The organism is Pseudomonas sp. GM21, from assembly GCF_000282215.1.
Taxonomy (GTDB): domain Bacteria; phylum Pseudomonadota; class Gammaproteobacteria; order Pseudomonadales; family Pseudomonadaceae; genus Aquipseudomonas.
The window spans coordinates 1-57671 of sequence record NZ_AKJS01000017.1 but is presented as its reverse complement, the minus strand read 5'-3'; the positions used below and the strand labels follow the sequence as shown (position 1 = coordinate 57671).

At 59.8% G+C, this 57671-nt stretch carries 48 protein-coding genes (1 of these 48 running past the window's edge); 17 read left to right on the top strand and 31 right to left on the bottom strand.

What is annotated here, in order from left to right:
• On the top strand, window positions 1-150 hold the 3' end of the coding sequence (locus tag PMI22_RS24855) for a molybdopterin molybdotransferase MoeA (protein WP_007943314.1). It extends 1077 nt beyond the left edge of the window; only the last 150 of its 1227 coding nucleotides appear in the window; its start codon lies off the left edge, out of view; its stop codon occupies window positions 148-150.
• A 64-nt stretch (window positions 151-214) separates the two neighbouring features.
• Here the strand turns inward: PMI22_RS24855 and PMI22_RS24860 are convergent, their stop codons facing one another.
• Window positions 215-544, bottom strand: coding sequence for a hypothetical protein (locus tag PMI22_RS24860; RefSeq protein ID WP_007943312.1), 330 nt, complete (start codon window positions 542-544; stop codon window positions 215-217).
• 322 nt (window positions 545-866) lie between these two features.
• On the opposite strand from PMI22_RS24860, the gene yegS reads away from it, so the two are divergent.
• The gene (gene yegS, locus PMI22_RS24865) at window positions 867-1784 is read left to right on the top strand and encodes a lipid kinase YegS (RefSeq protein ID WP_007943311.1); all 918 of its coding nucleotides are present in this window, start codon (window positions 867-869) and stop codon (window positions 1782-1784) included.
• Here the strand turns inward: yegS and PMI22_RS24870 are convergent.
• The 3 genes from PMI22_RS24870 to PMI22_RS24880 all read right to left on the bottom strand — a co-directional run bounded on the left by PMI22_RS24870 (window position 1768) and on the right by PMI22_RS24880 (window position 4111).
• Entirely contained in the window at window positions 1768-2427 is a 660-nt protein-coding gene (locus PMI22_RS24870) for a response regulator (RefSeq protein WP_033048815.1), read from the bottom strand. The two genes, yegS and PMI22_RS24870, sit on opposite strands and share 17 nt — an antisense overlap.
• Window positions 2424-3317: a sensor histidine kinase gene (locus PMI22_RS24875; RefSeq protein ID WP_007943309.1), complete on the bottom strand. Its 894-nt coding sequence runs from the start codon at window positions 3315-3317 to the stop codon at window positions 2424-2426. Before PMI22_RS24875 ends, PMI22_RS24870 begins: the two co-directional genes overlap by 4 nt.
• Before the next feature lie 323 nt (window positions 3318-3640).
• Window positions 3641-4111, bottom strand: coding sequence for a hypothetical protein (locus tag PMI22_RS24880; RefSeq protein ID WP_007943308.1), 471 nt, complete (start codon window positions 4109-4111; stop codon window positions 3641-3643).
• Between the two features lie 439 nt (window positions 4112-4550).
• Between PMI22_RS24880 and PMI22_RS24885 the strand changes: the two genes are divergently transcribed.
• Window positions 4551-5486: a chemotaxis protein CheV gene (locus tag PMI22_RS24885; RefSeq protein ID WP_007943307.1), complete on the top strand. Its 936-nt coding sequence runs from the start codon at window positions 4551-4553 to the stop codon at window positions 5484-5486.
• Window positions 5487-5577: 91 nt separating this feature from the next.
• Window positions 5578-6384 (top strand): MOSC domain-containing protein, encoded by an 807-nt coding sequence (locus PMI22_RS24890; protein ID WP_007943306.1) that lies wholly within the window; start codon window positions 5578-5580, stop codon window positions 6382-6384.
• A 66-nt stretch (window positions 6385-6450) separates the two neighbouring features.
• Here the strand turns inward: PMI22_RS24890 and ppnP are convergent, their stop codons facing one another.
• The 8 genes from ppnP to PMI22_RS24930 all read right to left on the bottom strand — a co-directional run bounded on the left by ppnP (window position 6451) and on the right by PMI22_RS24930 (window position 15867).
• The gene (gene ppnP, locus PMI22_RS24895) at window positions 6451-6735 is read right to left on the bottom strand and encodes a pyrimidine/purine nucleoside phosphorylase (protein ID WP_007943304.1); all 285 of its coding nucleotides are present in this window, start codon (window positions 6733-6735) and stop codon (window positions 6451-6453) included.
• A gap of 68 nt (window positions 6736-6803) precedes the next feature.
• Complete coding sequence (locus PMI22_RS24900; protein WP_007943302.1) at window positions 6804-7346, bottom strand: exonuclease domain-containing protein; 543 nt, start codon at window positions 7344-7346, stop codon at window positions 6804-6806.
• A gap of 71 nt (window positions 7347-7417) precedes the next feature.
• The gene (locus PMI22_RS24905; protein WP_007943301.1) at window positions 7418-9379 is read right to left on the bottom strand and encodes an acetyl/propionyl/methylcrotonyl-CoA carboxylase subunit alpha; all 1962 of its coding nucleotides are present in this window, start codon (window positions 9377-9379) and stop codon (window positions 7418-7420) included.
• Between the two features lie 109 nt (window positions 9380-9488).
• Window positions 9489-10286: an enoyl-CoA hydratase/isomerase family protein gene (locus PMI22_RS24910; RefSeq protein WP_007943300.1), complete on the bottom strand. Its 798-nt coding sequence runs from the start codon at window positions 10284-10286 to the stop codon at window positions 9489-9491.
• A complete protein-coding gene (atuD, locus tag PMI22_RS24915; RefSeq protein WP_007943299.1) occupies window positions 10283-11440 on the bottom strand; it encodes a citronellyl-CoA dehydrogenase in 1158 nt (385 codons plus the stop codon). Before atuD ends, PMI22_RS24910 begins: the two co-directional genes overlap by 4 nt.
• 134 nt (window positions 11441-11574) lie before the next feature.
• Complete coding sequence (gene atuC / locus PMI22_RS24920) at window positions 11575-13191, bottom strand: geranyl-CoA carboxylase subunit beta (protein ID WP_007943298.1); 1617 nt, start codon at window positions 13189-13191, stop codon at window positions 11575-11577.
• Window positions 13192-13194: 3 nt separating this feature from the next.
• Window positions 13195-14064 (bottom strand): SDR family oxidoreductase, encoded by an 870-nt coding sequence (locus tag PMI22_RS24925; RefSeq protein WP_007943297.1) that lies wholly within the window; start codon window positions 14062-14064, stop codon window positions 13195-13197.
• Window positions 14065-14076: 12 nt separating this feature from the next.
• Complete coding sequence (locus tag PMI22_RS24930; RefSeq protein WP_162131638.1) at window positions 14077-15867, bottom strand: acyclic terpene utilization AtuA family protein; 1791 nt, start codon at window positions 15865-15867, stop codon at window positions 14077-14079.
• 190 nt (window positions 15868-16057) lie between these two features.
• On the opposite strand from PMI22_RS24930, the gene PMI22_RS24935 reads away from it, so the two are divergent.
• The 3 genes from PMI22_RS24935 (at window position 16058) to PMI22_RS24945 (ending at window position 18666) form a co-directional block, all read left to right on the top strand.
• On the top strand, window positions 16058-16684 hold the full coding sequence (locus PMI22_RS24935; protein WP_007943295.1) for a TetR/AcrR family transcriptional regulator: 627 nt from the start codon (window positions 16058-16060) through the stop codon (window positions 16682-16684).
• A gap of 79 nt (window positions 16685-16763) precedes the next feature.
• Entirely contained in the window at window positions 16764-17558 is a 795-nt protein-coding gene (locus tag PMI22_RS24940) for a substrate-binding periplasmic protein (RefSeq protein ID WP_007943294.1), read from the top strand.
• Between the two features lie 94 nt (window positions 17559-17652).
• Entirely contained in the window at window positions 17653-18666 is a 1014-nt protein-coding gene (locus PMI22_RS24945) for a GNAT family N-acetyltransferase (RefSeq protein WP_007943291.1), read from the top strand.
• A gap of 154 nt (window positions 18667-18820) precedes the next feature.
• On the opposite strand, the gene PMI22_RS24950 is transcribed toward PMI22_RS24945, so the two are convergent.
• Window positions 18821-19369: an RNA polymerase factor sigma-70 gene (locus PMI22_RS24950; protein WP_007943290.1), complete on the bottom strand. Its 549-nt coding sequence runs from the start codon at window positions 19367-19369 to the stop codon at window positions 18821-18823.
• Window positions 19370-19750: 381 nt separating this feature from the next.
• Between PMI22_RS24950 and PMI22_RS24955 the strand changes: the two genes are divergently transcribed.
• Window positions 19751-32734: a non-ribosomal peptide synthetase gene (locus PMI22_RS24955; RefSeq protein ID WP_007943289.1), complete on the top strand. Its 12984-nt coding sequence runs from the start codon at window positions 19751-19753 to the stop codon at window positions 32732-32734.
• Window positions 32735-32816: 82 nt separating this feature from the next.
• Here PMI22_RS24955 and dsbG read toward each other — a convergent pair whose 3' ends face one another.
• The 4 genes from dsbG to PMI22_RS31855 all read right to left on the bottom strand — a co-directional run bounded on the left by dsbG (window position 32817) and on the right by PMI22_RS31855 (window position 36946).
• Entirely contained in the window at window positions 32817-33587 is a 771-nt protein-coding gene (gene dsbG / locus PMI22_RS24960; RefSeq protein ID WP_007943288.1) for a thiol:disulfide interchange protein DsbG, read from the bottom strand.
• A complete protein-coding gene (locus PMI22_RS24965; protein ID WP_007943285.1) occupies window positions 33563-34429 on the bottom strand; it encodes a TlpA disulfide reductase family protein in 867 nt (288 codons plus the stop codon). Before PMI22_RS24965 ends, dsbG begins: the two co-directional genes overlap by 25 nt.
• Entirely contained in the window at window positions 34429-36162 is a 1734-nt protein-coding gene (gene dsbD / locus PMI22_RS24970) for a protein-disulfide reductase DsbD (RefSeq protein WP_007943284.1), read from the bottom strand. Before dsbD ends, PMI22_RS24965 begins: the two co-directional genes overlap by 1 nt.
• A 430-nt stretch (window positions 36163-36592) precedes the next feature.
• Window positions 36593-36946 (bottom strand): hypothetical protein, encoded by a 354-nt coding sequence (locus tag PMI22_RS31855; RefSeq protein ID WP_238543874.1) that lies wholly within the window; start codon window positions 36944-36946, stop codon window positions 36593-36595.
• 264 nt (window positions 36947-37210) lie between these two features.
• Here PMI22_RS31855 and PMI22_RS24975 point away from each other — a divergent pair, with 264 nt between their 5' ends.
• The 4 genes from PMI22_RS24975 (at window position 37211) to PMI22_RS24990 (ending at window position 41093) form a co-directional block, all read left to right on the top strand.
• Entirely contained in the window at window positions 37211-37891 is a 681-nt protein-coding gene (locus PMI22_RS24975) for a response regulator (protein ID WP_007943280.1), read from the top strand.
• Window positions 37888-39213, top strand: coding sequence for an ATP-binding protein (locus PMI22_RS24980; RefSeq protein WP_007943279.1), 1326 nt, complete (start codon window positions 37888-37890; stop codon window positions 39211-39213). The genes PMI22_RS24975 and PMI22_RS24980 overlap by 4 nt, the downstream gene beginning before the upstream one ends.
• A 158-nt stretch (window positions 39214-39371) precedes the next feature.
• Window positions 39372-40784 (top strand): aspartate aminotransferase family protein, encoded by a 1413-nt coding sequence (locus PMI22_RS24985; protein WP_007943278.1) that lies wholly within the window; start codon window positions 39372-39374, stop codon window positions 40782-40784.
• Between the two features lie 81 nt (window positions 40785-40865).
• Window positions 40866-41093 carry an MbtH family protein gene (locus PMI22_RS24990; RefSeq protein ID WP_007943277.1) on the top strand — a complete coding sequence of 76 codons (228 nt, stop codon included), beginning with the start codon at window positions 40866-40868 and terminating at the stop codon, window positions 41091-41093.
• 176 nt (window positions 41094-41269) lie between these two features.
• Here PMI22_RS24990 and PMI22_RS24995 read toward each other — a convergent pair whose 3' ends face one another.
• The 10 genes from PMI22_RS24995 to PMI22_RS25040 all read right to left on the bottom strand — a co-directional run bounded on the left by PMI22_RS24995 (window position 41270) and on the right by PMI22_RS25040 (window position 49512).
• Window positions 41270-42172 (bottom strand): metal ABC transporter substrate-binding protein, encoded by a 903-nt coding sequence (locus PMI22_RS24995; protein ID WP_007943276.1) that lies wholly within the window; start codon window positions 42170-42172, stop codon window positions 41270-41272.
• Window positions 42173-43072, bottom strand: coding sequence for a metal ABC transporter permease (locus PMI22_RS25000; RefSeq protein ID WP_007943275.1), 900 nt, complete (start codon window positions 43070-43072; stop codon window positions 42173-42175). It lies immediately after the preceding gene.
• Entirely contained in the window at window positions 43072-43815 is a 744-nt protein-coding gene (locus PMI22_RS25005; RefSeq protein ID WP_007943274.1) for a metal ABC transporter ATP-binding protein, read from the bottom strand. Before PMI22_RS25005 ends, PMI22_RS25000 begins: the two co-directional genes overlap by 1 nt.
• Entirely contained in the window at window positions 43812-44729 is a 918-nt protein-coding gene (locus PMI22_RS25010; protein WP_007943273.1) for a metal ABC transporter substrate-binding protein, read from the bottom strand. The genes PMI22_RS25005 and PMI22_RS25010 overlap by 4 nt, the downstream gene beginning before the upstream one ends.
• 35 nt (window positions 44730-44764) lie before the next feature.
• Window positions 44765-45337 carry a DUF6162 family protein gene (locus PMI22_RS25015; RefSeq protein ID WP_007943272.1) on the bottom strand — a complete coding sequence of 191 codons (573 nt, stop codon included), beginning with the start codon at window positions 45335-45337 and terminating at the stop codon, window positions 44765-44767.
• Window positions 45334-45663 (bottom strand): hypothetical protein, encoded by a 330-nt coding sequence (locus PMI22_RS25020; RefSeq protein ID WP_007943271.1) that lies wholly within the window; start codon window positions 45661-45663, stop codon window positions 45334-45336. The genes PMI22_RS25015 and PMI22_RS25020 overlap by 4 nt, the downstream gene beginning before the upstream one ends.
• Complete coding sequence (locus tag PMI22_RS25025; protein WP_007943270.1) at window positions 45660-46202, bottom strand: hypothetical protein; 543 nt, start codon at window positions 46200-46202, stop codon at window positions 45660-45662. The genes PMI22_RS25020 and PMI22_RS25025 overlap by 4 nt, the downstream gene beginning before the upstream one ends.
• On the bottom strand, window positions 46199-47377 hold the full coding sequence (locus PMI22_RS25030; RefSeq protein WP_007943269.1) for a PepSY-associated TM helix domain-containing protein: 1179 nt from the start codon (window positions 47375-47377) through the stop codon (window positions 46199-46201). Before PMI22_RS25030 ends, PMI22_RS25025 begins: the two co-directional genes overlap by 4 nt.
• A 307-nt stretch (window positions 47378-47684) precedes the next feature.
• Window positions 47685-48143 carry a VOC family protein gene (locus tag PMI22_RS25035; RefSeq protein ID WP_007943268.1) on the bottom strand — a complete coding sequence of 153 codons (459 nt, stop codon included), beginning with the start codon at window positions 48141-48143 and terminating at the stop codon, window positions 47685-47687.
• A 265-nt stretch (window positions 48144-48408) separates the two neighbouring features.
• Window positions 48409-49512 (bottom strand): sigma-54 interaction domain-containing protein, encoded by a 1104-nt coding sequence (locus PMI22_RS25040; protein WP_007943267.1) that lies wholly within the window; start codon window positions 49510-49512, stop codon window positions 48409-48411.
• 390 nt (window positions 49513-49902) lie between these two features.
• Between PMI22_RS25040 and PMI22_RS25045 the strand changes: the two genes are divergently transcribed.
• From PMI22_RS25045 to PMI22_RS25060, 4 genes are all read left to right on the top strand, one after another.
• Window positions 49903-50172 carry a hypothetical protein gene (locus PMI22_RS25045; protein ID WP_007943266.1) on the top strand — a complete coding sequence of 90 codons (270 nt, stop codon included), beginning with the start codon at window positions 49903-49905 and terminating at the stop codon, window positions 50170-50172.
• Window positions 50173-50275: 103 nt separating this feature from the next.
• Window positions 50276-50890, top strand: a complete 615-nt coding sequence (locus tag PMI22_RS25050) for a LysE family translocator (RefSeq protein WP_007943265.1) — start codon at window positions 50276-50278, stop codon at window positions 50888-50890.
• 204 nt (window positions 50891-51094) lie between these two features.
• Entirely contained in the window at window positions 51095-52252 is a 1158-nt protein-coding gene (locus tag PMI22_RS25055) for a cysteine desulfurase family protein (protein ID WP_007943263.1), read from the top strand.
• A gap of 64 nt (window positions 52253-52316) precedes the next feature.
• Window positions 52317-54125: an aminopeptidase P family protein gene (locus PMI22_RS25060; RefSeq protein WP_007943262.1), complete on the top strand. Its 1809-nt coding sequence runs from the start codon at window positions 52317-52319 to the stop codon at window positions 54123-54125.
• 69 nt (window positions 54126-54194) lie between these two features.
• Here the strand turns inward: PMI22_RS25060 and PMI22_RS25065 are convergent, their stop codons facing one another.
• Together PMI22_RS25065 and PMI22_RS25070 are read right to left on the bottom strand one after the other, a co-directional pair.
• A complete protein-coding gene (locus PMI22_RS25065) occupies window positions 54195-54785 on the bottom strand; it encodes a 2-hydroxychromene-2-carboxylate isomerase (RefSeq protein ID WP_007943261.1) in 591 nt (196 codons plus the stop codon).
• 37 nt (window positions 54786-54822) lie between these two features.
• Complete coding sequence (locus PMI22_RS25070; RefSeq protein WP_007943260.1) at window positions 54823-55551, bottom strand: SDR family oxidoreductase; 729 nt, start codon at window positions 55549-55551, stop codon at window positions 54823-54825.
• 92 nt (window positions 55552-55643) lie between these two features.
• On the opposite strand from PMI22_RS25070, the gene PMI22_RS25075 reads away from it, so the two are divergent.
• Entirely contained in the window at window positions 55644-56216 is a 573-nt protein-coding gene (locus tag PMI22_RS25075) for a TetR/AcrR family transcriptional regulator (protein WP_007943259.1), read from the top strand.
• Here the strand turns inward: PMI22_RS25075 and PMI22_RS30270 are convergent.
• Both PMI22_RS30270 and rhtA read right to left on the bottom strand, forming a co-directional pair.
• Window positions 56203-56484 carry a hypothetical protein gene (locus PMI22_RS30270; protein ID WP_007943258.1) on the bottom strand — a complete coding sequence of 94 codons (282 nt, stop codon included), beginning with the start codon at window positions 56482-56484 and terminating at the stop codon, window positions 56203-56205. The two genes, PMI22_RS25075 and PMI22_RS30270, sit on opposite strands and share 14 nt — an antisense overlap.
• A gap of 168 nt (window positions 56485-56652) precedes the next feature.
• Window positions 56653-57540 (bottom strand): threonine/homoserine exporter RhtA, encoded by an 888-nt coding sequence (gene rhtA / locus PMI22_RS25080; protein ID WP_007943257.1) that lies wholly within the window; start codon window positions 57538-57540, stop codon window positions 56653-56655.
• Window positions 57541-57671: the final 131 nt, after the last annotated feature.

Below are 57671 nucleotides of genomic sequence, written 5' to 3'. Positions count from 1 at the left end.
AATGGCCGGGCGATTATTTACAAGAATCAGAGCTCTGGCGTACTTCGCAGTGCTGCCTGGGCCGATGGCCTGGTTGAGGTGTTGGAAGATCGCACGTTGATGGAGGGTGAATATGTGGTTTTCATTCCTCTGAGCGAAGTCTTGGGCTGACCTCGTAAGGCCTAGTTGCCGCAAGCCCGGTCAATCTGCCGGGTCTTGCGTGCTTGCCTGGCGCTTAACGAACCAGAAGTGTCACGACCTGGTCGAAGCGGCTATTGGCAACCCAGCCCAAAAGCCCGAGGACTACCGCGGTTCCGCCCGCCGAGTAGGCCAGTCTGTGCTTGATGGATTTGACGTCATTGCGCACTTCGTCCATGTCTCTTCGGATGTATTTCAAATGGGTCTCCAGTTCAATGACGCGAGGTTCCATATCAACTCCTGTAGCGGGTTTTGCGTTGTTGTTGTTGTTGTTGTTGTTGTTGTTGAATTCAGCCTGATGATTGGCGCGAGTTTCTGTGAGCGACGCCACCGGGTTGAGCGGCAACTTCATGTCATGAGTTTGCATGGAGGAAATCGCTCCTTGCATCAGTGTCGTTTGGGTAGCCGACATTTGTCTTGCTTGCGTTTTTTGTAACCCTTGAAAGGGGGGTACTCATAGGTTGCACATCCCTGTGTATTTGCTGTTGATGACAGATAACCGCTGACATCAAGGTGTACCAATCGCCCCGGTTGGTCAATTGAGCCGATTCCTCACATATCGTAAGAAAAAATCCCGCCCTGTAGGACCGCAATCCTGCAAGCATCGAAAAAACTCGAAGTCTTGCGACCTTTATAGGGGGCTGTGAGGTCAACATCTCTTGAATGCATTCCAATCAGGAGCTACGACAATGAGTGAGCGCAAGGCGCTGTTGATTCTGCATGGCAAGCAGGCACTCAATGAGGAGGTGCGCGCGGCCGTCGAAGGTAAGCGTCAGGAGGGCTGGGAGCTGGCAGTCCGACTGACCTGGGAGGCAGGGGACGCGCAGCGGTGCGTGGCAGAGGCGTTGAGCGCAGGCTATACGCAACTGATAGCCGGCGGCGGTGATGGCACTTTGCGCGATATTGCGGAGGCCTTGGCCGCGCACCCGAATCAGGCGAGCCTGGTCCTGATGCCATTGGGCACTGCCAACGATTTTGCCCGAGCCGCGGGGGTACCCCTGGCACCGGCGCAGGCCTTGGAGCTTCTGGACACTGTGCCGCACGCTATCGATCTGGGGGACGTTGGAGGGCAGGTTTTTCTGAATATGGCCACCGGCGGTTTCGGCAGTCAGGTCACGGCCAATACGTCGGAAGACTTGAAAAAAATTATCGGCGGTGCAGCGTATCTGTTTACCGGTCTGTCACGCTTCAGCGAATTGCATGCGGCTTATGGCGAGTTGCAGGGGCCGGACTTTTATTGGCGCGGCGAGCTATTGGCACTGGGTATCGGAAATGGTCGGCAGGCGGGAGGTGGGCATGAGCTATGCCCGGAGGCCCTGGTTGACGATGGTCTGCTGGACATCAGTATTTTACCGGCACCTCAGGAAGTGGTCGGAACCTTGAAAAACCTGCTTGCCGATGGTTTTGGCATCGACAACATGTTTGTGCGTGCTCGTTTGCCCTGGGTCGAGATCAAAGTCTCGGAAGGTCTGCACATCAACCTGGATGGCGAGCCGCTGGAGGGCGATAACCTGCGCTTTTCTGCGCGAGCCGCGGCATTGCGCGTGCATTTGCCGGAGAATTCACCGCTGTTGAGTGCATCGTTGGCAGTTAATCGTCCAGACTGATAATTTGCTCGCGTACGGCAAACAGGACCAGACCGGCCACGTCGTAGATCTGTAGGCGTTTCATGATCTGCGAGCGGTGGGTTTCGACGGTCTTGATGCTAAGGTCCAGGCCATTGGCGATTTCCCGGGTGGATTTGCCGCGAACAATCAGTCGCAGGATTTCCAGTTGCCGTGCCGTCAGGTTATGTGAAGCGGGCATTTCCGGTTGCTGTTTCTGGTTGCGGATCAACGCCTGATTGATGACGGTGTGGGCGATGGCGGGGCTCAAGTAGCGCTCGTTATTGCGCAAGGCATCCAGCGCATGTTCCAGCTCGGTGGCTGTGGTGTCTTTGAGCAAATAGCCATGAGCGCCGGACTCAAGCGCTTGCATGATCAGTTCGGGGTCGGTATGCATCGACAGGATCAACACCTTGCTTTGCGGACGCACCCGCTTGAGTCGCTGCAAGGCTTCAAGACCGCCGGTTTCCCTCATGGAAATATCCAGCAAAATAATGTCAGGGGACAGTATCTCGACCAATTCGAGTAACTGCGTGCCGTCGTCGGCCTCGCCAATGACTGCATAGCCGGGAATATCCAGGACCAGGGCGCGCACGCCAGCCCTGATGAGCGAGTGGTCATCCACCAGAAGTAAGTTACAAGTCAATGTAAAACCTTATTCGTACTGGCCCGTTCGAGCGCACGGGGCGCCCAGGGGAAGAGAGCTTCAATTTGAGTGCCTTTACCCGGCTTGCTGGTTACGGTCAATGTTCCGCCCAACTGATCGATCCGTTCCCGCATTCCGGCCATCCCACGCTGGCCCTCTCGACCGGGATCAGCCGCTGGAGCGAAACCCGAACCATCGTCGCTGATCAATAGCGCCAAGCCCAAGGGCATACGTTGCAGTCGGACCAGCAGATTTGTTGCTTGGGCGTGACGCAGAATGTTGGTCACTGCTTCCTGGGTAATTCGAAACGCTGCCACCGCCATTTCCTCCGGTATGCCAGTCAGGCGCTGATGGCATTCCAGGCTCCAGTGCATTGAGGTATTGGCCAGGGTCTTGAGCAGATGCGCACGAAGACTGGCTTCCAGTCCGAGACTCGCCAACTGCCTGGGATTAAGGATGGTCGAAACGTCACGAACTTTCGTCAGGGTTTCTTCCAGTGTGTCGCAGAGCACTGAGCACTGGCCTTGCATTTCTTCAGGCATCCGACGTCTGAGCCATTCACTTTGAAGCTTTGCAGCCGTCAGTAACTGGCCGATATCGTCGTGCAATTCTCTACTCAACCGATGGCGTTCATTTTCCTGTACTTGCAGCAGACGCTCCGCCAATTCCTGTGGCTCAAATCGTATTGATTTGCTCGAGAGGTAATGTTGCACCCAGACGCCGGTCAGTGCCGCCAGATTGAGCGCCAGCAAGCTCAATGGAAGGGGTGCGGACAGGCCGAAAATCATCAGGCTGCCAAGTGCCGAACACGTGCACAGTAACAGCGTGAACCGCCGCGCGTTTTTCTGGGAAGGTGGCCGTGGGATGACTGATTTGAGGCTGGCGTACATAGCGGATGGAGCCAATGAATGTTCGCTGCGGGCAGACCGGCCATAGGGCTGACGGGTCTGTGTCTGAAAATCAAGTGACTCGTTTTGAGCAGCGTGCCCGGTGGTGGGACTATAGCCTTTGTCCGCCTGCGCTCTGCGATGTCACTTGGCCAATTATTGGCGTCAACTAACGGTCGGCATAATAGCACTTAAGATACCGTTGGTCGCGTGTGGCCTAAATAGCCATACCTGAGGAAAAAGAGCGGTTAAACACCAATTCCACAGGGGAAAAGGTTTAACGCAAAGGACGATAAATAGCGATTTTGCAAAATAGCCTGACTATTTCAAGCCTGCTGTTCCGCATAGGAAACCAGCTTAAACGGTTTGGAATTAACTGGTAGCTGAAATGGACCCTGTCCGATCTGGAACGCAAACGCTTCAATCAAGGAAGACTGCTCAGAGTCATCCAGGCTGAGTTGACCGGTGGTTTGATCGATGAGTTCGAGCTGCCAGGCCATCAATGAAAAACAGTCTTTCAACGCCCCCAGTGCTTGATCGTGCAGGTCAATCCGGCTGTGGGTGTGGTTCAGCAGACCATGAATATGCAACGAAAATTCAGACACGGCTTCCAACGCCAAGGCATCGGCCCGGCTTGCCAGTTTGAGCAAGCTGCTGAGCATGCAATCGATTGCGTCCTTGTCATTACTGATCAATCGCAGGTGGCTCAGGCACTCCTCCGATTTAGCCAGGAGTGTTTCAGCCTCGACAAGAAACTCCGGTAAACGCTGAGCCCACTGCTTGGATTTGTTCGGCATGCTTACCTCCACAACGTCATGTCAAATGAGGGGGTTTTGCGTATGTCGGCGCGGATGCCCGGCGTCTCCACGCAGCAACTGGCCAGAGCCCAGGCTGGGGAACTTGAGAGGGGGGAAGGCCACTTACCTGCGATCGCACACAAAAGCCTGACTCCGTTCATGCAATGAGAATGGCGTCACATTAATGGCTATTGGATATTGCGAACATCAGGTTAGGCCTGATTGTTACTAGGGGAATCCCTTACGCAGGGGAACCTAACGTACGAACCGTGGTCGCGTCGCAGGTGGATAAGGGCAGATGAATCACGGATGCAGTAAAGCATGATGTTAATGTGACATCAATGCTCGGTCGTGGCATTTTGTCTCAGGGTCAAGATTTGGCAAAAACAGCCGATAACTCCCCTTAATGAACTCATCCGAACAAGCCCTGGAGTCATCAATGGCCGGCATTCTCGATACGGTAGACCAACGCACGCAACTGGTGGGTGAGAATCGCCTGGAAATTCTCATGTTTCGCCTGGCCGGCCGACAATTGTTCGCGATCAACGTGTTTAAAGTGCAGGAAGTGCTGCAACTGCCCAAGCTGACGCTGATGCCTCACCGCCATCCGTTCGTTTGCGGTGTGGTCAACCTGCGTGGCCAGACGCTGCCTGTGATTGACCTGTCCCAGGCCATCGGCATGCGCCCGCTGGTACCGAGCCCAACCAGCACGATCATCGTCACCGAGTACAACCGTTCGGTGCAGGCGTTTTTGGTCGGGGGCGTGGACCGCATCGTCAACATGAACTGGGAAGCCATTCTGCCGCCGCCGACCAGCGCCGGTCGCCAGCATTACCTCACGGCGATCAGCAAGGTTGATGACCAGTTGGTGGAAATCATCGACGTCGAGAAAGTCCTGTCCGAAATCGTGCCGTACAGCGCCAAGGTCTCCCGCGAAAAACTCGAAGACCCAATACTGGAGCTCGCCCGTGGCCGGGAAGTGCTGCTGGTCGACGACTCCAACGTAGCTTTGTCGCAATTGCGCGACACCCTGGGTCAACTGGGCGTGAAGATGCATATCGCCAGCGACGGCCTCAAGGCCCTGAACATGCTCAAGGCTTGGGCGGATACGGGGGTGTCCATGACTGACAAACTGCTGATGGTGTTCACTGACGCGGAAATGCCGGAAATGGACGGCTATCGACTGACCACCGAAATCCGTAATGACCCGCGTCTGCGTGGCCTTTACGTGGTCCTGCACACCTCGCTGTCGGGCAGTTTCAACGACTCGATGGTGAAAAAAGTCGGCTGCGATAACTTCCTCTCAAAATTCCAGCCGGACAAACTGGTCGACGTGGTGCGTCAGCGGCTGATGCTCGATGAAGTGCTGGCCTGATGACCGTGCGGAAGGCTGACAGTCATGTCAGCCTTTGATTCGGTGATCAAGCTCGTATAGGGTGGCCTTTTTGTCCACCAGGGAGTTGGCCATGCTGCGGCTGAGCGCGCTTTACCGTTATCCGTTGAAATCCGGCAAGGGCGAGATCTTGCAGCAAATCGGGCTCGACAAGCTGGGGTTGGACGGTGATCGACGCTGGATGCTGGTGGACGAGGCCAGTGGACGCTTTCTGACTCAGCGAGCGGTGGCATCCATGAGCCAGTTGTCGGCGTTGTGGAACGCCAACGGCGGCTTGACGCTCAGTGCCCCGGGCCGCTCGCCGATCGATATCGCCTTGCCCGCCAATGACGCTGAACTACGAGGTGTGACCATCTTCCGTGACGCCTTGCGGGTACCGGATGCCGGTGACGAGGCGGGTGCCTGGGTCAGCGCCTTTATTGGTAAACCGACTCGCCTGGTGCAAATTCCCCTCGATCGCGCTCGTAACACAGAGGCCGGTTACGGCAAGGACGACGATCAGGTGGCCTTTGCCGATGGCTATCCGCTGTTGCTGATTGGACAGGCGTCCCTGGAGGACTTGTCGCAAAAGGTCGGGAGATCCCTGGAAATGCTGCGCTTTCGACCGAATCTGGTTATCGAGGGCAGCGACGCCTACGCCGAAGATGGCTGGAAGCGGATTCGCATCGGTGATGTCGAGTTCCGGGTGGTCAAGCCCTGTTCACGCTGCATTCTGACCACCATCGACCCGCAAACCGGTTTACGCAGCGATGATCGCGAACCGCTGGCCACGTTGCAGACATACCGTTCCGAGGCCGACGGTGCAATGTTCGGCCAGAACCTGGTCAACGACAGTAACGGTCGTCTTGAAGTCGGGATGCCGGTGACGATTCTCGAATAAAAGCCCCTGAATGAAAAATGCCCGTGTCTTGCGACACGGGCATTTTTTTAGCTGTGAACCCTCGGGTTAGCCGCGGTATTCACACAGGTAAGCGGTGTCGACGGCCACTTTCAGCTGGAACTTGCTGTTGGCAGGTACGTTGAACTGGCTGCCGGCAGCGAAGGTTTCCCAGCCGTTGCTGTCTGGCAGCTTCACGGTCAGAGCGCCGCTGACCACATGCATGATTTCACGCTGACTGGTGCCGAATTCGTATTCGCCCGGTGCCATGACGCCGATGGTCGCAGGACCTTCAGCGGTGCCAAAGGCGATCGACTTGACGGTGCCGTCGAAGTACTCGTTGACTTTAAACATGGGCGATTCCTCGAAAAGGGCTAAAAAGGCCGGCCAGTATGCACAAGGCCTTGTGCGCCGTCACCTTTCTAGACGGGGAGAATCAGTGGCAACAAGCGTGCGGTATTGCGCGCATCCTCCAGCGCCCGGTGTTGTTGCCCGGTGAACTGCATGCCCGCCAGTTGCAAGGCGCCATTGAGCCCCAGCGGACGTTCCAGCCGCCGTGCCTTGGCAAAGCGCTGCTTGAGGTTCATGTGCGGCACCCGGCTCAGGGCGCTGTCGAGTTGCAGGCGCTCCCATTCCTGAACCAACTGTTTGCGGTCGTAGTCACCCCAGCTCGCCCAACCTTCCAGTCGTGAATGATGCTGGCCCAGCCAGCGCTCGAATGCCGGCCAAACCTCGGTCAACGGTTGCGCGGCATCGATATTGCCTTGGGTGATGCGAGTCAGCTCCCGGCAAAACAGTGTCAGCAAGGGCCGACGCAACGGCCGCACGAAACGCTGGAAGTGGTCCAGTTCGCGACCTTTGCGGTCCACCAGGGTGGCACCGATTTCGATGATTTCCATTTCCGTTACCGGCCAGCCACCCTCATCGGTGGTGGCTTCCAGATCTATCACCAGCCAGTGAGGCATTGCAGGGTTCCTGGTATCCGCGTCGTGATAGGGCATGAGCGTAGCCAAACCCGACGGATCCGCCTAGCGGCTTATTCGACCTCCAACAAAATCTGACGATTTTTAACCTGATCGCCGACCTGCACCTGCAAACGTTTAAGCACCCCGTCGATACCTGATTTGAGCGGGTGCTCCATTTTCATGGCTTCAAGCACCACCAACAGCTGGCCTTTGCTGACCGGACTGCCCTCGGTGACCAACACGTCGACGATGGCACCGTCCATGGGGGCTTTGAGTGTGCCGGTACTGACACTGGCTTGACTGCTCACCAGTGCCTGAGTCCGGTCCAGCAGTTTCAAACTGCCGGGGCGGGTGAACAACCAGAGGTGCCCAGCATCGAGGCGATAGGCATGACGCTGGTGGATGCCGTCGATGTCCAGCGTTGCCCAGCGCCCGTCGCAGCGGATGATCTTCAATTCGAGCAGTTGCTCGGCCACTCGAATTCGGAACGACCCGTCAGGCGAGGCGTTCAGTTCCACCGGCCAGTCGTGATCATTCAGGCCGATGCGATAGTGCAAGGGCACGCTGGCATTGTTGCGCCAGCCGGCCAGTGGTGCCGGGTGTGTCTGTGCCGACGCTTGATAGAACAGCGCCGCAGCGATGGCCAGTTCTGCAGCGCTCGGGACACGGGCCTGCAAGCACGGATCGTCAACGAAACAAGTCGGGATGAACCCGGTGCTGAACTCGCCACTGATGAACTGCGGGTGTTGCAGCAGACTGGCGAGCAAGCGCTGATTGCTCTGTACGCCCAGCAGCACGCTGTCCTGCACTGCCCGTAGCAACTTGCGCCGGGCTTCTTCGCGGGTCGCACCGTGGGCGATGATCTTGCCCAACATCGGGTCATAGAACGGGCTGATGGCCTGGCCTTCAATCAGGCCATGATCGATCCGTACGCCACCCGGCAACGCAGGTTCCCAAGCCGTGATCTGACCGGTTTGTGGTAGAAAGTCGTGAGTCGGGTCTTCGGCGTACAGGCGCACTTCCATGGCATGGCCATTGAGCTGCACTTGTTCCTGCTGTAACGGCAACGGTTGTCCTTCGGCGACGAGTAATTGCCAGGCCACCAGGTCCAGGCCGGTGATCAATTCGGTCACCGGGTGTTCCACTTGCAGCCGGGTGTTCATCTCCAGAAAGTAGAACTGCCCACGCGCGTCCAGCAGAAACTCCACGGTGCCAGCGCCGACGTAATTCATTGCCCGACCTGCCTTGAGCGCGGCCTCACCCATGGCCTGACGCAATTCGGGAGTCATCACCGGGCAGGGCGCTTCTTCGATGACTTTCTGATGGCGCCGCTGAATCGAACAGTCGCGCTCTCCGAGGTAAATCAGGTTGCCGTGCTGATCGCCAAACAGCTGAATCTCCACATGACGCGGGTCGATCAAGGCTTGTTCGAGGATCAGTTCGTCGCTGCCAAAACCATGCTGCGCTTCGGAGCGTGCGGTACGCAGTTGTTCCAGCAACCGGCTGGCGTCCTGCACCAGGCGCATGCCACGTCCACCCCCGCCCGCACTGGCCTTGATCATCAGTGGGTAACCGATGCGTTCGGCTTCGCGGCTCAGGGTTGCGTCGTCCTGTTCGGCGCCTTGATAGCCTTTAACACACGGCACGCCGGCGTCGATCATGGCGATTTTCGACAGGCGTTTGCTGCCCATCAGCTCAATGGCTTCGGGGCTGGGGCCGATGAAGGTGATGCCCGCGTCACGACAGGCAAGGGCGAAGCCGGCATTTTCCGAGAGGAAGCCGTAGCCGGGGTGGATGGCGTCGGCACCGGTGCGCCGGGCGGCGTCGATGATGGCCGGGATGTTCAGATAAGACTGCTGCACCGGGGCCGGGCCGATGTTGACGGCTTCGTCGGCCATTTGCACGTGCAGGGCGTCGGCGTCGGCATCGCTGAAGATGGCGACGGTGCGATAGCCCAGCGCCTGGACGGTGCGCTGGATGCGGCAGGCGATTTCACCGCGGTTGGCGATCAGGATTTTTCTGAGTCCGGGCATGGGTTCTTCCCTTGAATTTTGCTGTGAGTGTCAGGGCCTCATCGCGAGCAGGCTCGCTCCCACATATGGAATGCATTCCCCTGTGGGAGCGAGCCTGCTCGCGATGCTTCTAAGTGGCCCACCCCGGTTTACGCTTTTGTACAAAGGCCATGGTCCCTTCGACACCTTCCGCCCCGGTCACCGCTTCGCTAAACCACTGCGCCGCGTCATCCAGCAACGCATCCGTCGGTTGCCCGGCACTCGCCAGCAACAGTTTTTTGGTCGTCGCATTGGCCCCCGGCGCGCAGCACAGTACATGGGCGAGGATTTCATCGAGGCGTTCGGCCAGTGCTTGCGCGTCGTGCTCGACAAAATGCACCAGGCCCATCCGCCGCGCCTGGGTACCGTCAAAACGCGCGGCGGTCAGCGCCAGTCGCCGGGCCTGGGTCAGGCCGATGCGCTGGACCACAAAGGGCGCTATTTGCGCAGGCAGCAATCCTAGGCTGGTTTCCGGCAAACCGAACTGCGCCAAGTGATCGGCCAAGGCGATGTCGCTGACGCAGGCCAGCCCCAGGCCGCCGCCCAACACCGCGCCTTGCAGCACCGTGATCACCACTTGTGGCGCGTGTTGCACCTCCTGCAGCAGCGCGCCGAATGCCCGGTTCAACTCGCGATAGGCGTCCGGGCCTTGGGCGCGTGCATTGGCCATGTCCTTGATGTCGCCCCCGGCACAGAAGTGCCCGCCGGCTCCGCCGATCACCAAGGCTCGAACCGCCCGGTCATCGCGTACCGCCGCGAATACCGCGCGCAGTTCGGCGACCATTTGCAGGCTCATGGCATTGCGGCTTTCCGGGCGATTGAGCGTGATATGCAGCACGCCGTTATGCGCCTCCAACAGCAACGTCTGGCAATCGGGCAGAGTGCTCATTTCTTTTTCCCCGGCAGGATGCCCATGAGTTTGCAGATGATCCCCAGCATGATTTCATCGGCGCCACCGCCAATCGACACCAGCCGCACGTCGCGGTAAGCGCGTGCGACCGGGTTGTCCCACATGAACCCCATGCCGCCCCAATATTGCAGGCAGCTGTCGCTGACTTCACGGCCCAGGCGCCCGGCCTTGAGTTTGGCCATGGAGGCCAGGCGGGTGACGTCCTGGCCTTTGATGTATTGCTCGGTGGCCTGATAGACCAGCGCCCGCAGGCATTCGATTTCGGTTTGCAGCTCCGCCAGACGGAAATGGATCACCTGGTTGTCGATCAGCGCATTGCCGAAGGTTTTACGTTCCTTGCAGTACTCGATGGTGCTGTCAATGCAATATTCCAGGCCCTTGATCATGTTCGCCGCGCCGAACAGGCGTTCCTCCTGGAATTGCAGCATTTGCATCATGAACCCGGCGCCTTCATGGCCGATGCGGTTGCGCTGCGGTACACGCACGTTGTCGAAAAACACCTGGGCGGTTTCCGAGCTGCGCATGCCGAGCTTGTCCAGGTGCGAACTGAGGCTGATGCCTTTGGTGTTCATAGGCACCATGATCAGCGATTTGTTGATGTGCGGTTTGTCGTCCGAGGTGTTGGCCAGCAGGCAAATGAAATCGGCGCAGGGCGAGTTGGTGATCCACATCTTGCTGCCGTTGATCACGTAGTCGTCGCCGTCCTTGCGGGCCGTGGTTTTCAGCCCGGCGACGTCGGAACCGGCACCGACTTCGGAAACGCCGATGCAACCGACCTGTTCGCCGGTAATGGCCGGTCGCAGAAACTCTTCGCGCAACTCATCGGAGCCGAACCGCGCCAACGCCGGGGTGCACATGTCGGTCTGCACGCCAATGGACATCGGAATGCCGCCGCAATGGATGGTGCCGAACTCTTCGGCCGCGACAATGGAGTAGCTGTAGTCGAGCCCCATGCCGCCGAATTTTTCCGGTTTGGAAATCCCCAATAAACCGAGATCACCGGCCTTGCGGAAGATCTCATGGATCGGAAAACGGCCGGCCTTTTCCCATTCTTCGACGTGCGGGTTGATCTCGTTATCGACGAACTGGCGGACGGTGCGACGCAGTGCTTCGTGTTCCTGGGTGAAGATCATTTTTTATTGTTCTCCTGTGATCCATGATCGTTCCCACGCTCTGCGTGGGAACGCCTCTATGGACGCTCTGCGTCCGCTTTGGGACGCGGAGCGTCCCGGGCTGCGTTCCCACGCAGAGCGTGGGGACGATCAAATCAGAACCTGGCGATGCCGAAACTGTTGGTTTGCAGCGGCCGCACCTCGGCCTCTTGGCAGATATCCAGCAAGTAACCGAGCAATGTCCGGGTGTCCCGTGGATCGATCAACCCGTCGTCCCATAGATTGGCACTGCCGTAGAGGGCGGTGGACTGGCTGTCGAGTTTCTGCGCGGTGACCTGCTCCAGCATGTCGAGCATTTTCGGGTCCGGCACCAGACCGTCCTTGAGCTGTTTGGCCTCGGTGACGATGCGCAGCACCTTGCCGGCCTGGGCGCCGCCCATCACGGCGGTGCGACTGTTGGGCCAGGCGAAGATGAAGCGCGGGTCGAGGCCACGCCCGCACATCGCGTAGTTGCCGGCACCATAAGAGCCGCCGACGACAATCGTCAGTTTCGGCACCCGAGCGTTTGCCACCGCCTGAATCATCTTCGCGCCGTGCTTGATCACGCCTTGCTGTTCCGATTCGGTGCCGACCATGAACCCGGTGGTGTTGTGGAAAAACAGCAGTGGCGTCTGACTCTGATCGCACAGCTGGATGAATTGCGCGGCCTTGCTCGCGCCCTTGGGCGTGATCGGGCCGTTATTGCCGATGAAGCCGCAGGCACGCCCCTGGATTTTCAGTTGGCCACAGACAGTCTGCTGATCGAACTCTCCCTTGAATTCGAGGAAGTTCGAACCGTCGGCGATCCGGGCGATGATGTCGCGTACGTCATAGGGTTTTTTCGGGTCATCCGGGATCAGGCCCAGCAGCTCGTCGATGGGGTAGAGCGGTTCTTCCCAGCGACGCTCGGGGCGCGAGGGCAACTGATCATTCCACGGCAGCATGCCGACGATCTCGCGCACCTGGCGCACGCCGTCGGCATCGTTCTCGGCCAGGTACTCGGCGGTGCCGGCGATTTGCGCATGCATCTCTGCGCCGCCCAGTTCTTCGTCGGTGGCCACTTCACCGGTCGCCGCCTTGAGCAGTGGCGGGCCGGCGAGAAACAGCTTGGCCTTGCCGCGCACGACCACCACGTAATCCGACAATCCCGGCTGATAAGCGCCACCGGCGGTGGCCGAGCCATGCACCACGGTAATCTGCGGCAGACCCATGGCTGACATCCGCGCCTGATTGGCAAAGCTGCGTGCGCCTTCGACGAAAATGTCGGCTGCGTAATTCAGGTTGGCGCCGCCGCTTTCGGCGAGGGTGATCACCGGCAGTTTGTTCTCCATGGCGATCTGTTGCAGGCGCAGGGACTTTTTCAATCCGCTGGGGGAAATGGTGCCACCTTTGATCGCGCTGTTGTTCGCCACCACCAGTACCCGTACGCCGGACACGTAACCGATCCCGGCAATCAAACCACCACCGGCCGCGCTGCCGTCTTTATCGTCGTGCAGCTTGTAGCCGGCCAGGCTCGCCAGTTCGAGGAACGGCGCGCCGGGGTCGAGCAGCAGGTTGAGGCGCTCGCGCGTCAGCAGTTGCCCGCGCTTGTCGAATTTTGGCTTGGCTTCGGCCGCCTTGTTCAACAAGTTTTGTTCGAGCTGTCGCACGTGTTCGATCACGGCCAGCATCGCTGCGCGGTTCTGGGCGAACTGTGCGCTGAACGGGTCCACTAGCGACTGAATCACCGGCATGGCTTATTCCTTGTCCTGGAGCACGTCTGGTAAATAGGCTCGGTGAAAACCGTTATAGGATTCGCTGTTCGTAGCCTTGTGAATCGGCCAGGCGCGTCCGCCAAGGCTGGCGGCGCCGTCGATGCGCAAAGTGCTGCCGCTGACAAACGCCGCTGCCGGGCTGAGCAGGAACACAATCGCCGCGCTGACTTCCGATTCGGTGCCGATGCGTTTGAGCGGCACGTGTTCGCGCAAGGTTGGAATCACCGCTTTGAAGGCGCCTTCGTAAGTGTCCATGCCGCTGGACGCGACCCACCCCGGCGCCACCGCGTTGACCCGCACCCCGGCGTAACCCCATTCGAAGGCGGCGGTCTTGGTCAGGTTATCCATGCCCGAACGCGCCGCGCCCGAATGCCCCATGCCGGGCATGCCGCCCCACATGTCGGCGAGCATGTTGACGATGGCGCCGCCATGCTTGCTCATGGACTGATTGAACACTTCCCGGGCCATCAGGAAACCGCCCACCAGATTGGTGCGCACCACGGTTTCGAAACCTTTCTGATTGATAGAGGCCAGCGGCGCAGGAAATTGCCCGCCGGCGTTGTTGACCAGGCCATGTATCGGTCCGTGTTTGCGGATCAGCTCGCTGATCAGGTGCTTGACCGCTTCTTCCTCGCGAATATCGCAGACGGCCCAATCGGCTTTGCCACCGTCTTCGGCAATCTCGACCGCGACGTTTTTCAACTTGTCGGCATTGCGCCCGATCAACAGCACCTGCGCGCCGAGTGCCGCCAGTTCATGTGCGGTGCATCGGCCGATGCCGCTGCCGCCACCGGTGACAATGATGGTTTGGCCCGCAAACAAATCGGTTTTGAAAATCGAATCGTAAGCCATGGCGACAGTCCTCTAGTTGACTTGGTCGGCGATGCGCGAAGGCACCGGAATCTGGATCTCCAACAGCTGCTGGGCGAAGGCTTTGCCTTGCGGGTCGATCCGCAGGCTGGCCACGCCACCACCGCCGAGGGCGTTTTCCAGGAGAAAATTAAGGCTGTGGGTGCCGGGCAGATACCAGCGTCCGACACGCCCGTGAACGGGATCGAGGACGTGGCTCATCCAGTCGACCATGACCTCCGGCGTCAGCGCTTCGGCGATCCACGGCAAGTACTCGGGCTCGCGAGCCACGACCCCGATGTTGCTGTGATTGCCCTTGTCGCCAGAGCGGGCGACCGCGAGCTGGATCAGGGCCACGCTGGCGTCGGCGCGCTCTTTGGGCTGCGGTGGGTCGAACGGGACAGGCAAGTCATCCGGGTCGAGCACATCGACGGCGGGCAGGGCGCAGGCGTGGCGCTGGCCGTTGAAATCAATGTCCAGCGTGCAGGCGGTTTTGTCGATAAGGAAGGAGAACAGGCGGATCAGCGGATACACCGTTGGCCGCCCACCGACAATGCCGGTCAGCCCCGGCGCCATGCCCGTTGCGGCCTGGGCGATTTCCCGGGAGAACACGATCAAGGCCTGTTTGCTCGGGTGACGCACGGCGAGTTTGATCACCACTTCGCGGCTGTCCTGGCGCTGGCCGTGGGGGCCATACGTGGCTTCGCTGCCGAGCAGCTCAATGTTCACTTCGCTGTAGGGCGCCCAGCCGCGCTGGCTGAAAATGTCCGAGGTCTTGTTGATGATCGCTTCGCTGACCCGCCGCGCCTTGTCGACGGCATCGATGCCCGCGATCAGGCAACTGGCGGTGCAGCGAAAACCGTCCGGGTACGTCGCGCTGACTTTGTACTGACCGGTCGGCGGCAGGCCTTTGGCGCCGTGCACCTGAACCGCGTTTTTGCCTTGCTGCTGCAGTTTGACCTGGGTGAAATCGCAGACCACATCGGGCAGCAAGTACGCACGCGGATCACCGATTTCATACAACATCTGCTCGCCGACGGTCAGTGGCGTGACCAGGCCGCCGGAGCCTTCAGGTTTGCTGACGATGAACTGGCTGTCGGCGCTGACTTCGACGATGGGGAAACCGATGTGTTCGTAGTCGGGCACGTCTCGCCAGTCGGTGAAATTACCGCCGGTGCATTGGGCGCCGCATTCGATGATGTGGCCAGCCAACGCGGCCTGTGCCAGTTTGTCGTAGTCGTGCCAGGACCAATCGAATTCATGCACCAGCGCAGCGCTGACCACGGCGCTGTCGACCACGCGCCCGGTGATGACGATGTCCGCGCCCAGCCGTAGCGCTTCGACGATGCCCGGCGCGCCGAGGTAGGCGTTGGTCGACACGCACAGGGGCGGTAACGGCGCGCCGCTGAACATTTCATGAAGGCCAAGGCCGCTCAGCTGTTTGAACTGCGGTTGCAGGTCATCGCCGAGCAACACCGCGATTTTCAGCGCCACCCCGGCCTTGTCGCAGGCCGATTGCAGGGCGGCGGCGCAGGCCAGCGGGTTGATGCCTCCGGCGTTGCTGATAACGCGGATATTCTGTTCGGCGAGTTGGCCCAACAACGGGCTGAGGACTTCGATGAAGTCGCCCGCATAGCCGGCCTGTGGGTCTTTCATCCGCGCACCGGCCATGATCGACAGGGTGATCTCGGCCAGATAGTCGAAGACCAGATAATCCAGACGACCACCTTCCACCAATTGCGCAGCGGCGGTCGAGGTGTCGCCCCAGAAGGCGCTGGCGCAGCCGATGCGAATCGTTTTAGGCACAGTCAACTCCATAGCCACCTCCCACTGAAGTGAATCGAGACTACCAAGCAAGCGCTTGGTTTGTAAATGCCTGAAATATCTTCTTCCCGAGCGCTTGCTTGGTGGTCGTCGCCAGCTTAAATTGCCCGCGCACCCTCGCTGTTTTAGCGGCGAACGGCGTATTTGATTGATCGACTGTAGGAGAGAACGGGTGGACGAGCAAAAAGCCCTGAGGGTCATGCGCGAATTGGTCGACAGCGGCCAATTGACCGACCCGGACAGCGCCCGCGGAAAACTGCTGCAAGTGGCGGCTCACCTGTTCCGCAACAAAGGTTATGAACGCACCACCGTGCGCGATCTGGCGGGCGCCGTGGGCATTCAGTCAGGCAGTATTTTTCATCACTTCAAGAGCAAGGACGAAATCCTGCGCGCCGTGATGGAAGAGACCATCCGCTACAACATGGCTTTGATGCGTGCAGCCCTCGACGAGGCCAGCAACGTGCGCGAACGCGTGCTGGCGCTGATTCGCTGTGAGTTGCAGTCGATCATGGGGGGGCGCGGCGAAGCCATGGCAGTGCTGGTCTATGAATGGCGCTCGTTGTCTGAGGACGGGCAGGCGCAGGTGCTGGCACTGCGCGATATATATGAAGACATCTGGCTGCAGGTGTTGGGCGAAGCCAAAGAGGCAGGTTTTATTCGCGGTGATGTATTCATCACGCGCCGCTTCCTGACGGGCGCGTTGTCCTGGACCACCACCTGGTTTCGCGCAGGCGGCAGCATGAGCCTCGATCAATTGGCCGACGAAGCTTTGATTCTCGTACTGGAAGAAAAGCACTAACAAAGGGAATTGGCTAAGTGGTCGAAACCACCTGGCTTGAATGCATTGATGCGTATTTTTCAAGGAGTGGGTTGTTTTGATGTCTTCGCCAATCAGAACGGCTACGGCGCTATTGCTGGCATCGCTTACGGCGCTATGGGTATCGCCATCCCACGCTGCGCAGACGGTACGGGTGGGTGCCGCCCATTTCCCTCCCTATACCATCCGCCCCGAATCCGGGGTCGACACCGGCCTGCTGCCTCAATTGGTCGAGGCGTTGAATCGCCTGCAAAGCGACTACCGGTTTGTCCTGATGCCCACCTCCATCCCCCGGCGCTTCGGTGATTTGAAGCAGGGCCGGATCGACATGGCGATTTTCGAGAACCCGAACTGGGGCTGGCACGACATCCCGCATACCACTGTCGACATGGGCCTGGAAGACGCCGAGATCTTTGTCGCGCAGCGCCTGCCGGACCGCCAGCAAAACTACTTTGCCGACCTGGACGGCAAACGGCTGGCGTTGTTCAGCGGCTATCACTACGAGTTCGCCCACTTCAATGCCGACTCGAAATTCCTCGCGCAAAACTACAACGCTACGCTGACCTATTCCCACGACAGTAACCTGCTGATGGTGCTGCGCGGTCGGTCCGACATTGCCCTGGTAACGCGCTCGTACCTGAGCGATTACCTGCTGCGCAACGAGAATATCGGCGATCAGCTGCTGGTGTCCCAGCGTATCGATCAGGTCTATCACCACTACGCCATCCTGCGTCCCGCCGCGCCCATCAGTGGTGAGGCGTTCGGCAAGTTGCTGCAAGACTTGCGGGAGAACGGGCAGCTGCTGAAGATTTTCGATCCGTACAAAATTGCCGTGGTGCCGGTGCCGCGAGACTGATATCGCGCCACGGTATTTGCGCACTTGCTCTAAATTTCCTGCCCCGGCTCACGTCACTTTGTTGAACTGTCGACGATTATCGTGAGCCCGTCCCATGCCCAATTTGTATGACCTGACTGCCTTGGCCTTGCCATCCGAAGGGATGCTTGTCGCGGATGAAACCGAAAGCCGCCTGCACTTGCATCTGCAAGGGCAGCCATTGATTCAGCTGCGCCTGAGCCGTGAACCCGAGTTGAAGGTGCTAGTAGAAGAACCGTTCGGCCACCCCGTCGAGCATTCCATCCGGTTTGCGTGTTATTGGCTGTTTGCCCGTGATCCGGCCTGCCAGCGTTTAATCTGGCAACTCGATGAGACCCCCACCCAAGCCCTGCTCAGCGGCTTGCTGATTCCAGGTGAAGTCGTCGGCCAGTATCTCTGCTTACGCACACTGTTCTGGCAATTGCCTCAGCCATGGCTGGTCAAGGGGCCGACACCCAGTTACCCCCGGCATCCGGTCATCAGCGATGGCAAGCGCCATCCGCTGCGTCCATTGAAGCCGAGCGGTGAAGTCTATCGACGCTATGACGCTCGCCTAGGTGCCTGGATTTCTTTGCGCACGGTAGACATTGAACAGGACCTGGAGCGTTTCAACCGCTGGCAGAACAACCCGCGCGTAGCCAGTTTCTGGCAAGAGGAGGGCAGCCTCGAACAACATCGCCAATACCTGAGCAAACTGGCGGCGGACCCGCATACGGTGACCCTGATCGGCTGTTTCGATGATCAACCGTTTGCCTATTTTGAAGCGTATTGGGCGAAGGAAGATCGCATCGCGCCGTTCTATGACGCTGGCGATTATGACCGGGGCATTCACATGCTGGTGGGTGAAGAAAACCACCGGGGTCCACACAAGGTGGCGAGCTGGTTATCGGCGCTGGTGCATTACCTGTTTCTCGACGATCCGCGCACGCAACGGGTGGTGGCCGAGCCTCGCGCCGACAACGCCAGGATGATCGTGTACATGCAGGGGCAGGGTTTTTACTGCGACAAAGAGTTCGACTTTCCGCACAAGCGCGCAGCATTGATGGTGTTGGGGCGGGAGCGGTTTTTTGATCGGTGCAAGTTGGCTTGATGCTTTAAGTTCAAGTCTTCTTGCGGTCTTGAGTGCCCCTTCGCGAGCAGGCTCGCTCCCACATTGGATCTGCTGTGAACACACAATCTGTGAACACTGAGGATTTTTTGTGGGAGCGAGCCTGCTCGCGAATGGGGGCGCCGCAGATTTCAGACTAACGACGGGCAAATGTATCCGCCCGACTCCCCGATACCTTGCGGCAGTGCACCAGCGCATCGCGTATCATGAAGTTCACCAGGGTCGGCGAAACACCGAGCTCCTTGGCAATGTCCTTCTGCGGCACCCCGTGCAGGCGGTACATCTCGAAGGCATAGCGGGTACGGCTTGGCAGCTCCGTCAGCGCATCGGCAATGTGCTCAAGGGTCGAGAAATTGATGTGCGAGGTTTCGGGTGAGGCACCTTGAATCACCACGTTCAGACCTTCCTCTTCAGGGCCGGAGTACTTCTGTTCCAGCGCCTGCTTGCGGTAGTGGTCGATCGCCAGGTTGCGCACGATCTGGAACAGATAGCTGAGCTGAGCCTTGAACGACGACGTGATCGCCGGTGCTGATTGCAACCGGAAAAACGCATCCTGCACCACGTCTTCAGCGCGTGACCTGCACCCGGTAATGCGGGCTGCAATCTTGACCAGAATCAGTCGATTGTCGACGAACGCTTGAAGTAGCGGTGAATCGCACCTGCTTGTGGATACTGGTTCCATCATGGAAATCACCCTGCTGCAATAAGGTTGTCGGGACGACTCGCAACCTGCGTCGCCCTGCGCGTCGAGCGACAAATTAGGTTGAATGATAATGATTGTCAATTGAGAAAGAGAACTAATGCGCCTCTGTGGTGCGAAGTGCGAACTGCCTCACGTCGATGCCCTTGCATGCAGCACCCATCCCCGCGGGCTATCCGGCCTGCCGACTAATTATTTCAAGACGTCATCCGTTCTCATTGGTGAAAGGCGCAGGGTCAATCCCGGCCAAACCCGCATCCCCATTGCCTTGCGCGGTCGGCAAAGACCGTGTCGTGCGCGCCTTCCCATGGGCGTGCTGTCAGAAAACCGATTCCACTTGCAAGCCGAAATCAGGCAGGAAACCTCATGACCGACGCGTTCGAACTCCCAAGCACTCTGGTCCAAGCCCTCCAGCGCCGCGCGGCCCTGACGCCGGATCGGGTGGCCTTGCGTTTTCTCGCCGACAACCCGGACCAGGCGGTGGTACTCAGCTATCGCGAGCTGGACCAGCGCGCGCGAACCATTGCCGGAGCGTTGCAGGCCCAGACCGAATTTGGCGATCGCGCGGTACTGCTGTTTCCCAGTGGCCCGGAGTACGTCGCCGCATTTTTTGGCTGTTTGTATGCGGGAGTGATCGCGGTGCCGGCCTATCCGCCAGAGTCGGCCAAACGTCATCACCAGGAGCGTCTGCTATCGATCATCAGCGATGCCGAGCCTCGCCTGCTGCTGACCAGTGCTGATCTGTGCGACGCCTTGCAGCAGATTGAAGGCGCACCGTTGTTGCTATGCGTGGACACCCTCGAGGCGGAATGGGCGAACCGCTGGATCGAGCCGAACCTCGAAGACCACCACATTGCCTTCCTGCAATACACCTCCGGTTCCACCGCGTTGCCCAAAGGTGTGCAAGTCAGCCACGGCAACCTCGTGGCCAATGAACTGTTGATTCGCCACGGCTTTGGCATCGATCTGAACCCTGATGACGTGATCGTCAGCTGGCTGCCGCTGTACCACGACATGGGGTTGATCGGTGGTCTGTTGCAACCGATTTTCAGCGGTGTGCCGTGTGTGTTGATGTCGCCAGCGTACTTTCTCGCTCGGCCATTGCGCTGGCTGGAAGCGATCAGCGAGTACGGCGGCACCATCAGCGGCGGGCCGGACTTTGCCTATCGGCTATGCAGCGAACGCGTCAGCGAGTCGGCCCTGGAGCGGCTCGACCTGAGTGGCTGGCGCGTGGCGTATTCCGGGTCCGAACCGATTCGCCTCGACACCCTGGAACGCTTCGCCGAGAAGTTCGCCCCCTGCGGATTTACCCCGGACAGCTTCATGGCGTCCTACGGCCTGGCCGAAGCGACCTTGTTCGTTGCTGGCAGCCGTCGCGGGCAAGGCATTGGCAACCTGCGCGTGGACGACCAAGCCTTGACACAAAACCGCGCGGAGCCTGGCGAGGGCCGCGCGGTCATGAGTTGTGGCATCAGCCAGCCGGATCACGCGGTGCTGATAGTCGATCCGGTGGCACTCACTGAGCGGGCCGACAATACTGTTGGCGAAGTCTGGGCCAGCGGGCCGAGCATCGCTCTCGGCTATTGGCGCAACCCCGAGGCCAGCGCCAAGACCTTCGTCCAGCACAACGGCCAGACCTGGCTGCGCACCGGTGACCTGGGCTTTATGCGCGACGGCGAACTGTTCATCACCGGGCGCCTGAAAGACATGCTGATCGTTCGCGGACACAACCTTTATCCGCAGGACATCGAGCAGGCCATCGAGCGTGAAGTGGACGTGGTGCGTAAAGGTCGGGTCGCCGCCTTCGCGGTGCAGATCGACGGCCTGGAAGGCATTGGCATCGCCGCCGAAATCAGCCGCAGCGTGCAGAAAATCCTGCCTCCCGATGCACTGATCAACGCCATCCGCCAAGTCGTGGCCGAGGCCTTTCAGGAAGCGCCAAGCGTGGTGGTACTGCTCAATCCGGGGGCGCTGCCCAAGACTTCCAGCGGCAAGTTGCAACGCTCGGCGTGCCGCAATCGCTTGGCGGACGGCAGCCTCGACAGCTATGCGCAGTTTCCGTCAGCGTTCACCGAACCTGAAGGAAAGACCGAACCGGCTTCTGAACTGCAAACCCTGATCGGCCAGATCTGGGGCGAACAATTGCAGATCAAGCAGGTCAATGCCGACGACCACTTCTTCCTGCTCGGCGGCAACTCTATCGCCGCCACCCAAGTGGTCGCGCGCCTGCGTGAAGCACTCGGTCTGGAGCTGAACCTGCGCCTGCTGTTTGAAGCCCCAACACTCGGTGCATTTGCCATCGCGGTGGCTAAGCAGCAACAGGATGGCGGCCCGGCCCAAGGAGCGATCACCCAGTTGTCGCGCACCGAAGCCATGCCGCAGTCGCTGGCACAAAATCGCCTGTGGATCACCTGGCAGCTCGACCCGCAGAGCAGCGCCTACAACATTCCCGGTGCGTTGCGCTTGCGTGGCGAGCTGGATGAAGACGCGCTGCGCGCCAGTTTCCAGCAGCTGATCGAGCGTCACGAATCCCTGCGCACGCGGTTCTTCGAGCGTGATGGCGTGGCGCTGCAACAGGTGGATGAGGCCGGTGAGTTCAACCTGCAATTGATCGACGTCAGCGACCTGCCCGCCGCCCAGCGTGAAGCCCGCGCAGCGCAAATCCGTGAAGACGAAGCCCGTACCCAGTTCGATATGGAGAAAGGCCCTCTGCTGTGGGTCACCCTGGTGCGCCTCGCTGACGAGGAGCATCAACTGCTGGTGACGATGCACCACATCATCGCCGACGGTTGGTCGTTGAACGTGCTGATCGACGAGTTCTCGCGCCTGTACGCCGCCGCGTCCCAAGGGCATACAGCGACGCTTGCGGCATTGCCGACCCGATACGCGGACTACGGCAGTTGGCAGCGTCAATGGTTGGCGCAAGGTGAGGGCGAGCGCCAATTGGCTTACTGGAAAGCCCGGTTGGGCAATGAGCACCCGACCATCAATCTGGCCACCGACCATCCGCGCTCGACGCAAATCACCTGCAGTGCGGGCCGCCATACCTTGGCTTTGGGTGCGTCCTTGAGCGATGCCATTCGCGTGACCGCACAGGCTCATGAAGCCACACCGTTCATGCTGTTGCTTGCTGCATTCCAGAGTTTGCTGCACCGCTACAGCGGCCAGCGTGACATCCGCATCGGTGTGCCGAATGCCAACCGTCCACGCCTGGACACCCAAGGGCTGATCGGCTTCTTTATCAACACTCAGGTGCTGCGTGCCGAGGTGGATTCGCGGCAGCCATTCGCTCAGTTGCTGGCGCAAACCCGACAGAGCGCATTGGGCGCCCAGGCGCATCAGGACCTGCCCTTTGAACAACTGCTCGAAGCGTTCCCGCAAGCCCGCGAACAAGGTCTGTTCCAGGTCATGTTCAACCACCAGCAACGGGACTTGAGCGCACTGCGTCGCCTGCCGGGGCTGTTCGCCGAGGAGCTGCCGTGGCACAGCCGCGAAGCCAAGTTTGACCTGCAACTGCACAGCGAAGAAGACCAAAAGGGGCGCCTCAGCCTGTCCTTCGACTACGCCAGCGAACTGTTCGAAGCGCGGACCATCGAGCGTCTGGCCGAACACTTCAGCAACCTGTTGCGGGCCATTTGCGAACAACCCGACACCGTCATCGGCGACCTGCCGCTGCTGAGCTCGAACGAACTCGACGAGCAAACAGTCTGGAGCGAGGCGCCTTGCACACCGGCCAATCAGTGGCTGCCGCAACTGCTCAACGAACAGGCGAAGTTGACACCGGAACGCACAGCCCTGCTGTGGGACGGTGGGGCCATAGACTTCGCCGACCTGCACGCGCGCGCCAACCGCCTCGCGCATTACCTGCGCGACAAAGGCGTGGGCCCGGACGTGTGCGTGGCCATTGCGGCCGAGCGTTCGCCGCAATTGCTGATTGGCGTGCTGGCGATCATCAAGGCCGGTGGCGCGTATGTGCCACTGGACCCGGACTACCCGGCCGAGCGCCTGGCCTACATGCTCAGCGACAGCGGCGTCGAACTGCTGCTGACCCAAACCGGATTGCTTGAACGTCTACCGGCCACCGATGGCGTCAGCGTGATTGCCATGGATGCGCTCACGCTCGACCGTTGGCCGAGCCATGCGCCGGGGCTGCATCTGAACGGCGACAACCTCGCCTACGTGATCTACACCTCGGGTTCGACCGGCCAGCCAAAGGGTGTCGGCAATACCCACGCGGCGCTCGCCGAGCGGCTGCAATGGATGCAAAACACCTATCGCCTGAACGACAGCGACGTGCTGATGCAGAAGGCGCCCATCAGTTTCGACGTATCGGTGTGGGAGTGCTTCTGGCCGCTGATCACCGGCGCCCGTTTGCTGATTGCCGGCCCCGGTGAGCACCGCGACCCGCATCGAATTGCCCAATTGGTTCAGCAGTACGGCGTGACCACGCTGCACTTTGTGCCGCCGCTGCTTGCGTTGTTCATCGACGAACCGCTCAGTGTTGAATGCAGCAGCCTGCGCCGTGTGTTCTCCGGTGGCGAAGCCTTGCCGGCGGAACTGCGCAACCGCGTGCTGGATCGGTTGCCCGCCGTGCAACTGCACAACCGTTATGGCCCGACCGAGACCGCGATCAACGTGACCCATTGGCATTGCACCGCCGCCGATGGTGAGCGCTCACCGATTGGCCGTCCATTGGGCAATGTCATTTGCCGTGTGCTCGACAGCGACCTCAATCCCGTGCCGCCCGGCGTCTCCGGCGAGCTGTGCATCAGCGGCATCGGTCTGGCGCGCGGTTATCTGGGCCGTCCGGGCCTCACCGCCGAACGTTTTGTCGTCGATCCGCTGGGTGAGCTGGGCGCACGTCTATACCGTACTGGCGACCGCGCACGCTGGACCGCTGACGGCGTTATCGAATACCTCGGCCGTCTCGATCAGCAGGTCAAACTGCGCGGCTTCCGTGTCGAACCGCAAGAGATCGAAGCGCGGTTACTGGCGCAGGAGGACGTCGCCCAAGCCGTGGTGCTGGTGTGCGAGACGGCGGCCGGCGGGCAGTTGATCGGCTATTACACCGCCACTGAAACCCGCGAAACCGAAGACGCGCAAACCGCACGACTGAAAACCGCGCTGGCGGCTGAACTCCCGGAGTACATGGTCCCGGCACAGCTAATGCGTCTGGAGCAAATGCCCCTGAGCCCAAGCGGCAAGCTCGACCGCCGCGCCTTGCCCGAGCCGCAATGGCACGTACGCGAACACGTCGAGCCGGTCACAACACTGGAGCAACACATCGCCGCTATCTGGCGCGAAGTGCTGGGTCTCGCGCAAATCGGTCTGCGTGACGACTTCTTTGCCCTGGGTGGCCATTCGTTGCTGGCCACGCAAATCATTTCCCGCACCCGCCAGGCCTGCGACGTCGAGTTGCCGCTGCGTGCGTTGTTTGAGAACAGTGAGCTGGGCGCGTTCGCCGAGCAGGTTCGGCTGATTCAGGTCTGCGGCAAGACCAATAAACAGCCACCGATAGAGAAAGTAGACCGCAACCAGCCTGTGCCGCTGTCCTATTCCCAGCAGCGCATGTGGTTCCTCTGGCAGATGGAGCCGGACAGCCCCGCGTATAACGTCGGCGGTATGGCACGGTTGCGTGGCGTGCTCGATGTCGGGCGTTTCGAAGCGGCGCTGCAAGCGTTGATCCAGCGTCACGAAACCCTGCGCACCACGTTCCCGAGTGTCGATGGCGTCGCCCGGCAGCAGGTCCATGCGCAATCCGGACTGCGCATGAACTGGAAGGATTTTTCGGCACTGGCTGGCGAGGTCCGCGAGCAACGGGTCCAACAGCTGGCGGACGACGAGGCGCATACCCCGTTCGATCTGGAAACCGGCCCTTTGCTGCGCGCCTGTCTGGTCAAGACCGCCGAGCACGAGCATTACCTGGTGCTGACCCTGCACCACATCGTCACCGAAGGCTGGGCGATGGACATCTTCGCCCGTGAACTGAGCGCGCTCTACGAAGCGTTCGTCGATGATCGCGAATCACCATTGGCGCCACTGCCCGTGCAATACCTCGATTACAGCGTCTGGCAGCGTCAGTGGCTGGAGTCGGGCGAACGTCAGCGTCAGCTCGACTACTGGACCACGCAACTGGGCCGTGAGCATCCGCTGCTGGAATTGACGGCGGACCGTCCGCGTCCACCGGTGCAAAGTCATCATGGCGAACTGTTCCGTTTCGACCTGAGCGATGACCTCGCGGCACGCGTCCGCGCCTTCAATGCGCAGAACGGTCTTACCCTGTTCATGACCATGACTGCCGCGCTGGCCGTGTTGCTTTACCGCTACAGCGGCCAGACTGATTTGCGCATCGGTGCGCCGGTGGCCAATCGGATTCGCCCGGAAAGCGAAGGTCTTATCGGTGCCTTCCTCAACACCCAAGTGCTGCGTTGCCAACTCGACGGGCAGATGTCCGTCGGTGAATTGTTCGAGCAGGTACGCCACACGGTCATCGAGGGCCAGTCCCATCAGGACCTGCCGTTTGACCATCTGGTGGAAGCGTTGCAGCCACCGCGCAGCGCGGCTTACAACCCGTTGTTCCAGGTGATGTGCAACGTGCAGCGCTGGGAATTCCAGCAGAGCCGCACCCTGGCCGGCATGACCGTCGAGTACCTGGCCAACGATGCGCGGGCGACCAAGTTCGATCTCAATCTGGAGGTCACCGACCTCGATCATCGCCTCGGTTGCTGCCTGACCTACAGCACGGATCTGTTCGATGAGCCGCGCATTGCGCGCATGGCCGGGCATTGGTGCAATCTGCTGGAAGCGTTGCTGACCGACCCGCAACAACGCCTCAGTGAAGTGCCGCTGCTGGACGTCAGCGAACAGCAAAATCTGCTCGATAGCCTTGGCGTCGAGCCGGGTGAGCATCGCCTCGACCAGTGCATTCATCACCTGTTCAGCGAGCAGGCGCTGGCCCGCAAAGACGCACCGGCCCTGACCTGTGCCGGGCAAACCCTGAGCTACGCCGAACTCGACAGCCGATCCAACCAACTGGCCTGGAGGCTCCGTGAGCGAGGCGTCGGCCCGCAGGTGCGCGTCGGTCTGGCGCTTGAGCGGTCGCTGGAAATGGTCATCGGCCTGCTGGCGATCCTCAAGGCCGGCGGCGCTTATGTGCCGCTGGACCCGGAATACCCGCTGGACCGTTTGCACTACATGATCGAAGACAGCGGCATCGGTTTGCTGCTCAGCGATGCGGCGATGTTCGAAGCCCTCGGTGAGTTACCGGCAACTGTCGCTCGTGGGTGCATGGAGGAAGATGTCGCCACATTGGCCACTTATCCAGTCACCGAGCTGCCGTATATCAGCCTGCCTCAACACCAGGCCTACCTGATTTACACCTCTGGCTCCACCGGCAAACCGAAAGGCGTGGTGGTGTCTCACGGCGAGATCGCCATGCATTGCCAGTCGGTCATCGAGCGCTTCGGCATGCGCCCGGATGACTGTGAGCTGCACTTCTATTCGATCAACTTCGACGCCGCGACCGAGCGTTTGCTCGTACCGCTCTTGAGCGGTGCGCAGGTAGTTTTACGGGCGCAAGGGCAGTGGGATGCGCAAGAAATCTGCGACCTGATTCGTCGCCACAACATCAACATCCTCGGCTTCACCCCGAGCTACGGCAGCCAATTGGCGCAATGGCTGGCGACCCAGGGTGAAACCCTGCCGGTGCGCATGTGCATCACTGGCGGCGAAGCCCTGACCGGTGAACACCTGGCGCGGATTCGTGCAGCGTTCAAGCCGAGCCTGTTTTTCAACGCTTACGGTCCGACCGAAACCGTGGTCATGCCGCTGGCCAGCCTCGCGCCCGAACAGCTGGAAGAAGGCCTGGGCAGTGTGCCGATTGGCAGCGTGATTGGCGCGCGGGTGGCGTACATTCTCGACGCGGACCTGGCCCTCGTACCGCAAGGGGCGACCGGCGAGTTGTACGTCGGCGGTGCCGGTCTGGCGCAGGGGTATCACCAGCGGCCGGGCATGACGGCCGAGCGTTTTATCGCCGATCCCTTCGCTGCGGATGGCGGGCGTATATACCGCACCGGCGACCTGGTGCGCCAGCGCGCCGATGGGCTGGTGGAGTACCTCGGACGGATCGACCATCAAGTGAAAATTCGCGGTTTCCGCATCGAGTTGGGCGAGATCGAATCCCGCCTGCTGGAACATGCATCGATCCGTGAAACGGTGGTACTGGCGCTTGATGCGCCGAGTGGCAAACAACTGGTTGGCTATCTGGTCACTGAGGTGGCCGAGGAAAAAGAAGCGCAACAAGCGGCACTGCGTGACGCCTTGAAACAACACCTTAAATCCCAGTTGCCGGATTACATGGTGCCGACGCACCTGATCCTGCTGCCCCGCATGCCGCTGACCGCCAACGGCAAACTTGACCGCCGTGCATTGCCTGCACCGGACCCGGAGCTGAACCGTCAGCACTATGTGGCGCCGAGCAATGCGCTTGAGCTGAGCTTGACCGCGATCTGGTGTGAAGTGTTGAACGTCACGCAGGTGGGCCTCAACGACAACTTCTTCGAGCTGGGCGGTGATTCGATTCTGTCGATCCAGGTGGTCAGCCGGGCGCGGCAGCAGGGCATCCATTTCAGCCCGCGTGACTTGTTCCAGCACCAGACCGTGCAAACCCTGGCTGCCGTGGCGACCCGCACCGAGCAGATCACTACCGAGCAAGGCTTGCTCAGCGGTGAATCGCGTCTGACGCCGATCCAGCACTGGTTCTTCGACACCGACATCCCCGAGCGCCAACACTGGAACCAGGCGTTGCTGCTGGAACCGAGCGTGGCGCTGGAACCCCATCGCCTGGAGCAAGCGCTGCTGGCGGTGATCGAGCAACATGATGCCTTGCGCCTGGGTTTCACCGAAATAGCCGGGCAATGGCGGGCCGAGCATCGGCCGGTGTCCGACACCGAATTGTTGTGGCAAGTGCGCGTGCCGGCCATGGACCAGTGCGAGGCGTTGTTTGTCGATGCCCAGCGCAGTCTCGATCTCGAAGCGGGGCCGTTGCTGCGTGCGTTGCTGGTCGATGGTCCCGAGGGGCAACAGCGGCTGTTGATTGCCATTCACCACTTGGTGGTCGACGGTGTTTCGTGGCGGGTGCTGCTGGACGATCTGCAATCGATTTACCGTCAATTGGAGGCCGGGCAAACGGTCAATCTGCCGGCGAAAACCAGTGCCTTCAAGGACTGGGCGGCACGCTTGCAGGCCTACGCCGGCAGCGAATCCTTGCGCGAAGAGTTGAGCTGGTGGCTGTCGCAACTGGCCGGGCCTGATGTAGCGCTGCCGTGCGATCGTCCTGAGGGCGGCAGGCAGAATCGCCATGCACAAACCGTCAGCGTGCGCCTCGATGCCGAGCACACTCGACAATTGCTGCAACAGGCCCCGAGTGCCTATCGCACGCAGGTCAACGACCTGTTACTGACGGCGCTGGCCCGCGTGCTTTGTCGCTGGAGCGGCGACGAATCGGCACTGATTCAACTGGAAGGTCACGGTCGCGAGGCCCTGTTCGACGAGATCGACCTGACTCGCACCGTGGGCTGGTTTACCAGCGCCTATCCGCTGCGACTGACCCCTCTGGACGGGCAGGGCGCCTCGATCAAAGCGATCAAGGAACAATTGCGCGCCGTGCCGCACAAAGGCTTGGGTTATGGCGTGTTGCGTTACCTGGCCGATGACCTGTGCCGCCAGACCATGGCCGCGTTTCCGGTAGCTCCGATCACCTTCAACTACCTCGGCCAATTCGACCAGAGCTTCGGTACGGATGCCTTGTTCCATCCGCTCGATGAACCGATCGGCGCAGCCCACGATCCCCACGCGCCGCTGCCCAATGAGCTGAGCATCGACAGTCAGGTCTATGGCGGCGAACTGGTGCTGCGCTGGACCTTCAGTGCCGAACGTCATGACCCGCATACCATCGCTGAGCTGGCGGACGCGTATCTGGGCGAACTGCAAAGCCTGATCGAACATTGCCTGCAAGACGAGGCGGGCGGCCTGACGCCGTCGGACTTCCCGCTGGCGAAATTGACCCAGGCGCAACTTGACGCTTTGCCGGTCCCGGCGGTCGTGATCGAAGACGTCTACCCGCTGACCCCGATGCAGGAAGGCATGCTGCTGCACACCTTGCTGGAGCCGGGCACGGGGCTTTATTACATGCAGGATCGCTACCGCATCAACAGCGAACTCGATCCGCAGCGTTTCGCCCAGGCCTGGCAAGCGGTGATCGCCCGTCATGAAGCCTTGCGCGCTTCGTTTTGCTGGAACGTCGGCGAAGACATGCTGCAAGTGATCCACAAACCGGGCAGCACACCCATCGAATACCTCGACTGGAGCTCGATGGACAAAGCCGAGCAAGAACCGGCGTTGCAGACCTTGCTGAAGCGCGAACGCGAAACCGGCTTCGATCTGCTCAATCAGGCCCCGTTTCACCTGCGCCTGATCAAGGTCGGCGCGGCGTGTTACTGGTTCATGATGAGCAACCACCACATCCTGATCGATGCCTGGTGCCGCTCGCTGCTGATGAACGATTTTTTTGAGATCTACACCGCCCTTGGCGACGGTCGCGAAGCGCAACTGGCCATGCCACCGCGTTATCGCGACTACATCGGCTGGCTGCAACGCCAGAGCCTGACCGAGGCGCGTCAGTGGTGGAAAACCAACCTGCAAGGTTTCGAGCGGACCACGCCGATTCCGAGTGATCGACCGTTCCTGCGTGAGCATGCTGGCGACAGCGGCGGCATGATCGTCGGTGATCGCTATACAAGGCTCGACGCTCGTGACGGCGCGCAATTGCGCGAGCTGGCGCAGGCGCATCACCTGACCATCAACACCTTCGCCCAGGCGGCGTGGGCCCTGGTGCTGCGACGTTTGAGCGGTGATCGCGACGTGCTGTTCGGCGTCACGGTGGCCGGGCGCCCGGTCGACATGCCGCAGATGCAGCGCACGGTCGGGCTGTTCATCAACAGCATTGCGCTGCGGGTGAAAATGCCCGAAGACGACCAGCGTTGCAGCGTGCGCCAATGGCTGAGCGCTTTGCTCGACAGCAACATGCAGCTTCGCGAGTACGAATACCTGCCGCTGGTAAGCATTCAGGAAAACAGCGAACTGCCCAAGGGTCAGCCGCTGTTCGACAGCCTGTTCGTGTTCGAAAACGCCCCGGTGGAAGTGTCGGTGCTGGACCGGGCGCAAAACCTCAACGCGACCTCGGATTCGGGCCGCACCCACACCAACTTCCCGTTGACGGCAGTGTGCTATCCAGGCGACGACCTCGGCTTGCATCTGTCTTACGACCAGCGTTATTTCGACGATTCGACCATCGAACGCATGCTCGGTGAGTTCAAACGACTGTTGTTGGCGCTGGTCGATGGCTTCCATGGCGACATGGCTGAATTGCCGTTGCTGAGCGCCGAGGAGCAGGATTTCCTGATTCACGACTGCAACCAGAGCGAACACGAGTACCCGCTGGAGCAAAGTTACGTCGCGTTGTTCGAAGCCCAGGTGGCTGAGCATCCACAGCGGATAGTCGCCAGTTGCCTGGATCAGCAATACAGCTACGTTGAGCTGAACCAGCGCAGCAACCGCCTCGGTCACGCCCTGATCGCCGCCGGAGTCGGGCTGGATCAACCGGTGGCGTTGCTGGCCGAACGCAGCCTGGATTTGCTCGGCATGATCATCGGCAGCTTCAAGGCAGGGGCGGGCTATCTACCGCTGGATCCGGGCCTGCCGAGCCAGCGCCTGAGCCGGATCATCGACTTGAGCCGCACGCCGTTGCTGGTGTGCACTCAGGCCTGTCGCGAACAAGCGCTGGCGTTGCTGGATGAATGCGGCTGTGCCCAGCGGCCCAGGTTGTTGGTCTGGGAAGCGGTGCAGGCGAGCGCTGTTTCGGTGGCTGATCCGGGCCTCTACAGCGGGCCGGACAACCTTGCCTACGTGATCTACACCTCGGGCTCCACCGGACTGCCCAAAGGCGTGATGGTCGAGCAGCGCGGCATGCTCAATAACCAGTTGAGCAAGGTACCGTACCTGAACCTGAGTGATGCCGACGTGATCGCCCAGACGGCTTCGCAAAGCTTCGACATTTCGGTCTGGCAGTTCCTCGCCGCACCGTTGTTTGGTGCGCGAGTGGACATCGTGCCGAACACCATTGCCCATGATCCGCAGGGCCTGTTGGCGCATGTATCAGCGCAACGCATCACCGTGCTGGAAAGCGTGCCGTCGCTGATTCAGGGCATGCTCGCCCAGGAATGCATGAGCCTCGACGGTCTGCGCTGGATGCTGCCGACTGGCGAGGCCATGCCGCCGGAACTCGCGCATCAATGGCTGCTGCGCTACCCGGAGATCGGTTTGGTGAATGCCTATGGCCCGGCGGAATGTTCGGACGACGTGGCATTTTTCCACGTCGATCCGGCCTCGACGCGTGGCAGCTATTTGCCGATTGGTACGCCGACCGACAACAACCGTTTGTACCTGCTCGATGGCGCGCTGGACCTGGTGCCGTTGGGTGCCGTGGGCGAGTTGTGCGTGGCCGGCATCGGGGTCGGGCGCGGGTATGTCAGCGATCCGCTTCGCACGGCACCGGTGTTTGTGCCGAATCCGTTCGGGGCGCCAGGGGATCGACTGTATCGCACCGGCGACCTGGCCCGTCGGCGCAGTGACGGAGTGCTGGAATACGTTGGGCGCATCGATCATCAAGTGAAGATCCGCGGATACCGCATCGAACTGGGGGAAATCGAAGCGCGCCTGCACGAACAACCGCAGGTCCGTGAAGCCGCGGTGGGTGTGCAGGAAGGGGTGAATGGCAAGCACTTGGTTGGTTATCTGGTAGCAACCGATTCGGGCTTGAATACCGCTGATCGGCTGGAACGTATCAAACAACGCCTGCGCGCCGAACTGCCGGAATACATGGTGCCGTTGCACTGGTTGTGGCTGGATCATCTGCCGCTCAACGCCAACGGCAAACTTGATCGCAAGGCTTTGCCTGCGCTGGAGATCGGCCAGTTGCAGAGCCAGGACTATCTGGCGCCGCGCAATGAACTGGAGCAGACGCTCGCGGACATCTGGACTGAGGTGCTGAAAGTCGAGAAGGTTGGGGTACGTGACAACTTCTTCGAGCTGGGGGGGCATTCGTTGCTGGCAACGCAGATTGCGTCGCGGGTGCAGAAAGCGCTGCAACGGGATGTGCCGCTACGGGCGATGTTTGAGTGCAGTACGGTGGCGGAACTGGCGGAGTACATCCACGGCTTGGCAGCCAGTGACATCACCGAGGAGAAGGTGGATCGCTTGAATGACTTGATGGCGGAGTTGGAGGAGTTCTAGTTTCTTTAGCGCCTGTGAAGGCCCCTTCGCGGGTTTGCTCGCGAAGGGGCCGGTGAGTTCACCAACACAACGTCGGGTGAAACTATTTAGGCCCCAGAATCTTCGCCAACTTGTCCGGCGAAGGCGCGCCTTGCTGCTGTTGCAGCTCGCCCTTGTCATCCATGTAGAAAATCGCCGGGGTTGCCTGCAATTCCAGGTCTTCCATCAGCTGCATGTTCGTCGCCAGTTTCGCCTGAATGGCCGGCGGCACGTCCTTGAGGGCTTTGAGCGAACTCAGCTTGCCAGCCTTTTCGTGTTCTTCCAGCGCTTTGCCCGGGTCTTTGGCTGCCAGCAACGCCGCGGATTTGCCAGGACTGTCCTCGCGAATGATTCCGACCATGATGTGCCGCAATTGCACCTTGCCGGCTTTCACCCACGGCCGCGCCTGTTCCCAGAACACGTTGCAATAAGGGCAGTTCGGATCGCTGAACAGATAGACGATACGCGGGGCATCTTTTTTGCCATCAGCGATCCAGTTGCTGGCTTCCATCTTGCCCCAGACTTCCTTGGCCATTGGCGCGTAAACCAGCTTCTGCAACGGTGCGGTGGTCAGGTCATTGCCCTCGGCATCGTAGAGGTTGCCGAGCAATACATGCTTGCCATCCGGGGTCAGGTACAGCGCCATGCCACGGTTCTGGTATTGCGCTGCGTAACCGCGCAAGCCGTTGGGAGCATCGAACTGGCCGACGATTTTCGCGCCCTTGGCTTCGATCTTCTTGATCGCTTCAGGCAGTTCTTCAGCGGCCTGTGCCGACGGCAGGTGCAGCAGGGCAGCGCCCAGGGTCAGCGTCAGCAGGTGGCGGAGGCGGGGCATGGCAGTTTCCTTGAAGAGGGGGACGGTGTGGCAGAAGAAGGGGTGTCAAAGTTTTTCAGGGCGTGGGCCAGGCTGGCTTGTGAGAGTTCGCCCAAATGACTGCCCAGCAGGCGACCGTCATTGCTATAGAACAGCGTCGTCGGCAACGCCATCGAACCCACGGCCTGCCCCAATCGACCGCCGCCATCGAACAGCACGTTGGTCAGGCTCAAGCCCTGGGTTTCGAGGAAGGTGGCGACGCTTTGCATGCTTTCGGCCTGATTGACGAACAGGAAAGTCAGGTCCGGCCGGTGTTGCTGGGCATTTTCCAGTACCGGCATTTCCCGACGGCACGGCGGGCACCAGGTGGCCCAGAGATTGATCACCAGTGGACCGCCCCGGTAATCGGCCAGTTGCACGGTGTCACCGGCGGCATTGCGCAGGCTGATTTCCGGCAGGCGTGTGCCTTGTTCGTAAATGCCCAGGGAGACGGTCGCCAGCAGCCAGAACACCAGACCGCTGCCCAAGCCGAACCCCAGAGGTCGGCGCAATCCCGGTCGACGCCAGCCGCGATACAGCGCCGTAAGCAGCAACACGATCACCCCCGGCCAAGCGAGGAATCCACCGTCGCGAAGGTCGATGATTTGCCACGGATCGTTGCGGTAGTGCACCCAGTAAACGGCGACGAAACTGACCCGGGCCGCCAGCATGCCCGTCAGGAACAGGCTGAACAGCACCGACTCGGGGTTCTCGCCACCCCGCTTGGCCACCCGCCAGCCGACAAACGTCGCCAGCGCCAGGGCGCTGATCAGCAGCAGATGATTGAGCGCGATGGCGAAGGTGCCGAGGGTAAAAGTCAGCATTAACGGGCGTCTCGGGTCGTGGTCCAGCGTTGCAGGAAGGTGTCGGCATCGACCTCGCCGGTGATGCGCTGGCTGCGACGCTCTCCGCCGTCGGCACCGATCCACAGAAAACTCGGTGGCCCCGGCACTTTATAACGGCCGAGCAGTTCGCGGCTGGCGGCATTGTCGGCGGTGACATCCAGCCGGAGCAAGCGCACATCGCTCAACGCTTGCATCACGTTGGCTTTGCCGAAGACCTGTTTTTCCATGACTTTGCACGAGATGCACCAATCGGCGTAGTAATCCAGCAGCACCCATTGGCCCTGTGCCCGCGCCGCGTCCAGTTCCCGTTGCAACGCTTGCGGGTCGTTGATGGTGGTGAAGGCCTCGTGGCCGACAGGTGCAGCGGCACTGGCCGTGGTTGAACCGCGATAGACCTGCAGTGGCTGATACAAATCGTCGCTACCGCCCGCTGCACCGATCACCAACAGACTGCCCCACAAACCCAACAGTAATGAGCTGGCGCCGAACACGTGCGCCGTCCGACCAAAACCGCTGGACTGGCGCCAGGCGCTGTAAGCCGCCGACAACAGCAGTACGCCGCACAATCCGATCCACAACGATTCATCCAGCACCGGACGCAACATCAGCAACGCCGTGGCGAGGAACAGGAAACCAAAGATGCCTTTGAGCAGGTTCATCCACGCACCAGGCTTTGGCAAGAAGCGGTTGCCGATTGTCACCAGCAGCAATAGCGGCACACCGATGCCGATGCCCATGGCGAACAGGATCAGCCCGCCATGCAGCGCATTACCGCTTTGCGCGATGTAGAGCAGGGCACCGGCCAACGGCGCGGTCATGCATGGACCCACCAGCAAACCGGACAAGGCACCCAGCGCACCGGCGCCGACCAGACTGCCACCACGTTGATTGCGCGACACGTTTTCCAGACGGTCGCGCACGGCCACCGGCAATTGCAACTCGAAGAACCCGAACATCGGCAACGCCAACAGCACAAATACCGCCGCGAAACTGCCCAGCAGCCAAGGGTTTTGCAGCAGCGCTTGCAGGTTTGCACCGAGCAGCGCGGCCAATACGCCCATCGCCGCATACACCAGCGCCATGCTCAGCACATAGCTGCCCGCCAGGGCAAACCCGCGTTTAGGCGTGGCGCCGCTGCCCACAACCAAGCCGGCCAGAATGGGTAGCATCGGTAACGAACAAGGCGTGAATGCCAGCAGCAGACCCAAGCCGAAAAACACCAGCAAACTCCAGCCCAGCGCCCGTTGTTGCAAGTCACTGGCCAGGGTTTGATCCGGTGCTTCGTTTGCGGCGATCGGGACGTTGCCGCCCAAATCCACCACCTGCGTTTGCGGTGGATAACACAAACCGGCATCGGCGCAGCCCTGGAAGCCCACCTTGATCTGACCGCTCGCGCCGGCCGGGATCTTCAGTTCCAGACCTTGGCGGTAAACCTGCTGTTCACCGAAGAACTCGTCGCTGTGCGCTTCGCCTTCCGGCAGGACGGGATGCTGTTCAGTCGGCAACCCATCGAGTTTCAGGCGTTTCTGATAAAGGTAATAACCGTCGGTGATCTGCCAGTAGAGCTGTGTTTCACCGGATTCCAGGCGTTCAGACGTGAAAATGAACGCCTTCTCCACCGGCAGAAACTCAGGTTTTGTTTCGAACGGATTGGTCCCTGCCTGGGCCAGACTCGAGATCAAAAGGACGAAAAATAGAAACAGACGACGCATGGGTAAGCCTTATCCCTGTGCAGGTGAGGTGCACAATGGGAGGCGGCGATTAACCGATGATTAACCGCACGCCGCACATCGGTGAGTCCTCAGTCCCTCAGCAGTCCCGGCCAATTACCGTTATTGATTTTTATCGGGCCGGTCTCGGCTTTATTATTTTTCAGGTTGTACCTGATGTATTCGTTGTTGGTGAGAAAGATGTAGTAATAAGTGTCGAATAGAGGCGCGTCATTTTGTACGGCGCCTATGATCCGGTTTTTATACGGCGACAAGCCAGGCCAGGATTCAGGTGTAATTGGCAGTCGTGTTGTTTTGTTGGTGATGTAGTTGAAGATGATGTAGTGACCGTCGTTTGTCAGGAAGCGGAATACGTTTTTGGGAGCGAAAGTATCCCACCAGGTGCCGGCGACGATAGTGTCAAAATAAGGCGCTAATGAGTGCCATATCGAGTTTTCAAGAAGGTAGTTGGCAACTGGCTTGTCAAGGTTCTGATCGTATTTGCAGACCATTGGTTTGCCAGTGGTGTTATAAAACAACCATAAAATGTCATCGCCCCCACCCCCTGTGCCACCGAGTGCGGGGCCGTGAATCCGAATCGCAGATTCTTTAATTGGGCATGAACGGCTCCCCAGCTATCGGATGTGATGTCGGCAGGAAATCCATTTTCGACGGTGTTTGAACTGATATCAAAGCGAGAGTATTTATTAGTGTCTTTGAAGAAGAAGTAAATTTTGTCTTTGCCGGAACGCCAATCAGCGGCTACAAAATTTTTGAGTGTTTGCATAGTCTGATTCCTTTCAGTTGTTTGAGTTTTTTGTCTGGGTAGTTACTGTGTTTTAGTGTGGTGCAGGGTTATCTTACTTGCATGGATTTAGAACTTGGAATGATTTGTTGTTCTTGTGTGTGTCTGTTTGAAACGGATAATGATCTTTAATTTGGACAAAGGAGCGTCTGACTGAATGTCGGGCTGTTCGTCAGCCACCACTGTTGCCATAATTGCGCCTTAATCCTCAGCTGTTTGACTCGCGTTTTTACTCCTGGAGCGCCCATGCACGTACTGGTTTGTGAAGACGATGAGCTGATCGCCAGCGGTATTGTCGCCGGCCTCTCCGCACAGGGCCTGACGGTCGAGCACGTCGCCACCGCTTCAGCTGCGCGCGCGATGCTCAAGGTCGCAGAGTTCGACGTCATGGTGCTCGACCTCGGCCTTCCCGACGAAGACGGCTTGAAGCTGTTGCAGCAATTGCGCCACAACGGTCTTGAGATTCCGGTGTTGATTCTCACCGCACGGGATTCAGTGACGGATCGCGTCGATGGCCTGCAAGCCGGCGCCGATGATTACCTGCTTAAACCGTTCGATCTGCGTGAACTCGCCGCGCGCCTGCACACGTTGCTGCGCCGGGTAGCCGGGCGCAGCGTCAACCTGATCGAACACGGTGCCCTGACGTACGACCCCAGCAGCCGCGAAACCCTGCTCGGCGGACAGCCGGTGGACTTGTCGCGCCGGGAGCAGGCGTTGTTGCAAGCCTTGCTGCATAACCGGGGACGCGTGCTCTCCACCGAGCAACTCAAGGACAGCGTCTACGGTTTCAACGACGAACTGGAAAGTAATGCCCTTAACGTCCATATCCATCACCTGCGGCGTAAACTCGGTAACGGTATCGTCGAAACCGTGCGCGGCTTGGGCTATCGCCTGGGGCCGGCTGATGGTGGAGTACCCTCGAAGTGATGAGCCTGCGTTTGCGCCTGAGCCTGACCCTCGGCGCCGCTTTTGCGTTGATCTGGGCCTTGGCGGCGGCCTGGATGCTCAGCGACTTGCGTAATCAAATGATGTTTTCCCTCGACCAGCGGCTGGTGGCTTCAGCGCGGATGGTCGCCGGGTTGCTGGAGCAATTGCCGGCATTGCCGAGCAAAGGCGAGGGCACTCACTTCAGCGCGGAACAACTGAACATTCCCGGCGGTATGGCTTGTCAGGTCAGTTCGCTGCGCGGGGAAATTCTTGCTCGTAGTCACAGTGACCCCGAACAGAAACTGGAAGCCGAGAAAATGGGTTTCCACGATCAGATGATCGACGGCGCGCCCTGGCGCAGTTTCACGCTGGCGCGGGGCGATCTGCGCATCACTACCGCCGACCGGCAAATCGAGCGCGAGGCGCTGAACATGTCGATTCTGCTGGCCGCGTCGGTACCGGTCGGTGTGGCGTTGCTCGGTTGCCTGTGCCTGTTGTGGCTGGGGATCGGCCAAGGGTTGGCGCCGCTCAACCGAATGCGCGATGCGCTGATGCGACGCAGCGCCGATTCCCTCGAACCGTTGCAGATCCAGCCACTGCCCAGCGAGCTGCAACCGTTGCTGGATACCCAGAACCAGCTGCTCCAGCGGATCGGCAAGGCCATCGAGCGCGAGCGACGTCTGACCGGCGATGCGGCGCACGAACTGCGCAGCCCGCTGACAGCCATCAAGACTCACCTGCAAGTGGCACGCATGACCGACGGCGCAGCGCGGGATCAGTCCCTGGCCCGGGCCGAAGAGGGCGCCGACCGCATGCACCGGACCCTTGAACAACTGCTGTTACTGGCGCGGGTCGAGGGCAGCCTGTCGTTCGATGACGGCGTACAGTGCAGCGCCGAGCAAGTGGCGAAACTGGCGATTCAGGACGCTGCCAGCGGAGATCGCCAGCGCATCAAGCTGCAAATGCCGAGCAAATTCTCCAACGCACCGGTGCAAATGCCCGCCGTGTTGTCGATTGCCGCGTTGCGCAACTTGCTCGACAACGCCTTGCGCCACACCCCGGGTGATGGAGCCGTGGAGTTGAGCCTGGATACGTCCGGCAATCGTGCGCGTTTTCTGGTTCGCGACCACGGGCCAGGGATTGCCGAAGACGACTTGCAAAACCTGACCCAACGCTTCTGGCGCAATGGCCAGAGCACCGGTTGCGGGTTGGGGCTGGCGATTGTTCAGGCGATTGTCCAGCGCTGCGGTTGCACGTTGCGTTTTGACAGCCAGCCGGATGGGCTGCGGGTCGAATTGACCATGCCACTACAAGCCCACTGACCACCAACCCCAATCGCCCTGTGGGAGCGAGCCGCCCGGAGCCGGCTCGCAGCCACAGGGGGCCGACGCGTTTCCATGCACAAAGCGTTGTCGAAGGTCTAAATCCTTGAGCCCCTGATGCGTTTCCAGAACAGGAAACCTTATTGAGGGGTCGAGAGATGTCAGTCGCTACCAGCCTTATCGAAAATCAGCCGGCCCGGATTGTCCCGGAGCACGCCGAGACGCTTTATCAATTCAACGAATCGCCGCTGCTGGCCCGTCAAAATCAGCAGGAATCCAACGCCCGCAGCTACCCGCGGCGCATTCCCTTGGCGCTGAAACGCGCCAGGGGCATTTATGTCGAAGACGTCGAAGGCCGTCATTTCATTGATTGCCTGGCGGGCGCAGGCACGCTGGCGCTGGGGCACAACCACCCCGTGGTGATCGAAGCGATCCAGCAAGTACTGAGCGATGAACTGCCGCTGCACACCCTCGACCTGACCACGCCGGTCAAGGATCAGTTCGTGCAGGACCTGTTCGGTTTGTTGCCGCCGGCCTTGGCTGCCGAGGCGAAGATCCAGTTCTGTGGCCCAACCGGCACCGACGCGGTGGAAGCCGCGCTGAAACTGGTGCGCACCGCCACCGGACGCAGCACCGTGTTGTCATTCCAGGGCGGTTATCACGGCATGAGCCAGGGCGCCTTGAGCCTGATGGGCAGCCTGGGGCCAAAAAAACCGTTGGGCGCCTTGCTCAGCAGCGGCGTGCAGTTCATGCCGTACCCCTACGATTACCGTTGTCCGTTCGGCCTCGGTGGCGCGCAGGGCGTGCAGGTCAACCTCAATTATCTGGACAACCTGCTGAATGACCCTGAGGCGGGCGTGCAATTGCCGGCCGCCGTGATTGTTGAAGTGGTGCAGGGCGAAGGCGGGGTGATCCCGGCTGATCTCGACTGGTTGCGTGGCGTGCGGCGCATCACCGAAAAGGCTGGCGTGGCGTTGATCGTCGATGAAATCCAGAGCGGTTTCGCCCGCACCGGCAAGATGTTCGCTTTCGAGCACGCCGGCATCATTCCGGATGTGGTGGTGATGTCCAAGGCCATCGGCGGCAGCTTGCCGCTGGCGGTGGTGGTTTATCGCGACTGGCTCGACACTTGGCTGCCGGGCGCGCATGCCGGGACCTTCCGTGGTAATCAGATGGCCATGGCCGCCGGTTCCGCAGTGATGCGTTATCTGGTCGAACACAAGGTGTGCGAGCACGCAGCCGCCATGGGCGAGCGCTTGAGCGAACACCTGCGCATCCTGCAGCGGGACTTCCCGCAGTTGGGCGACATCAGGGGGCGCGGCCTGATGCTCGGCGTTGAACTGGTCGACCCGACCGGCACGCCGGACGCTCAGGGCCATCCACCGATATTTGCGCGCCTGGCACCGCTGGTGCAGCGCGAATGCCTCAAACGCGGGTTGATTCTTGAGTTGGGCGGGCGTCACGGCGGCGTAGTGCGGTTCCTGCCGCCGCTGGTGATCACTGCCGCTGAAATCGATCAGGTGGCCGAGATTTTCGGCCGGGCCATGGCCGCAGCCACCGCCAGCCTCTAAATTTTTTCGCCCCTTGAACGTTCTTTCTACATAACGGTTGCGCACGCCGCGCAGCCCACCTTACAGCGATGGAGAAATACCATGACTTCCGTATTCGACCGCGAGGACATCCTCTTTCAGGTCGTGGTCAACCACGAAGAGCAATACTCGATCTGGCCTGATTACAAAGCCGTACCCGCAGGCTGGCGCACGGTGGGCAAGAGCGGTTTGAAAAAGGAATGCCTGGCTTACATCGAAGAAACCTGGACGGACATGCGCCCGCTGAGTTTGCGGCGCAAGATGGAAGAACAGGCGGCTTTGGCTCACTGAGTCCGGGCGCAAAAAGAAGCCCGCTGAACCGAAAAGGTCAGCGGGCTTTTTCATGTCAGGATGATCGTTCCCACGCTCTGCGTGGGAATGCAGCCCGGGACGCTCTGCGTCCCAAAGCGGACGCAGAGCGTCCATTGAGGCATTACCACGCAGAGCGTGGGAACGATCTAAATGGCTTAAGCGCCGTTCAATCCGTTGATCACCAAATCCACATTCCCTTCCAGCTCCGCCACCGGATCCGCCGCATCCACACTTAGCACAACCAACCGGCTACCCGCCTCGGCAATCACCGCTTTCAACGCGTCCGAAGGCTGCCGATGATGCAGTACCACCGCTACATCGTTGTCCTTGAGCGTCGCGCCCCATTGCTTGAGTGCTTCAGGCGTCCACTCGGCATCCGGCCGTGCATCGATCCCGATCAGCTCCAGATTGAGCCCGCCAATCAAATAGCCGAAGTGATCGCTGAGGCTCATCACACTAAGGTTTTCAGCACTGGCCAACCGCGCTTCGCTGTCGGCGCTGAATTTGAGCAAGCGCTGTTTCAGCGCCGCCAGATTAGCCTCGATCCTGGGCTTGGCTTCAGGCGCCATACGCACCAGATCCGCGGCCATCACGTCAGCCATGCGCCCCATGTTGTTGCTGGAAAACCACGGCTGACTGTTCAAACCGTCGACCTTGTTGTCCGGCTGCACGGCGATGCCGGGCAGGGCGCCATCCACCGGGCGGGCGGCGTCGACTTCGACGATACGGATGTTGCTGCGACGGGAGATCGGGTACAGCGGATCATCCGGCCACAGCGAGCGCAGGCCGATCACGGCATCGGCATCCGTCGCCAGTTTGGCCAGCGCCGGAGCGCCACGGCCGGTGAAATAGGCGGTCTGACGGCTGCCGGGCAGGTTCGCCGGCGCGGCGCGTTGAAGGTTGACGTTGGTGCCCTTGAGCAAGACTTCGCCCAGCCCGTAAGTGATCGGCAAGGACGCCAGCACGTGTAGCGGTTTGGCGTTGTCCGCCGCAAAAGAGGTGTTGACCAGCCCACACAGGGCAATGGCCAGGGTCAGTTGACGCAGAGGAAAAGACATTTATCCAAGATTCCCTTTCAGGCTGGGGACGACACCGCGCGCAATGGCGGACAGGGCGAAGGCGATACCGGCCACCAGAATGATCGCGGCACCGGACGGAATCGGCAGGTCGAAGACAATTGGCGCCAGAATCCCGCACAGCGTGCTGACCGTGGCGATCAACACCGAGCACCAGAAGAAGCCCTTCAACGACTGGCTGAGCAACCGCGCGGCCGCCGCTGGAATCACCAGCAGGGCGCCGACCAGAATCGCGCCGATGACCTTCACCGCTGCCACGGTGATCAGCGTCACCAGAATCACAAACAGATAATCCAGGGTCTTCACCGCCACCCCGCGCACCGCCGCCAGTTGCGGGTTGAAACTGGCCAGCATGATGCGGTTGTACAGCGGCAAGGCCAGCGCCATGACCAGCGAACCGACAATGGCCAGGACCGCCAGATCATTGCCGTTGACGGTCAGCACCGATCCGAACAACACGTTTTCGAGAATGTGCACGTTTATCTTGCCCGCCAGAATCAGCAGCAGGCTCGCGCCCAAGGCCAGGGACACCGACAGGAACACCCCGATCAATGTATCCGGTGCCAGGCCGGTGCGGTTGCGCAGGTAGTTGAGCAGGATGCCGAACAGCAAACAGTAGCCAAACAGGCTGCCGTAAGGCCCGGTGTAGGGTTCGCCGAGCAGAATGCCAATGGCCACGCCGGTCAGCGCAGCGTGCCCCACGGCTTCGGAGAAAAACGCGAAGCGCTTGACCACCACCAACGTGCCCAACCCGCCCAATACCGGGCCGATCAACAGACCAGCGAGCAGCGCGTTGACCACAAACCCATAAGCCAGCGCCTCGGGCAGGTAACCCGAAGAGGCCCAGCCCTGAATCATCAAACGAAAGGCTTCGTAACTCATCACGCGGCGCTCCGTGGATGGGTGGAGAACAGGGTCAGCAAGCGTTCCGGCGTCAGCGCCTGTTTCGGCGTGGCATCGAACAGCACCCGGCGATTGAGCCCGGTGACGCGATCCGCCAGACGCCCGACCGCTTCCAGATCGTGCTCGATCCACAGCACGGTGATGCCGCTGCGACGCCAATCGCCGAGCAGCCGCTCGAACACTTGAATACCGGCTTCATCCAGCGCCGACATGGGTTCGTCGAGTACCAGCAACTGCGGTGCCGGGATCAGCCCTTGAGCCAGCAACACCCGTTGACGCTCACCGCCGGACAACGCACCCATGCGCCGCTTGCGCTTGTCCTGCATGCCAACCCGCTCCAGCGCTTCACCAATCGCTGCCGCGTAGTGTTTGCTCAAGCCGAGGAACGCTGGACGCCGCTGACACATGGCGGCCATGAAATCGTCGACGGTCATTGGCAAGCCGCGATCAAACTCCAGCGCTTGCGGCACGTAGCCGATGGTTCCGGAATCGCCCGGCCAATGCAGGCTCAGGCGACCCTGATGGGGCATTTGTCCCAGCAAGGTTTTGATCAACGAGCTTTTGCCGCCACCGTTGGGACCGACCAGCGCATGCACGCTGCCGGGCTGAACCTGAAAGGTCACTTTGTCGAGGATTGTCGTGCGGCCGAGGGTCAGGCTGATATCGGCGAAATCCAGCGTCGGTCCGGTGCTCTGGACTGACAGGGTTTCTTGTGCGGTCATTGTCCCGACTCCTGTATCGCCCGGACGACGGTGTTGAGGTTGCCGGTCATTTCTTTTTCGTACTTGTCGGCGGTGTATTCGCCGTAGGAAATGTGCGACAGCGGGTACAGCTTCACCCCGGATTCACGCTGGATGGTGTCGACGTAAGAGGAAGGGAAATCCATTTCCGAGAAGATCACTTTCACGTCCAGTTCGCGTAATTGGTCGATGGTTTTTTTCAACTGGCTCGGGCTCGGTTCGATACCGTGAGCCGGCTCGACCACGGCAGTGACTTCCAGGCCGAATTCGCGCAGCAAATAGTCATACGCCGCGTGGACCGTCGCCACTCGTAGTTCGGCGTTGGGTGCCTGGGTCAGCTTCGCCAGGGCGTCGGCGCGCATCTTGCGCAGGCGTTTGCCGTAGGCGCGGGCGTTCTCGGTGTAGGTCTTGGCGTTGGTGGGGTCAAGTTTGCCCAGTTCCCGGGCGATGTTGTTGACCTGGGCAATCGAGGCACTGATCGACAGGAACGTATGCGGATTCACCACTTTGCCGGCACCGCGTGCGGCAACACCGGTGGCGGCCAGCAACGGCACGTTTTCGTTGGCTTCGATCACCGGGATATTCGGCGTTTCGCTGGCGGCGATCATGCGGTCGGCGAAGTCGTCATGGCCGACGCCATTGAGCACGATCACGTCCAGCCCGCTGATACGCTTGATGTCTTCGGCGCGGGGTTCGTAGGCGTGTGGGTTGAAACCGGCCGGAATCAGCGGCACGACCTCGGCCTTGTCGCCGACGATGTTGGCCACGTAGCTGTAATAGGGGTGCAAGGTGATGCCGATGCGCAGGCGTTTGGTGTCGTCGGCGTGGGCCAGTGGAGTCAGCAGGCAGGCCAATAGGCCGACCCATAGCAGGCGCAAGAAAGATGAATTAGGCATGGGAAAGCGGTCTTCTCTCGGGTGAAGGCGAGGGGTCAGTGCCGGTGCTGGCGGGTCACGCCGGCATCGAATTGCGCGACGATTTGTTGCCAGCCAGCGCTTTCGAGTGCGGTGTCAGCCAGGTCAGTCGGCGCTTTGAGGTCAATGGCGCGGTTGAGCCAGATGTCCGGCGCATCGTCGCCAGCGCTCAGGCGCATCAAAAACGAACCGGCCACGGCGGGGGCCTGGCTTTGACCGAAGTAGGCCTTGGCCTCAAGCAATTGCCAGGCATGGTCGCCCCGGCTGACCGAGCTGGCGTCATGGGCAAAGGGTGCAAAACCTTCATCGGCGAGGGTCGCGGGTGTTGGCAGGGATGGCTGTTCCTGGCGCAGCAGGTGAATCTCGTCCAGCGTCACTCGCAGGTCGGCGTAGATACCTTGTTCGGAAGCGCTCAAATCGCGACGGGCATCCAGTTGATGGCTGCTCACGTTGCTCACGACCTGAGACTCGTGACGCCAGGCGACCACCGAGCCGGCCACGGCCAGAATCATCAGGCACAACAGCAATACATACAGGGTTTCATGGCCGGCACCGGCCGGGCGGACGATTTGAGTGGTGGGCGTACTCATGGGGTTTGGATGTCCGCCTGGTCGATCTCGACGACGTGGCCGGGACCTGCGTCAAACAGCACATAAAACTCAGCGCCGGGTTTCTTGAAAGTCAGTGTGGAATCGGCGCCGAGTTTGCCCGGGACCAGAATGGTTTCGTCGTAGCCGATCACGTCCAGGGTCACGCCCGGCGCACCACTGCCGTCGGAGAATCCGCCGGTGCATTTGATCTGTTCGGCATCGATGGCTTTGCATTCGCACATCGGGTTATGCGCCAGGGCGCTGGCGCTGAAGCCGGCGCAGAGCACCAGCAACGCGGCGTGTATCGGTCGAAAAGTGCTGATCATGGTTTGCCTCCTTGTTGGTTCAGCCACGCGAGGGTGGCAGGCGATGCCTGGCTCAGGGGGAGGGAGGCTTGATGCATCGCGCCGTCCCAGCCCTCCATGGTGATCCACAACTCGGCGTCAGCCTTGGTCTTTTCCGGGATCGGCAACATGGCGCCCATGCGGTGCGGCGTACCAAAGAAAATCACCCCGGCGGCACGCAGGCTGCGCGGCTTGCCGATGCGCAGGTAAGTTGCTTTGACCTGTTCACGGCAGAGGTCGCAGAGCGCGGCGTTGAAGCTCTTCATGTAGCCGGCCGGACCATCGAGCGTCGGGGCCTCGTTGCGAAACTCGGCTAGACGCAGGCTCCATGGACCGACCTGGACTTCTCCGATCTCTCGCTCACCCAATCCGGTGTCGCCGCGAAACAGCGCCGCATCAGCGAAGTATTTGGGCATGAACCCCAGCGGCACCAACAGCAGCAGCACGTTGATGTGGAAGCGCCATTTGAGCCAGAAGCGGCGCAGTGTCGAGTCAGGTGTTTGCTTGGCGCGCGCGTTCATTGGCTGACCTCCGTGACGGCTTGCACCCGTGGCTTTTTGTTGCTGCGCTTGAGGGCGTTGGCCGTGGCCAGGGCGGTGCGTTTGGTCCAGATCAGCAAGCCGCTGAGGACCATCATGCTCAGGAGCAGCCCGAAGAAGAACCAGATCAGCTTGATCCAGATCCCGCCGAAATCGCCGGTGTGCAACGGACGCATGGACTCGGTGACCAGTTCCAGGCCTGAACGGTCCGCCAACAGGCGGGTGGAGGCGATGTCACCGTTATACGGGTTGATATCGGCAGTCTGAAACATCAGCGGATACCAACTGCGACCGCCCACGGTGAGGTAGCTATAGGCGTTGGCGGGGAGGGTGACAAAGCTGTCGTCCAGACCAGGAATGCGCTCTTTGGCCTGTGCAATGGCAGTTTCGAGGCTGATCAGCGGTGCCGGCGAACCATCGGTGGTCACTGGCACACTCTCACGCGGAACCACCAGGGCCACGGGGGCTGTGGAAATCGTGACCTGGTTATCGAACATGAACGCTTGAATCAGGAACCAGGTGCTGGTGATGGAAATCACCGCAATGAACCAGATCGACCAGATGCCGCTCAGGCGATGAAAGTCGCCCCAGAAAATCCGCGCGCCATGACGAATGCGTAAGGTCGGGCGCAAGAAACCCTTCCAGAAACGCTTGTACACCACCAGCCCGGTGACCAGTGACGCCAGCAGCGGCAGGCTCAGGAAAGACACCAGGTACCAGCCCCAGCTGTAACCGTTGGTGAACGGCACCAGCCACCAGCCGTGCAGCGCTCGGGTAAATGCCTTGAAATCGAATGCCGGGGCGGTGCCCTGAATCACGCCGCTATACGGGTTGACGTACACCGTCACCGAGCGACCATCCGGGTAACTGACGCCGACGTCGAGGGCAAAGTGGGATTCGTCGGGGCGGCTGATGGACTCGACCAGCGTATTGGGCTCGGCCTGTTTGATCGCCGCAATGATCTGGTCATAGCTGAGCAGCGGCGCATCGTCCGACGGCTGGCTGGCGCGCATTTGCGGGTTGGCCAGCCAGACGATTTCCTGGCTGATCACCGCCAGCGTGCCGGTGACACAGACGATCAGCACGAAAAACCAGATCGGCAACGCCAGCCAGCCATGGACCAGAAACCAGAGTTTGGAGCGGGATTTCTTCGACATGATTGAAGGTCTTGTATCGATGAGCGGGCCTCTGCTGCGGGCTTCCCAGCGTTGAGGTCCATGAAAAGGCCGGCGGGGCTTTTGCTTGCGCACGCCAACTACATGCCTATAAGACGGATGAGAATCAGTAAACCCGAAAGGTGATGTGAAAGTAAATGTTTCTTATTAGCGAATGTGTGTTGATGAGGGAGGGGGCAAAGCGGGGTTTTGTGGTGTTGGAAATGGCCTATCGCGAGCAAGCTCGCTCCCACAGGGGACGGAGTACGCCAGTCAAACGTGGAAGCGAGCCTGTCAGGCACTGAAGATCTTAACCTTGCTTAAACATCTCCTTGGCCCGTTGCTCAATCTGCTCTTGAGTCAAATCCTCCTTGCGCGTGGCCAGAAACCACAAGTGTCCATACGGATCCATCAGCGTCCCGGAACGGTCACCGTAAAACTGGTCCTTGACCTCCGACACCACTGTGCCACCCGCCGCAATCGCTTGTTTATAGGACTTGTCCACATCCGTCACATACAGATGCAGGCCCACCGACGGTGAGTTGTCAGGATTGCTCAACGGCCCCTGATCACACGGTGTGCCGAGCATGACCGGGCAGTCGCCGATCCGCAGTTCGGCATGTCCGATCCCGCCGTCCGGCATGGCCAAACGCACGACTTCGATGGCGCCAAAGGCCTTCTTGTAGAACTCGATCGCTTCAGCCGCTTTGTGAATGCCCAGATACGGGGTGATGCTGTGATAACCCTCTGGAATGGGTTTTACGCTCATGATGAATCTCCCTGTTTGTTGTTGTGGAAGAAAAGGCGTCCTGTGTCGATTTCCGACCGAATAAATATAGGCCCGTGTCGTGTTGGCTACCGAGCGCCCGACGAGCAGTAACGCTGTTCAGCTAACAACAGCGCAGCAGCAGATTGCCGACTACGCATTGAAAGCGGGACCTGTGGGAGCGAGCCGACTCCGGGCGGCGTTCCGACGATGGCCGCGCCGTTATTTCGGATCTGTATTCGATTGCAGCAGCGCCCCCGCCGGTGGGCTAAATCGACAACTGCAACACGCGCTCGCCCTGAACATTCTCCATCACCCGGCGCTTGTTCACGGCCAGCTCACCGATCTTGATCAGCCGCGTGCGAGTCACGTTTCGGCTCAGGCCCAGCAGGGCGGCGGTGTGGACCTGGTTGTAATGGCAGAAGCGATAGGCTGCGCGCAATAACGCGTCTTCGACTTTTTCATGCAGCGCACCGGCCTGTTCTGCGAAGAGTTTTTGAAACGCTCGATCCAGCAGGGCTTCCGGTGAATCGTCGATATTGGCGTGGTAATCGTCCTGGCGCTCGATGCGCATGTTGGACAGGCGCAGGTCATCGCGTTCGATCACACCATTACGGCAGATCAGCAGCGTGTGATGGATGACGTTCTCCAGCTCGCGGATGTTGCCCGGCCAACTGTAGCTGCACAGTTTCAACTCGGCTTCTTTGCTGATGGTGATGCGGCCATAGCCCAGGCGCTGACTGTAGGTTTCGATGAAATGTCGGGTCAGCGGCAGGATGTCGCCGGGGCGCTCGCGCAAGGGGCTCAACTCCAGGCTGACCACGTCGAGGCGGTAATAAAGGTCTTCGCGAAAATGTCCGGCGTTAATGGCTTTCTCCAGTTGTACGTTGGTCGCGGCCAGCACACGTACGTCGATGGGAATGCTCTTGCGCGAGCCAAGCCGGACCACTTCGCGCTCCTGCAACACGCGCAGTAACTTGACCTGGATAGCCATCGGCAGATCACCGATTTCATCGAGGAACAGCGTGCCACCATCAGCCTCCTCAAACCATCCGGCCTTGGCGCTCAACGCGCCGGTAAAGGCGCCTTTTTCGTGGCCGAACAGTTCGGCTTCGACCAGCGATTCGGAGAACGCGCCGCAGTTCACGGCTACGAACGGCCGGTTACGCCGGGCGCTGAGGTTGTGGATGTGTCGCGCCACCAGCTCTTTGCCGGTGCCGGTTTCGCCGATGATCAACACACTGGCCTCACTGGGTGCAACCTGTTGCAGATGGGCGAGCAAGGCCTGGGATTTCGGATCTTCGAATACCTGTGCCGTGGCACGGATCGAGGTGGCCAGCGCGGGCGAGGGCGGTAAGGTCAGCAATTGCATGGGGTTCGCTCCATGAAATGAAAGCTATGAATAGAAAGTCGGAGACGACTAGGCCTGGTTCAGCGACCAGTCACCCAGCTCATGGAGTTTGTAATCCACCGGGTCATGCAGGGGGGTGAGTGCTCAGGTTGCGCCAATGGATGACTGTTGCCCGGCAAACAGTTGCTTGGGCAACACTTCGTCAGGCGATGGCGTTGTTATAGAGGGTGTGTGTTATTCCTCAAAAGACATTAAATTAATATTAATAGCTCAAAAAGGAATATGGTTCGTTGCGGCTTGTTGAGTGTTTGCGGAAGTCGATAGCCACTATCGAGAGCGTTGATTTCTGCTAGAGAAACGGCGCGAGTAGCCTGTGTTCATTGCCCCGAACCCAGATGCAGGACGCCAACAATGAAACCTTTAATCGCTACTTTCTTGCTGCTCGCCATCTCCGTGCTTGCCGGATGTGCCAGCCATGTTTCACCGGAATTACGGCCCTACACCGCCGAAGAATCCAGGGAATTGGCGCTTGAGGAATTGAACCGTCGTGGTTTGTCTTTCGAGGAGTACCACGCGAAGAAAGCGGCATTACTCGGTCAACCGCAGAAACCCTTTGGTTTCGATAAACACGGCGAGATGAACGCCGAACGTGCTGTACAGCTTCACGGTCGTCCAAGTTGATTGAAAACTGTACCGCTCGAAGTTTTACGTAACTGTCCGTGGGTTTCCCGCAAGGCGTGCGATAGGGTCTTAACACCCGATTGACCCAAATGGACTGCCGCTCATGACGCTCTCACTCGACCTGCTGATGGGCTTCGCCCTGTTTGCACTCGTCACCTCGATCACTCCCGGCCCTAACAACACCATGTTGCTGGCATCAGGCGTGAACTTCGGCTTTAACCGCACCATCCCGCACATGTTGGGTATCACCTGTGGTTTCTTTGTCCTGGTGGTCGCTGTCGGGTTCGGTCTTGGTACCGTGTTTCAAACCTATCCCATGCTCTACACCGTTCTGCGCTATATCGGCGCGGCGTATTTGCTGTATCTGGCGTGGAAAATTGCCCACTCGGGTCCGGTCTCCGAGAGCGAGAAGGGCGAGAGCAAACCCATCAGTTATTTGGGCGCCGCCGCGTTTCAATGGGTCAATCCCAAAGCGTGGATCATGGCCATTGGTGCCATCAGCACCTACACACCGATGCAGGGCTATTTCACCAATGTGCTCGTGATTGCGGCCGTGTTCGCGTTGATCAACTTGCCGAGTGTCAGCGTCTGGGCCGGTTGCGGCACGCTGTTACGCAACGTGTTGAAGGATCGCCGCTGGTTGCGCCTGTTCAACTGGGGCATGGCCTTGCTGTTGGTGGCTTCGCTGTATCCGTTACTTCTTGAAAGCATTGGCTGACGCATTGCTTCAACCGCTTGCCTGATGCCTGTTAAGCTCGACTTCAGGAGCGTTCCTACGCACTTTTAAATGAAGTTGCCCTTCATTAACGGCCTCCGATCAGGTATTTCTAACGTACTGAAATATCGACGCAGCTCACAAGGCTGCGTTTTGACGTTTCCGTTACGAGCCTCCTGATCCCGGAACACGCTCTGCGAGTCTTTTATGAATAAACGTCCGTTGTATTTCGATTACGCCGCTACCACGCCGGTGGATGAGCGAGTCATCAAGGTCATGGTCGAGTGTCTGGGTTTTACCGGCAATTTCGGCAACCCGGCGTCCAGCTCCCATGCCTTCGGCCAGCAAGCCCGGCAGTCGGTCGAGCACGCCCGGCAGCAGGTCGCCGAACTGGTCGGCGCACAGGCTGCGCAGATCGTCTGGACCTCCGGCGCCACCGAGTCCAACAACCTCGCGCTCAAGGGCGTGGCCCAGGCGCGGGGTGTCAGCGGCGGGCACATCATTACCAGCCAAATCGAACACAAGGCGATTCTCGACACGGCGAAACAATTGCAGGACGCCGGTGTTGCGGTGACGTATCTGGTACCTGACGCCGATGGTTTGATCACGGCGCAAGCGGTCAGCGAAGCGATGCGCGAGGACACCTTTCTGGTGTCGCTGATGCTGGTCAACAACGAACTGGGCACGGTCAACGATATCGCCGCCATCGGCGAAGTCGTGCGTGCACGCGATGCGTTGTTCCATGTCGACGCGGCTCAGGGCGCGGGCAAAGTGGCGATCGATCTGGCCCGCCTGCCGGTGGACCTGATGTCGTTTTCCGCGCACAAGATCTACGGCCCCAAAGGTATCGGGGCGCTGTACGTCGGTCCGCGCGCGCAGCAACGCTTGCAGGCACAGATTCACGGCGGTGGTCACGAGGGCGGATTGCGTTCCGGCACCCTGGCAACCCATCAGATAGCTGCGATGGGTGCGGCCTTCGCATTGGCCGCTGCTTCATTTGATGAAGAGAAAGCCTCGATCGTGCGTTTGCGTAAACGTTTGCTTGAGCAGTTGCTGAGTCTTCCCGGCGTTCACCTCAATGGCAGCCCGACCCAACGCATTCCTCATACCTTGAGCCTGACCTTCAGCGAAGGTGAGTTCAATTCCGCGGCGTTGAGCCATTCGATCGCGTTTTCCGCGACATCGGCCTGTAACTCCGCCAGCAACGTTCCATCCCATGTGCTGCTGGCCCTGGGGCATGACGCTCGCTCGGCGAACCGCACGATTCGCCTGAGTCTCGGCCGGTTCACCACCGAGCAAGACGTCGACCAGGCGGTGCACCTGATCAAAGCGGCCTGCGCCAGCGCCCCGGCATTCTGGCAGTAGCGCCTTAAAGCGCCGACTCAGATCGGCACTCAACAATTAGCTGAAGTGATTAGCAGGAGACACGATGAGTACGCAGCCTTCGATCAATGGATCGGTGCCCCAGCGCCTGGCGCAAACCCGCGAACTGATGAGCCGTGAAGGCATTCATGCCTTGCTGGTGCCGTCGGCCGATCCGCACCTGTCGGAATACTTGCCTGGCTACTGGCAGGGACGGCAGTGGTTGTCGGGCTTCCATGGCTCGGTCGGCACGCTGATCGTTACGCCGGATTTTGCCGGCGTCTGGGCCGACAGCCGCTATTGGGAACAAGCGACCAAGGAACTCAAGGGCAGCGGTATCGAACTGGTCAAGCTGCAACCTGGTCAGCCCGGCCCACTGGACTGGCTGGCCGAGCAAACCCCTGAAGGGGGCGTCGTCGCGGTGGATGGTGCAGTGATGGCAGTGGGCTCGGCGCGGACCCTGGGTAGCAAACTCGAAGAGCGCGGCGCACGCCTGCGTACTGACATCGACCTGTTGAGCGAAGTCTGGAGCGACCGCCCGACGCTGCCGAATGAGCCGATCTATCAACATTTGCCGCCGCAGGCGACGGTCAGCCGTGGTGAAAAACTCGCGAAACTGCGCGAGGTGCTGAAAGACCGTGGCGCAGACTGGCATTTTGTCGCCACCCTGGATGACATCGCCTGGTTGTTCAATCTGCGCGGTGGCGACGTATCGTTCAACCCGGTGTTCGTGTCCTTCGCCTTGATCAGCCAGGAGCAGGCCACCCTGTTCGTGGCCCTGAGCAAAGTCGATGCCGAACTGCGTGCGGTGCTTGAGCAAGACGGCGTGACCCTGCGAGATTACAGTGAAGTGGCCGCCGCCTTGCGCGCCGTGCCAAGCGGTGCGAGCGTGCTGGTCGATCCGGCACGCGTCACTGCCGGTTTGCTGGAAAACCTCGACAGTGGCGTAAAACTTGTCGAAGGCCTGAACCCGACCACGTTGGCCAAGTCGCAGAAAAGCCTGGCTGACGCCGAGCACATTCGTCAGGCCATGGAGCAGGACGGCGCCGCTCTGTGCGAGTTCTTCACTTGGCTGGACTCGGCCCTGGGTCGTGAGCGCATCACCGAACTGACCATCGACGAACACCTCACCGCCGCGCGCACCCGACGTCCTGGCTACGTGTCGCTGAGTTTCAATACCATTGCTGCGTTCAACGCCAATGGCGCGATGCCGCACTACCACGCGACCGAAGAAGAGCACGCGGTGATCGAGGGGGACGGTCTGTTGCTGATCGACTCCGGCGGTCAATACCTGGGTGGCACCACTGACATTACGCGGATGGTGCCGGTGGGTACGCCGACGGATGAGCAGAAACGCGACTGCACACGCGTACTCAAAGGCGTGATCGCTCTGTCCCGTGCACAATTCCCTCGGGGAATTTTGTCGCCGTTACTCGATGCCATTGCTCGCGCGCCGATCTGGGCCGAAAGCGTCGACTACGGTCACGGCACCGGCCATGGCGTTGGCTACTTCCTCAACGTTCACGAAGGCCCGCAGGTCATCGCCTATCAGGCCGCGGCTACTCCGCAGACCGCGATGCAACCGGGCATGATCACTTCCATCGAGCCAGGCACTTACCGTCCGGGCCGATGGGGCGTGCGAATCGAGAACCTGGCGCTGAACCGTGAAGCGGGTACCAGCGAATTTGGTGAGTTCCTCAAGTTCGAAACCCTGACGCTGTGTCCGATCGACACCCGCTGCCTGGAGCCGTCGCTGCTGACACTGGAAGAAAAGCAGTGGTTTAACGCCTACCACGCCGAAGTGCGCGAGCGCTTGAGCCCACTGCTCGATGGCGCCGCACTTGAGTGGTTGAACACCCGAACTGCGGCTATTTGACGGGTTTGAGTTCAGGCGCTTGGTCGAGCGCCTGACTCTTCGTCATTCGTACGTCGTGGCCTTGGTTGCTTATCTCAGGGCTTCAATTACGAAGTCCAGCCGATCCTGACCAAAGTACATATGGTTGCCGACGAACATGCTCGGTGCACCAAATACCCCGCGCTGTACGGCTTTCTCGGTATTGCCCTTGAGGAGGGTTTTGACCTCCTCATCGGCTGTCAGGGCGAGTACTTCATTGGGCGCAAAACCGTTTTGCGTCAACACCTCGGCCACGGTAGCAGGGTCATCAAGGCTGCGGCCTTCAACCCAGAGGGCAGTGAACAGGCAATCGATAAACGCCAGGAAGCGCTCGGGATGACGTAACTGAATCCCCGTCACTGCGCGCATCAGCATCAGGGTGTTGATGGGGAAGTGCGGGTTGAACTTCAGTGGTACGCCATAGCGTTTTGCATAGCGGTCGAGGTCTTCAAACATGTAACGGCCTTTGGCCGGGATGACTGCCGGTGAAGCGTTGCCGGTGGCTTTGAAGACGCCACCCAACAGCATTGGCGTGTAAATCAGTTGGCTGCCGGTTTGCTCACAGATTTTCGGTAGCTGGGTGTAGGCCAGGTAGGTGGCCGGGCTGCCGAGGTCGAAAAAGAACTCCACGGTTTTGCTCATGGTCAGTGCGCTCTGTTTATTGTTATAGGGGAGGGGCTTACCAGCGCTCGCTCCAGGGCCGTAAATCCAGTTCGAAAGTCCAGGCGTCCCGTGGCTGGCTGTGCAGGTACCAATAGTTCTCGGCGATGTGCTCGGGGTTGAGAATGCCGTCTTCGTCTTTGGTTGCGTATTTCTCCGGGAAGCTCTCGCGGATGAAATCGGTATCGATAGCCCCGTCGACGACGACATGGGCAACGTGAATGTTCATGGGGCCGAGCTCACGCGCCATGCTTTGGGCCAAGGCTCGAATCCCGTGTTTGGCACCGGCGAACGCTGCGAATCCAGCGGCACCTCGCATGCCAGCGGTAGCTCCGGTGAACAGGATAGTGCCCCGTTGGCGCTTGGCCATGCGCTTGGCGACTTCACGGGCATTAAGAAAACCTGAAAAACAGGCCATTTCCCAGATCTTGAAATACTTGCGGGCGGTTTCTTCAAGAATGCTGCAGGGCACATTGGCGCCGATATTGAAGACAAGCGCTTCGATGGGCCCGATCTCGCTTTCAATCTGCTCGACCAGTGCAATGACCTCTTCTTCCTTGCGCGCATCGCAAGCAAATCCGTGGGCGTCACCGCCATTGGCTTTAATGGCGTCGACCAGGGGCTGAAGTTTGTCGGCACTGCGTCGGGTGACACAGGCTACGTAGCCTTCCTGTGCAAAACGTTTGGCAATGGCTCCGCCGGTAGCATCCCCAGCGCCGACAACCAGTACGACTTTCTTGTTATTCATGGGTTGATCCTTTTGGTAAACGATCGTTAACTAAACGAACGTTATGCTACGATGCGGCATGCGTCAAGATGATCAATCCTGAGGAAATGGCGATGCGCTACTCGGCCAGTCACAAGTTGGAAACCAAAGAGAAGCTGCTGGAAAGCAGTGCGGTGTCAGCCAAGAAGTCAGGCTTTTCCACGGTCGGTGTAGACGGTTTGATGAATGCGATCGGTTTGAGCGGCGGGGCTTTCTATAGTCATTTTTCGTCGAAGGACGAGCTGTTCGCTTCAATCGTCGAGCGTGAGCTAAGTCAAAGCCTGGAACGACTAGGCGCCGACCAGGGGTGCGAAAAACTTGAGCGTTGCGTCAAGCATTACTTGAGCATGGCGCATGTCGAGCATCCAGAGTCCGGATGCGCGTTGCCGGCGTTGGGCGCTGAGATCGCTCGTTCGGATGTACTGGTTCGCCAACAGGCGGAGCGATGGATTTGTCAGCTGCAGGAGAATTGGGCGCGCATTCTGGAGAGCGACAGCCTGGCTTGGTCCATCCTGTCGCAATGCATCGGTGCTTTGGTTGTCGCCCGGATGCTGGCGACACCAGACATCCAGCGTAATGTGTTGAAGTCCAGCTACGATGAGATTGGCCGCCAGATAGCCGGACGGCATCAATCTATTTGCAAATGACGATCATGCTGCGGCTGGTGTAGCCGGCTGGATTGAGCCCGAATGGATAATCTCCTGGTTCTTCCACCGCGTCCCCCGACTTGGCGATAACCTTGTATCCCTTGGGAGCGCACGAGTTGGCGGCGCTGGCGTAGCACTTGTCCCACGAGGATGAGAGTCCTGAACAGTTAAGATGCAGCCCTTTTTTGCCGTGTTTGACTTGTGTTTTCGAGGTCGCCGCGCAACCCGAAACGGCAAGTACAGCTATCAATATCAAAATTCGTTTCATTGCTGTCCTTAAAGCGTTCCCGGATCTTGTGCCCGGGTCTCGCTGCATTCGCACTCGCTTAAAGCGTATTGATATCCCTACCCTGAAAAATCCATGCCTGGCACTAGGTTACGGGCCTAAACATGGCTTAATTGAAAGGTAATTACCAGACCTGCGTAAAACTCTGTATCAATCTGCCGCAACCGCTGGCTTGGCACCGCTGCCCATGGTCATGGTTGCACCCACGGAAGCCAGAATGATGCACAAAATAGCCATCCACTGTGACAGTGAGAGGTATTCATTCAGGAACAAAAGGCCTGACAACGCGCCGAACGCCGGTTCAATGCTCATTAATGTGCCGAACGTACGGGCTGGCATTCGGGTGAGGGCTACCATCTCCAGCGTGTAGGGCAGGGCGGTGGACAGAATGGCAACACCGATGGCCACGGGGATCAAGGCCGGAGTTAGTAGCGCGGCACCGGCATGGACGATGCCGATTGGGGCCACAAATAATGCGGCAATCATCACGCCCAAGGCGGCGGTTTGCACGCCGTTGTCGGCGCCAGCCTTCTGGCCGAAAAGAATGTATAGCGCCCAGCAGGCGCCCGCGCCCAAAGCGTAACTTGCACCTGTCAGGTCAATCCCTGCGGAGGTGGCGCCAATTGGAATCAGCAGCATCAATCCTGTAACGGCCAGTGCGATCCACAAAAAGTCGATCGCGCGGCGCGAGGCGTAGATTGCCACCGCCAACGGCCCGGTGAACTCCAGGGCTACGGCAATGCCCAGGGGGACGGTGCGTAAAGACATATAGAAGAGGAAGTTCATGCCGCCCAGTGCCATTCCGTAAATGATCACGGTGCGAAGGGATTTTTCGGTGAACTTCGCCCGCCATGGGCGCAGCAGAAGCAGCATGATCACGCTGGCGAAAATCAGGCGTAAGGTGGTAGTTCCTTGAGCGCCAATAACAGGGAACATACTTTTAGCCAAAGACGCTCCGGACTGGATGGACGCCATGGCTATTAATAGCAGGCCTACCGAGAACAAGGTCGAGGCAAGGCTGCGGGGCTGTTCGTTCATTGCGTGGCATCGTCCAAAATGGGAAGCAGGAGTATTGTTCATTGCGATTGAGCAATATAGTGCGCATTCGTGACGGGCGCGTCTATATATAGCAGTGATTTTGAGTAACTTGATAGAAAAGCCAAATCAAT

What these genes read in the sequence shown, in the direction of transcription:
- PMI22_RS24860 (WP_007943312.1), bottom strand. Translation starts at nt 544, where the DNA reads ATGCAAACTCATGACATGAAGTTGCCGCTCAACCCGGTGGCGTCGCTC.
- yegS (WP_007943311.1), top strand. Translation starts at nt 867, where the DNA reads ATGAGTGAGCGCAAGGCGCTGTTGATTCTGCATGGCAAGCAGGCACTC.
- PMI22_RS24875 (WP_007943309.1), bottom strand. Translation starts at nt 3,317, where the DNA reads ATGTACGCCAGCCTCAAATCAGTCATCCCACGGCCACCTTCCCAGAAA.
- PMI22_RS24880 (WP_007943308.1), bottom strand. Translation starts at nt 4,111, where the DNA reads ATGCCGAACAAATCCAAGCAGTGGGCTCAGCGTTTACCGGAGTTTCTT.
- PMI22_RS24885 (WP_007943307.1), top strand. Translation starts at nt 4,551, where the DNA reads ATGGCCGGCATTCTCGATACGGTAGACCAACGCACGCAACTGGTGGGT.
- PMI22_RS24890 (WP_007943306.1), top strand. Translation starts at nt 5,578, where the DNA reads ATGCTGCGGCTGAGCGCGCTTTACCGTTATCCGTTGAAATCCGGCAAG.
- ppnP (WP_007943304.1), bottom strand. Translation starts at nt 6,735, where the DNA reads ATGTTTAAAGTCAACGAGTACTTCGACGGCACCGTCAAGTCGATCGCC.
- PMI22_RS24900 (WP_007943302.1), bottom strand. Translation starts at nt 7,346, where the DNA reads ATGCCTCACTGGCTGGTGATAGATCTGGAAGCCACCACCGATGAGGGT.
- PMI22_RS24905 (WP_007943301.1), bottom strand. Translation starts at nt 9,379, where the DNA reads ATGCCCGGACTCAGAAAAATCCTGATCGCCAACCGCGGTGAAATCGCC.
- PMI22_RS24910 (WP_007943300.1), bottom strand. Translation starts at nt 10,286, where the DNA reads ATGAGCACTCTGCCCGATTGCCAGACGTTGCTGTTGGAGGCGCATAAC.
- atuD (WP_007943299.1), bottom strand. Translation starts at nt 11,440, where the DNA reads ATGATCTTCACCCAGGAACACGAAGCACTGCGTCGCACCGTCCGCCAG.
- atuC (WP_007943298.1), bottom strand. Translation starts at nt 13,191, where the DNA reads ATGCCGGTGATTCAGTCGCTAGTGGACCCGTTCAGCGCACAGTTCGCC.
- PMI22_RS24925 (WP_007943297.1), bottom strand. Translation starts at nt 14,064, where the DNA reads ATGGCTTACGATTCGATTTTCAAAACCGATTTGTTTGCGGGCCAAACC.
- PMI22_RS24940 (WP_007943294.1), top strand. Translation starts at nt 16,764, where the DNA reads ATGTCTTCGCCAATCAGAACGGCTACGGCGCTATTGCTGGCATCGCTT.
- PMI22_RS24945 (WP_007943291.1), top strand. Translation starts at nt 17,653, where the DNA reads ATGCCCAATTTGTATGACCTGACTGCCTTGGCCTTGCCATCCGAAGGG.
- PMI22_RS24950 (WP_007943290.1), bottom strand. Translation starts at nt 19,369, where the DNA reads ATGATGGAACCAGTATCCACAAGCAGGTGCGATTCACCGCTACTTCAA.
- PMI22_RS24955 (WP_007943289.1), top strand. Translation starts at nt 19,751, where the DNA reads ATGACCGACGCGTTCGAACTCCCAAGCACTCTGGTCCAAGCCCTCCAG.
- dsbG (WP_007943288.1), bottom strand. Translation starts at nt 33,587, where the DNA reads ATGCCCCGCCTCCGCCACCTGCTGACGCTGACCCTGGGCGCTGCCCTG.
- PMI22_RS24965 (WP_007943285.1), bottom strand. Translation starts at nt 34,429, where the DNA reads ATGCTGACTTTTACCCTCGGCACCTTCGCCATCGCGCTCAATCATCTG.
- dsbD (WP_007943284.1), bottom strand. Translation starts at nt 36,162, where the DNA reads ATGCGTCGTCTGTTTCTATTTTTCGTCCTTTTGATCTCGAGTCTGGCC.
- PMI22_RS31855 (WP_238543874.1), bottom strand. Translation starts at nt 36,946, where the DNA reads ATGCAAACACTCAAAAATTTTGTAGCCGCTGATTGGCGTTCCGGCAAA.
- PMI22_RS24975 (WP_007943280.1), top strand. Translation starts at nt 37,211, where the DNA reads ATGCACGTACTGGTTTGTGAAGACGATGAGCTGATCGCCAGCGGTATT.
- PMI22_RS24985 (WP_007943278.1), top strand. Translation starts at nt 39,372, where the DNA reads ATGTCAGTCGCTACCAGCCTTATCGAAAATCAGCCGGCCCGGATTGTC.
- PMI22_RS24990 (WP_007943277.1), top strand. Translation starts at nt 40,866, where the DNA reads ATGACTTCCGTATTCGACCGCGAGGACATCCTCTTTCAGGTCGTGGTC.
- PMI22_RS24995 (WP_007943276.1), bottom strand. Translation starts at nt 42,172, where the DNA reads ATGTCTTTTCCTCTGCGTCAACTGACCCTGGCCATTGCCCTGTGTGGG.
- PMI22_RS25000 (WP_007943275.1), bottom strand. Translation starts at nt 43,072, where the DNA reads ATGAGTTACGAAGCCTTTCGTTTGATGATTCAGGGCTGGGCCTCTTCG.
- PMI22_RS25005 (WP_007943274.1), bottom strand. Translation starts at nt 43,815, where the DNA reads ATGACCGCACAAGAAACCCTGTCAGTCCAGAGCACCGGACCGACGCTG.
- PMI22_RS25010 (WP_007943273.1), bottom strand. Translation starts at nt 44,729, where the DNA reads ATGCCTAATTCATCTTTCTTGCGCCTGCTATGGGTCGGCCTATTGGCC.
- PMI22_RS25015 (WP_007943272.1), bottom strand. Translation starts at nt 45,337, where the DNA reads ATGAGTACGCCCACCACTCAAATCGTCCGCCCGGCCGGTGCCGGCCAT.
- PMI22_RS25020 (WP_007943271.1), bottom strand. Translation starts at nt 45,663, where the DNA reads ATGATCAGCACTTTTCGACCGATACACGCCGCGTTGCTGGTGCTCTGC.
- PMI22_RS25025 (WP_007943270.1), bottom strand. Translation starts at nt 46,202, where the DNA reads ATGAACGCGCGCGCCAAGCAAACACCTGACTCGACACTGCGCCGCTTC.
- PMI22_RS25030 (WP_007943269.1), bottom strand. Translation starts at nt 47,377, where the DNA reads ATGTCGAAGAAATCCCGCTCCAAACTCTGGTTTCTGGTCCATGGCTGG.
- PMI22_RS25035 (WP_007943268.1), bottom strand. Translation starts at nt 48,143, where the DNA reads ATGAGCGTAAAACCCATTCCAGAGGGTTATCACAGCATCACCCCGTAT.
- PMI22_RS25040 (WP_007943267.1), bottom strand. Translation starts at nt 49,512, where the DNA reads ATGCAATTGCTGACCTTACCGCCCTCGCCCGCGCTGGCCACCTCGATC.
- PMI22_RS25045 (WP_007943266.1), top strand. Translation starts at nt 49,903, where the DNA reads ATGAAACCTTTAATCGCTACTTTCTTGCTGCTCGCCATCTCCGTGCTT.
- PMI22_RS25050 (WP_007943265.1), top strand. Translation starts at nt 50,276, where the DNA reads ATGACGCTCTCACTCGACCTGCTGATGGGCTTCGCCCTGTTTGCACTC.
- PMI22_RS25055 (WP_007943263.1), top strand. Translation starts at nt 51,095, where the DNA reads ATGAATAAACGTCCGTTGTATTTCGATTACGCCGCTACCACGCCGGTG.
- PMI22_RS25060 (WP_007943262.1), top strand. Translation starts at nt 52,317, where the DNA reads ATGAGTACGCAGCCTTCGATCAATGGATCGGTGCCCCAGCGCCTGGCG.
- PMI22_RS25065 (WP_007943261.1), bottom strand. Translation starts at nt 54,785, where the DNA reads ATGAGCAAAACCGTGGAGTTCTTTTTCGACCTCGGCAGCCCGGCCACC.
- PMI22_RS25070 (WP_007943260.1), bottom strand. Translation starts at nt 55,551, where the DNA reads ATGAATAACAAGAAAGTCGTACTGGTTGTCGGCGCTGGGGATGCTACC.
- PMI22_RS25075 (WP_007943259.1), top strand. Translation starts at nt 55,644, where the DNA reads ATGCGCTACTCGGCCAGTCACAAGTTGGAAACCAAAGAGAAGCTGCTG.
- PMI22_RS30270 (WP_007943258.1), bottom strand. Translation starts at nt 56,484, where the DNA reads ATGAAACGAATTTTGATATTGATAGCTGTACTTGCCGTTTCGGGTTGC.
- rhtA (WP_007943257.1), bottom strand. Translation starts at nt 57,540, where the DNA reads ATGAACGAACAGCCCCGCAGCCTTGCCTCGACCTTGTTCTCGGTAGGC.